This window comes from Streptomyces sp. NPDC052079 (genome assembly GCF_040680275.1).
In the GTDB taxonomy this organism is placed as follows: Bacteria; Actinomycetota; Actinomycetes; order Streptomycetales; family Streptomycetaceae; genus Streptomyces.
Genome location: NZ_JBFAWL010000034.1, coordinates 1 through 46,211 on the forward strand (window position 1 = coordinate 1; position 46,211 = coordinate 46,211).

At 73.0% G+C, this 46,211-nt stretch carries 36 protein-coding genes and 3 pseudogenes; 12 read left to right on the forward strand and 27 right to left on the reverse strand.

Features of this window, described 5'->3' with window-relative positions:
- Positions 1 to 324: 324 nt before the first annotated feature.
- Positions 325 to 462: a hypothetical protein gene (locus tag AB0L56_RS29675; protein ID WP_365428713.1), complete on the reverse strand. Its 138-nt coding sequence runs from the start codon at positions 460 to 462 to the stop codon at positions 325 to 327.
- On the opposite strand from AB0L56_RS29675, the gene AB0L56_RS29680 reads away from it, so the two are divergent.
- A complete protein-coding gene (locus AB0L56_RS29680; protein WP_365428801.1) occupies positions 418 to 756 on the forward strand; it encodes a hypothetical protein in 339 nt (112 codons plus the stop codon). The two genes, AB0L56_RS29675 and AB0L56_RS29680, sit on opposite strands and share 45 nt — an antisense overlap.
- Here the strand turns inward: AB0L56_RS29680 and AB0L56_RS29685 are convergent.
- The 3 genes and pseudogenes from AB0L56_RS29685 to AB0L56_RS29695 all read right to left on the reverse strand — a co-directional run.
- Positions 749 to 913: pseudogene (locus tag AB0L56_RS29685) on the reverse strand (hypothetical protein); the annotation flags it as partial. The gene AB0L56_RS29680 and the pseudogene AB0L56_RS29685 sit on opposite strands and share 8 nt — an antisense overlap.
- 528 nt (positions 914 to 1,441) lie before the next feature.
- The gene (locus tag AB0L56_RS29690; RefSeq protein WP_365428716.1) at positions 1,442 to 2,482 is read right to left on the reverse strand and encodes a DMT family transporter; all 1,041 of its coding nucleotides are present in this window, start codon (positions 2,480 to 2,482) and stop codon (positions 1,442 to 1,444) included.
- Positions 2,483 to 2,547: 65 nt separating this feature from the next.
- Positions 2,548 to 3,300 (reverse strand): thioesterase domain-containing protein, encoded by a 753-nt coding sequence (locus AB0L56_RS29695; RefSeq protein WP_365428719.1) that lies wholly within the window; start codon positions 3,298 to 3,300, stop codon positions 2,548 to 2,550.
- A gap of 153 nt (positions 3,301 to 3,453) precedes the next feature.
- Here AB0L56_RS29695 and AB0L56_RS29700 point away from each other — a divergent pair, with 153 nt between their 5' ends.
- Positions 3,454 to 3,957: an Lrp/AsnC family transcriptional regulator gene (locus AB0L56_RS29700; RefSeq protein WP_365428722.1), complete on the forward strand. Its 504-nt coding sequence runs from the start codon at positions 3,454 to 3,456 to the stop codon at positions 3,955 to 3,957.
- A gap of 37 nt (positions 3,958 to 3,994) precedes the next feature.
- On the opposite strand, the gene AB0L56_RS29705 is transcribed toward AB0L56_RS29700, so the two are convergent.
- A complete protein-coding gene (locus tag AB0L56_RS29705; RefSeq protein ID WP_365428725.1) occupies positions 3,995 to 4,345 on the reverse strand; it encodes an alpha/beta hydrolase in 351 nt (116 codons plus the stop codon).
- Positions 4,318 to 4,665: a hypothetical protein gene (locus AB0L56_RS29710; RefSeq protein ID WP_365428728.1), complete on the reverse strand. Its 348-nt coding sequence runs from the start codon at positions 4,663 to 4,665 to the stop codon at positions 4,318 to 4,320. Before AB0L56_RS29710 ends, AB0L56_RS29705 begins: the two co-directional genes overlap by 28 nt.
- A 310-nt stretch (positions 4,666 to 4,975) precedes the next feature.
- Here AB0L56_RS29710 and AB0L56_RS29715 point away from each other — a divergent pair, with 310 nt between their 5' ends.
- Both AB0L56_RS29715 and AB0L56_RS29720 read left to right on the forward strand, forming a co-directional pair.
- The gene (locus AB0L56_RS29715) at positions 4,976 to 5,347 is read left to right on the forward strand and encodes a cupin domain-containing protein (protein ID WP_365428731.1); all 372 of its coding nucleotides are present in this window, start codon (positions 4,976 to 4,978) and stop codon (positions 5,345 to 5,347) included.
- Between the two features lie 233 nt (positions 5,348 to 5,580).
- Positions 5,581 to 5,890: pseudogene (locus tag AB0L56_RS29720) on the forward strand (transposase); the annotation flags it as partial.
- A gap of 289 nt (positions 5,891 to 6,179) precedes the next feature.
- Here AB0L56_RS29720 and AB0L56_RS29725 read toward each other — a convergent pair.
- The 4 genes from AB0L56_RS29725 to AB0L56_RS29740 form a co-directional block, all read right to left on the reverse strand.
- Positions 6,180 to 7,127, reverse strand: coding sequence for an ABC transporter ATP-binding protein (locus AB0L56_RS29725; RefSeq protein ID WP_361023354.1), 948 nt, complete (start codon positions 7,125 to 7,127; stop codon positions 6,180 to 6,182).
- 55 nt (positions 7,128 to 7,182) lie between these two features.
- On the reverse strand, positions 7,183 to 9,951 hold the full coding sequence (locus tag AB0L56_RS29730) for an ABC transporter permease (protein WP_365428736.1): 2,769 nt from the start codon (positions 9,949 to 9,951) through the stop codon (positions 7,183 to 7,185).
- A gap of 1 nt (position 9,952) precedes the next feature.
- The gene (locus AB0L56_RS29735) at positions 9,953 to 13,228 is read right to left on the reverse strand and encodes an ABC transporter permease (protein ID WP_365428739.1); all 3,276 of its coding nucleotides are present in this window, start codon (positions 13,226 to 13,228) and stop codon (positions 9,953 to 9,955) included.
- A gap of 322 nt (positions 13,229 to 13,550) precedes the next feature.
- Complete coding sequence (locus AB0L56_RS29740) at positions 13,551 to 13,964, reverse strand: globin (RefSeq protein ID WP_365428742.1); 414 nt, start codon at positions 13,962 to 13,964, stop codon at positions 13,551 to 13,553.
- Between the two features lie 49 nt (positions 13,965 to 14,013).
- Between AB0L56_RS29740 and AB0L56_RS29745 the strand changes: the two genes are divergently transcribed.
- A complete protein-coding gene (locus tag AB0L56_RS29745; protein WP_365428745.1) occupies positions 14,014 to 15,003 on the forward strand; it encodes a methyltransferase domain-containing protein in 990 nt (329 codons plus the stop codon).
- A gap of 8 nt (positions 15,004 to 15,011) precedes the next feature.
- On the opposite strand, the gene AB0L56_RS29750 is transcribed toward AB0L56_RS29745, so the two are convergent.
- The 11 genes from AB0L56_RS29750 to AB0L56_RS29800 all read right to left on the reverse strand — a co-directional run bounded on the left by AB0L56_RS29750 (position 15,012) and on the right by AB0L56_RS29800 (position 31,645).
- On the reverse strand, positions 15,012 to 16,193 hold the full coding sequence (locus AB0L56_RS29750) for an FHA domain-containing protein (protein ID WP_365428748.1): 1,182 nt from the start codon (positions 16,191 to 16,193) through the stop codon (positions 15,012 to 15,014).
- 113 nt (positions 16,194 to 16,306) lie between these two features.
- On the reverse strand, positions 16,307 to 17,653 hold the full coding sequence (locus AB0L56_RS29755; protein WP_365428751.1) for a VWA domain-containing protein: 1,347 nt from the start codon (positions 17,651 to 17,653) through the stop codon (positions 16,307 to 16,309).
- Positions 17,654 to 17,764: 111 nt separating this feature from the next.
- Positions 17,765 to 19,276 carry a PP2C family serine/threonine-protein phosphatase gene (locus AB0L56_RS29760; RefSeq protein WP_365428754.1) on the reverse strand — a complete coding sequence of 504 codons (1,512 nt, stop codon included), beginning with the start codon at positions 19,274 to 19,276 and terminating at the stop codon, positions 17,765 to 17,767.
- A gap of 3 nt (positions 19,277 to 19,279) precedes the next feature.
- Positions 19,280 to 21,862: a tetratricopeptide repeat protein gene (locus AB0L56_RS29765; RefSeq protein ID WP_365428757.1), complete on the reverse strand. Its 2,583-nt coding sequence runs from the start codon at positions 21,860 to 21,862 to the stop codon at positions 19,280 to 19,282.
- A gap of 31 nt (positions 21,863 to 21,893) precedes the next feature.
- Positions 21,894 to 23,231 (reverse strand): hypothetical protein, encoded by a 1,338-nt coding sequence (locus AB0L56_RS29770; RefSeq protein WP_365428760.1) that lies wholly within the window; start codon positions 23,229 to 23,231, stop codon positions 21,894 to 21,896.
- Positions 23,232 to 23,298: 67 nt separating this feature from the next.
- On the reverse strand, positions 23,299 to 24,360 hold the full coding sequence (locus AB0L56_RS29775) for a glutamate ABC transporter substrate-binding protein (protein ID WP_365428804.1): 1,062 nt from the start codon (positions 24,358 to 24,360) through the stop codon (positions 23,299 to 23,301).
- A gap of 53 nt (positions 24,361 to 24,413) precedes the next feature.
- Entirely contained in the window at positions 24,414 to 25,796 is a 1,383-nt protein-coding gene (locus tag AB0L56_RS29780; protein WP_365428763.1) for a hypothetical protein, read from the reverse strand.
- 1,055 nt (positions 25,797 to 26,851) lie between these two features.
- Positions 26,852 to 27,823, reverse strand: coding sequence for a BadF/BadG/BcrA/BcrD ATPase family protein (locus AB0L56_RS29785; protein ID WP_365428766.1), 972 nt, complete (start codon positions 27,821 to 27,823; stop codon positions 26,852 to 26,854).
- On the reverse strand, positions 27,814 to 29,079 hold the full coding sequence (locus AB0L56_RS29790; RefSeq protein WP_365428768.1) for a 6-phospho-beta-glucosidase: 1,266 nt from the start codon (positions 29,077 to 29,079) through the stop codon (positions 27,814 to 27,816). Before AB0L56_RS29790 ends, AB0L56_RS29785 begins: the two co-directional genes overlap by 10 nt.
- 73 nt (positions 29,080 to 29,152) lie before the next feature.
- Positions 29,153 to 30,370 (reverse strand): ROK family transcriptional regulator, encoded by a 1,218-nt coding sequence (locus AB0L56_RS29795; RefSeq protein WP_365428771.1) that lies wholly within the window; start codon positions 30,368 to 30,370, stop codon positions 29,153 to 29,155.
- Between the two features lie 180 nt (positions 30,371 to 30,550).
- Positions 30,551 to 31,645 (reverse strand): mechanosensitive ion channel family protein, encoded by a 1,095-nt coding sequence (locus tag AB0L56_RS29800; RefSeq protein WP_361023313.1) that lies wholly within the window; start codon positions 31,643 to 31,645, stop codon positions 30,551 to 30,553.
- Positions 31,646 to 31,959: 314 nt separating this feature from the next.
- On the opposite strand from AB0L56_RS29800, the gene AB0L56_RS29805 reads away from it, so the two are divergent.
- Positions 31,960 to 32,496, forward strand: a complete 537-nt coding sequence (locus tag AB0L56_RS29805; protein WP_125506459.1) for an HNH endonuclease — start codon at positions 31,960 to 31,962, stop codon at positions 32,494 to 32,496.
- Positions 32,497 to 32,618: 122 nt separating this feature from the next.
- Here AB0L56_RS29805 and AB0L56_RS29810 read toward each other — a convergent pair.
- Positions 32,619 to 33,030, reverse strand: a pseudogene (locus AB0L56_RS29810) (ABC transporter permease); the annotation flags it as partial.
- 146 nt (positions 33,031 to 33,176) lie between these two features.
- Positions 33,177 to 36,056, reverse strand: coding sequence for a beta-N-acetylglucosaminidase domain-containing protein (locus AB0L56_RS29815; RefSeq protein WP_365428775.1), 2,880 nt, complete (start codon positions 36,054 to 36,056; stop codon positions 33,177 to 33,179).
- A 301-nt stretch (positions 36,057 to 36,357) separates the two neighbouring features.
- Here AB0L56_RS29815 and AB0L56_RS29820 point away from each other — a divergent pair, with 301 nt between their 5' ends.
- Genes AB0L56_RS29820 through AB0L56_RS29830 form a run of 3 tightly spaced genes read left to right on the forward strand, consistent with a single transcriptional unit; the run spans position 36,358 to position 39,102 of the window.
- Entirely contained in the window at positions 36,358 to 36,633 is a 276-nt protein-coding gene (locus AB0L56_RS29820; RefSeq protein ID WP_365428778.1) for a hypothetical protein, read from the forward strand.
- Positions 36,634 to 38,808, forward strand: a complete 2,175-nt coding sequence (gene malQ / locus AB0L56_RS29825) for a 4-alpha-glucanotransferase (protein WP_365428781.1) — start codon at positions 36,634 to 36,636, stop codon at positions 38,806 to 38,808. It begins immediately after the preceding gene.
- Between the two features lie 24 nt (positions 38,809 to 38,832).
- Entirely contained in the window at positions 38,833 to 39,102 is a 270-nt protein-coding gene (locus tag AB0L56_RS29830) for a hypothetical protein (protein WP_361023302.1), read from the forward strand.
- A 158-nt stretch (positions 39,103 to 39,260) separates the two neighbouring features.
- On the opposite strand, the gene AB0L56_RS29835 is transcribed toward AB0L56_RS29830, so the two are convergent.
- A complete protein-coding gene (locus AB0L56_RS29835) occupies positions 39,261 to 39,773 on the reverse strand; it encodes a MarR family transcriptional regulator (protein WP_365428784.1) in 513 nt (170 codons plus the stop codon).
- 146 nt (positions 39,774 to 39,919) lie between these two features.
- Here AB0L56_RS29835 and AB0L56_RS29840 point away from each other — a divergent pair, with 146 nt between their 5' ends.
- Positions 39,920 to 40,852, forward strand: coding sequence for an EamA family transporter (locus tag AB0L56_RS29840; protein ID WP_365428787.1), 933 nt, complete (start codon positions 39,920 to 39,922; stop codon positions 40,850 to 40,852).
- Between the two features lie 93 nt (positions 40,853 to 40,945).
- Here the strand turns inward: AB0L56_RS29840 and AB0L56_RS29845 are convergent, their stop codons facing one another.
- Positions 40,946 to 41,311: a hypothetical protein gene (locus tag AB0L56_RS29845; protein WP_361023293.1), complete on the reverse strand. Its 366-nt coding sequence runs from the start codon at positions 41,309 to 41,311 to the stop codon at positions 40,946 to 40,948.
- Between the two features lie 2 nt (positions 41,312 to 41,313).
- Positions 41,314 to 41,802, reverse strand: coding sequence for a TetR/AcrR family transcriptional regulator (locus tag AB0L56_RS29850; protein ID WP_361023290.1), 489 nt, complete (start codon positions 41,800 to 41,802; stop codon positions 41,314 to 41,316).
- A 128-nt stretch (positions 41,803 to 41,930) separates the two neighbouring features.
- Here AB0L56_RS29850 and AB0L56_RS29855 point away from each other — a divergent pair, with 128 nt between their 5' ends.
- Positions 41,931 to 42,791 (forward strand): alpha/beta hydrolase, encoded by an 861-nt coding sequence (locus AB0L56_RS29855; RefSeq protein ID WP_365428792.1) that lies wholly within the window; start codon positions 41,931 to 41,933, stop codon positions 42,789 to 42,791.
- A 58-nt stretch (positions 42,792 to 42,849) separates the two neighbouring features.
- On the opposite strand, the gene pepN is transcribed toward AB0L56_RS29855, so the two are convergent.
- Positions 42,850 to 45,429: an aminopeptidase N gene (pepN, locus tag AB0L56_RS29860; protein ID WP_365428795.1), complete on the reverse strand. Its 2,580-nt coding sequence runs from the start codon at positions 45,427 to 45,429 to the stop codon at positions 42,850 to 42,852.
- A 175-nt stretch (positions 45,430 to 45,604) separates the two neighbouring features.
- Between pepN and AB0L56_RS29865 the strand changes: the two genes are divergently transcribed.
- Positions 45,605 to 46,099, forward strand: a complete 495-nt coding sequence (locus tag AB0L56_RS29865; RefSeq protein WP_365428798.1) for a DUF1203 domain-containing protein — start codon at positions 45,605 to 45,607, stop codon at positions 46,097 to 46,099.
- The last annotated feature ends 112 nt before the right edge of the window (positions 46,100 to 46,211 follow it).

Genomic DNA, 46,211 nt, shown 5'->3' on the forward strand with positions numbered 1-46,211 from the left:
CCCGCGAACTGACGGGAGAATCCACGCCAACCTGGCGAATCGAAACGGACATGACTGCCACAACAGCCTGAACGGTGATCAGACGCTCTCTAAGAACTCCTGACAATCGAGGTGGTTGGATCGCTGCGGCAACGATGATCCAGGGGCGTGGGGTGGCGCGGCCGAAGCCGTGGGAAGTCGTGAGCTTCCGCGGCATCGCTACCCGATATGACAAAACCGCCACCTCCTAAGCGCCGGGCTGGGCCGGCACCCGTTCGAGCTTGCAACGGCATCGAGCGCCGGGGCACCCGTCCACCAGTGGCACTCCCCGCACTACGCCCTCACTCAGCAGTCGTAGCTCTTGAGCGTCTTCGAGGCACCAGTGGCCGACTTCAGGTAGTCGTTCTCCGACTTCAAGCTTTCGTTCTCCGCCGTCGGCTGCACCGGGCTGAGCAGATGCCGATCCGGGCGATCGCACGACATCTGGGCATCTCGAAGAACACCGTCAAGCGGGCCCTGGCGAACGATCGGCCGCCACAGTACCGGCGGCCGGCCAAGGGCTCGGCCGTCGAGGCGGTCGAGGTGCAGATCCGAGAACTGCTGCGGGAGACCCCGACGGTGATCGCCCCCGGCGCGGCGGTGGCTGGGGCGGCGTGTGCGGTCGTCGGGGTGAGGAGGGCGCGAGTACGGCGGCCGCGGCGGCTGTGGTGCGAGCCGTCGGCGCGTCCAGTGGGCCACCTAAGGTTCCGTGCCGTGGTGTACAGGGCCACAACCTGAGCGCGGCGCCGAACTCCTCCAGGGCCTGGCTGAGGCGCCCGTCCTCCCGGTGCTCACGGGCGCGGGCGACCCGTTCGGTGAACGTGCGGGCGTCGAGGCGCCAGCCGTCGAGGGAGAGGCGGTAGCCGTCCCCGGCGAGCGTGAGCCGCTCGGCCATGTCCGGATGGATCCCGCGCAGGTCGGACGCGACGTTGCGGATCTGTTTCGCGGCGGTGGCGGGCGCCCGGTCCTCCCACACGGTGTCGATCAGGCGGTTGAGGGAGAGGGGTTCGCCATCGGCGAGGAGCAGGGCACCGAGGACCGTCTGGCGCTTTCTCCCGGACAGCCCCAGGCGCTCCCGACCACACCACACCTCCAGCAGACCCAAGACACGACACTCCAACACGAGCCCTCATGCCTCCAAAGCGTTCATGAGCGGTCCAGGAACAGTTACGTTGGTGATTTTCGGCAACCCGTGCTCCCCGGCTGCTGAATTTCGGACACCGCCCGGGAGCGGGCGAATTGGTTGCGGAGGCGGTTGTCGACGGTGGACGACCTGTCAGGATGACCCAAACCCGTCACCGGACCGTCCCGTCGGGCCGCACCGGCCGGAAGAGAGCAGGCGTCCCCGCCGCGGCGGGGGATGACCAGCGGGAGACACCTGCCCGGTCCGTCGCCGGCGGCTAGGCGCGCCGGTCGGTGTCCGTCAGCGTGTGCCCGCCTCCGGCACCACTGCGTCCCGCGCCTGCGGGGCGGCCGTACCGCCCGGCGCCCCCGAGGCGACCGGCTCCGCGGCGCCCCGCTCCCGGTCGGGGGGCTGCGGGTCTTCCCGCTGGACGGAGGGCTTCATGGCCCGGTGTCCGCTGACCACGGCGAGAAGGGCACCGCCCAGCATGACCACGGCCGCGCCGCCCTGCGCCCAGGTGAAGTACTCCCCGAGGAAGGCGAAGGAGAATAGGGTGCTGAAGAGCGGGACGGCGAACATCATCACCGAGGCGGTGGACGCGCCCACGTCCCGGATGCCGCGGACGTACAGCAGGTAGGCCACGGCGGTCGGGCCGATCGCCATGTGGACTGCGTTGAGCCAGAACCCGCCCGACAACTCGCCCCACTGGACGCTGCCGAAGTGTGGCACGGCCATCACCGCGAGGGCCAGGGAGCCGGCGACGGTGGAGTACGTCACCGCCTGCACCGGGTCCATGCCGACCACCAGCCTGCGGTTGAGCAGGGTGTACACGGACCACACGGCGGCGCCGACGAGAAAGATGGTATCGCCCATGAGCCGGTCGGAGCCGCCCGCGCCGCCGGCGGTGGTGGTGGCGACGAAGAACAGTGCGGCGCCGCCGACGCCGATCCCCAGTCCGGCGATACGCGCGGGCCGTGCCGACTCGTGGCCGCTCAGGATCAGGACGAGGGACGTGATGACCGGTGTGAGCGCGGGGAAGATCACTCCGCCGTCGCTCGACGGGGCCATGGTCACGCCCCAGAAGAACAGCGCGTTGTAGCCGAAGACGCCGACTATCCCGGCCACGCAGGCGCCTAACACTGCCTTGAACGGCGGGCTCTGCTGCGGTCGCCGGACCAGGGTGATCAGGAGCAGTACGACGGCGCCGCCGCCGAACCGGAACAGGGCCGCGACCTCATGTGGGACATGCTCCGTCGCGTACTTCGACGAGGGGAAGGCGCTGCCCCACAGCACCATGGCGAACAGGAGCCAGGCGTAGGCTCCGAGGGGTTTGGTCTTCATGTCGCATCACGCTCGTTCGTCTTCTCGAATCCGGTGGCCGGCCCGGCGGGCGTGCCGATGGGCAGTCAGCCGCCGCCCAGGGTTTCGGCGATGACGCCGTGCACCCGGGAGGCATGCGTGAAAATGGCGAAGTGGTCGCCTTCCAGTAGGTGCAGGGTGAACTGCTCGGTCGTCTGCTCGCGCCAGGCGGCCAGATGGACCACGGTGGCCCTCGGGTCGTCGGTCGCGGCGAACGCGGTGAGGGGGATGTCCAGAGGTGGTTCCGGCGTGTACCGGTACGCCTCGCTGACCGCGAAGTCCGCGGTGAGCAGCGGGTGGAGCCTGCGCAGCATGCTCGGGTCGTTGAGCACCCAGTCAGGGGTGCCGCCGTGGTGCCGCAGGATGTCCGCCAGCTGTTCGATGGTCAGTTCCTCCAGCTGGGAGGAATGCTCCCCGACCTGGGGGGCGCGACGGCCGGCGACGAAGAGGTGCACCGGCGCCGGCGCGCCCATGCGCCGCAGTTGCCGGCACAGGTCAAACGCGCAGATCGCCCCGGTGCTGTGTCCCAGGATGGCGTACGGACCCTCGACGACGGCCGCGATGTCCTTGGCGAGCGCGGCCACTAGCGGGCCCACCTCGCTCAACGGTGTCTCCCGCCTGCGGGTTTCGCGGCCCGGCGGCTGGACAGGGCACAGGCCGATCCAGTCCGGCAGACCGGTGCCCCAGGCCCGGTAGGCGGAAGCCCCCGCGCCCGAGTGCGGCAGGCACAGCAGCCGGACGTCCGCCTGGTCGGCGGCGCCGAAGGGCAGCCAGGGAGTCGTGGTGCGCTGCGTGCTCATGATCCTCTTTCTCCGTGTCGATGCTTGGTCGGGAGCAGCCGTGAGGGACCTGGCGGAGTGGGCCCGTGACTCGAGGCGGTGACAGCCATGATCTTGGCAGCTAATTCAGGAAGGCTCCACTAGGACCGAAACTCCTGCGATAGATTGGCCATCATGCCGAATTTTGACGAGATCAATCGCGGTCTGCTTCTCGAACTGCAGAAGAATGCGCGCCGCTCCAACCGGGAGCTGGCGCGCACGCTGGGCATCGCCGACTCGACGTGCCTGGAACGGGTGAAGAACCTGCAGCAGAGCGAGGTGATCCTGGGGTACTCCGCCGAGGTGAACCTGGACGCGCTGGGCCGCGGCCTGAAGGCGATGATCGCGGTGCGGATCCGCCCGAAGAGCCGGCACGCCGTCGAGTCCTTTCGGGAGTTCGTGCTCGGCCTCGACGAGGTCTTGGACGTGTTCGTGGTGTCGGGAAACGACGACTTCCAGGTGCTGGTAGCCGTAAAGGACCCACAGCACCTGGAGGACTTCGTGCTGGACCGTATCGCGCAGTTCCCGTCGGTGGCCGACCTGAGCGCCTCCCTCATCTACGAACACCTGCCGCGTCGCCCGGTGGAGATCCTCGCGCCCAAGCCGAAGCCACGCCGCCATGCCCGGCCGTGGACCTGACGGGCGCGGGGCCGGAGCGTGGATGTGGCGGGCGGGTTCAGCGCACGGGACGACCGGCCCGCCGGTCCGCCCGGTGCATGAACGACGCCATCAGCCCGGCCGCGTCGGCCGGGTCGGTGAAGAGCGCGTAGTGGCCGCCGGCCGGCAGCACCGACAGCTCTGCCCCCGCGACCAGGGCGGCGGCGCGCTGGGTATGAAGGTGACTCACCATCTCGTCGTCCTCGCGCGCGACGAACAGGGACGGTACCCGCAGCCGGGCACAGGCCGCGACCGGGTCGTAGTCGTTCGCCGCACGGATGCCGTAGGCGAACCGGGTCAGCGCCTCGACGTCCTGCCGGTAGGGCCGCGTGACCATCCGCGTCAGCTCCTCGTCGAGAAGACCGAGCACGGCCGCCTCGTTGCCCCGTGGCCGTACCGCCTCGTGGTAGAGAGGATCGTCGGGTGCGTGACGTGCCGCGACAGCTCCGGAATGTCCAGGTGCCGGTCGTAGTTCATGCTGTTCTTGAACACCGAGCGGGACGTGTCCTGGTTCTTGACGCGTACCTCACGCAGGATCTCGGCCGCCTCGTCGGGCTCGTACAGCTTGACCGGGCCGGTGAAACCGTCCCGCATGAACCGCGTGATGCCGTCCTTGATGTCCTCGGGGACGATCGCGTCGTCGGCGATCGCCGCGCCGGAACCTACCGGCCCGATCTGAGTCTCGGTCATCGTGAGATCACGCCCTTTCAATGATTCCTGAACTCGTCGAAGCCGTCCCGGCACACGGCCAAGAACGATCACGGCAAACACGGAACGCCGAATGCTCCGTTGTGGCATCGACCGGATTACAGGAACATGCGGTTGCCTTTCGTGGACCATCCTTCGCGGACCTGTCCTCGCCCGGTCCTCATCACGTCCTCGCAGGTGCGGGTTGACAGCCCGTCATCCGCCGTCCGATGCTGACTTCACGACCCATCGGAAGCTTTTTGCTCACCGTCCCCCGGGTGGATTCCGCGGCACACAGAGCGAGGAGAGCTTAATGGCCCGGCCGGAAACACCCGTCAACATCGATGAAAAGCTCGCGAAAGTGACCGGCCTCTGGTCGCCGAAAACGGTTCTCGAGGCGAACGGTCTCGAATTCAAGGCGGTCAAGGTCCAGGGCGAATTCGTGTGGCACAACCACCCGGAGGGTGACGAGCTCTTCATCGTCGTGCGGGGCGAGCTGACCATCGATCTCGAGGACCGGGCGAGTGCGGTCGTGCGGTCCGGGGAAATGTTCGTCGTGCCGCGCGGTGTCCATCACCGGCCGCACGCCGAGCGAGAGTGTGAGATCGTCATCATGGATCCGCCCGGGGTCGTCAACACCGGTGAGGCGACCAGCGATCTCACGGCCGACGAGGAATGGATCTGACGGCCCCTCCCGGCCGGCCGCCAGTGGAAACGGCGCGGGACGGAGGGTCGCGTGCCGGCCGGGCCACCCGGCGTCATCGGATCCATTCGCCCTGCTACAGGTCGAGACTAGCCTCGCGCTTTCACGAAGCGGGCTGTCCGACTGGTGATCATGACAGCAGAAAGTGCCTCTGACCAGCGAGAATGAGGATTGCTGAGGTTCTTGTTCCCGCCACCGCCGGAGGCACTTTCCAGGTGAAGAAGCGTATCGGGTCCTATCCGCGTGTCCGCGTCGAGGCGGCGGCCGCGGAGTGGTTTCGCAGGCCGGGGCGGTGCTGCTGGTCGAGACGGCCCGCAAGTCCGGCCTGGAGGCGGCGATGTCAGCGGCGCTTGAGCCATGGCGGAAGGCCCGAGCGGTGCACGATCCGGGCACGATCCGGGCACGATCCTGCTGGATGTCGCGCTCGCCGTCGCGCTGGGCCTGGACTGCCTGGCCGATGTGGCCCTGCTGCGAGCCGAGCCGGCCGTGTTCGGGCCGGTGGCCTCCGACCCCACAGTCTCCCGTGCTGAGACGCTTGCGCTGAGATCTCCGTGCTGCGGCCCCCGGCAGCGACCGCCCGCGCCGAGCCGGCTTCGAACCTCCGTGCTGCGGCCCCCGGCAGCGACCGCCCGCGCCGAGCCGTCCGTGCTGTGTTCCGTGCTGCGAGCGCTTGGGCTTCGAACCTCCGTGCTGCCGCCCCCGGCAGCGACCGCCCGCGCCGAGCCGTCCGTGCTGTGTTCCGTGCTGCGAGCGCTTGCGCTTCGGGCCTCCGTGCTGCGGCCCCCGGCGACCGCCCGCGCAGAGGCCACCCGCCCTACTCCACGCTGTCGTCCGGCCGTACGGCGATGTGGTCGGGTTCCAGTTCAAGGGCGACGCGGTCTCGCATGTTCAGGGCGCGGGTGTACTCCGCGGGGAGTTGGAGGCGGCCCGCGCGGTCGAGCATGGCGTACTCGCGGGCGACCACGGTTTCGTGGCCGGTGACGGCGTCGACCTCGCTGCGTCGCAGCACCTCGGTCGACGTACGGCCGTCGCGGATGGCGACCGTGCGGCGGACCTCGCCCGCCACCGCCTGGTCGTGGGTGACGATCACGATGGTCGTGCCGAGCTGCTCGTTCGCGGTGCGGAACGCGGCGAAGATCTGCTCCGCGGTGTGGGAGTCCAGCTCGCCGGTCGGCTCGTCCGCGAGCAGCACCGAGGGGTCGCCCGCGAGGGCCACGGCGATGGCCACGCGCTGCTGCTGCCCGCCGGACATCTCGTGCGGGCGGCGGTCGCGGCAGTCGCCGACCTCCAGCAACTCCAGCAGCTCCCGCGCGCGTTCGGCGCGGGACCGGCCGCGGCGGCCGGCCAGCTGCATCGGCAGGGCGACGTTCTGCGCCGAGGTGAGATACGGCAGCAGATTCCGGGACGTCTGCTGCCACACGAAGCCGACGACGTCACGGCGGTAGGCGAGGCGGTCCTTCGCGGACATGGTGAGCAGGTCCCGCCCGGCCACGCGGGCCGCACCGGCCGTCGGGGTGTCCAGGCCGGCCAGGATGTTCATCAGGGTGGACTTGCCGCTGCCGGACGCCCCCACCAGGGCCATCAGCTCCCCCTCCCGCACCAGGAGGTCAAGCCCCTGGAGCGCCTGCACCTCCACACCGTCCGCGGTGAACACGCGCACCAGACGGTCGCAGATGATGAGCGCGTCATGGCCGTAGGACGGGCGGTCGCGGTCGGCCGTCACACGGTCGGCGAGTTCGGCAAGCGTGGGGTTCGAGGTCATCGGGAGCCTCCTGCGGGGAGAAGTCGACGCGGCACGGGGGCGGGCGGAGGCGGGTTCACCTGGCATCGCCTGCTCTCAGCTCCCGCACCGAACCCTTGCGCCCCGACCACCAGGCCTGCGCCGCCGCGATCCCGACGGACAGGGCGACCACGGCCAGCGCCGGCACCGCCAGCGACACCGGATCGGTGCGCAGCGCCGCCCGCCCCGCCGGCGACGAGGACGCGGAGACGGCGATGGTCGTCAGATCGATGCCGGGCGCCAGCAGCCGGACGGCGGCCCAGGCCGTGAGGGTGCCGCCGGCCGCCGCGAGCAGCGCCTGCGGCAGGGACTCCAGGACGAGCAGTCGGCGGCCCTGCGCCCGGGTGAGGCCCATGGTCCGCAGCCGGGCCAGCAGCGCGGCGCGTTCGGGGGCGGCGCGCAGCAGGGTCAGCAGCAGCGCCAGCACGGCGTATCCGGTGCCGGCCGCCACCGCCGCCGCGTAGACGCGCTCGGCGCCGGACTGCAGCGGCGAGTCGACGAACGCCGTGAGCCGCTCCGAGCGGATCTGGACCCGCGCCGCATCGCCCGCCGCCTTGCGCAGCGCGCCCGCGTCCGGGTGGCCGGTCACCAGCAGCGCCGTCGGCCGGGCGGCGGCCGGGGGCAGCCCCGACCGGTCCACGACCAGGAACTCCTGCCCGGCCAGCACCGGCGTCCGTTCCCGCACCGCCACGATCCGTACGGTGATGCGGCCGCCGTCCTCCAGCCGCACCGGGAACGGCCGGGTGCCGTAGCGGTCGGCGACGTCTGGGGACGCCAGGGCGGGCAGGACCTCGGCATCCCCGCGGGAGGCGCCGGAGCCCCCGGACGTCTTCAGTTCGTCCGTGTCGAACGTCCCGATGTCCGTGTGCCGGGCGAGGGCGGCGTAACCGGCCGGGTCGACACCGGCCACCGGCACGGACAGCCGGCCGTCGGAGGGATAGGCGTAGTAGGAGACGCTCACGGCGGTGACGTCCCGCACGCCCGGTGCGCGCCGGACCTTCCCGGTGAGCTCCGCCGGCAGCGTCCGCAGCGCTTCGAGGCGGGCGTCGGCGCCGACGGCGGCCGTTGCCGCGCGGTCCCGGGCGTCGGCCACACCGGCGAGGACGGAACCGCCGAAGGCGGCCGTGGTCAGGGCGGTCAGCAGCGCCAGCAGGGGCAGCACGGCGGAGCCCGGCGCACGGCCCGCGCGGGCCAGCGACAGCGGGCCGACGACCCCGCGCAGCCGCCCGGCCGGACGGGCCAGCCCGCGCAGCGGCAACGGGTGCAGACGCACCAGCACCAGGGCGGCGATCATCCCCAGCAGCACCGGGGCCAGGGACACCAGCTCGTCCCCGGACGCGGTCCCGCCGTCCGACGTGCCGCGCGTGCGCAGCGTCACCACCGCGCCCACCGCCAGGGTGAGCAGCGTCAGTTCGGCGACCGTGCGCCGCCGGGACGGGCGGGCCGACACGAGGTCGTCACGGGCCGCGTGCACGCGTACCGCACGGTGCGCGGCGACGGCCCGCAGCGGCAGCGCCACGCAGGCGAGGAGGGCGACGGCTCCGGCGGCTGAGACGGCGTACGGCAGCCGGGGCCCGGGGACCGTGAGCCGGGCGGCGGCCAGTCCCAGCGAGGCGGCGGGCACGGCCACCACCGCCGTCTCCGCCAGCAGCCGCCCGGCGAGACCGCGCAGGGAGGCGCCCCGGGCCCGGAGCAGGGTGAGTTCGGCGCGGCGCCGGTCGGCGGCGAGACCGCCCGCCATCAGCAGGACGACCGCCGCGACCGTGCCGGTGCCGAAGGCCGCGACGGCCACGACCGGGCCGATGGCGGAACGCAGTCCGGCGTACTCGCCGAACACCTCGTCGAGCGAGGTCTCCGCCAGCAGCGGCGACGAGACCGCGGTGCTCGCCCGCTGGAGCAGCGGGCCCGCCTCCAGGGAGGCCACGGCCGCCTTCAGCTCCGGCAGGTCGTAGCCGTGCAGGGCGGAGGGGTAGGGCGCCAGCATCCAGTACCGCTCGGGCATTCCGACCGTGCCCAGGAGGGCCGGGCCCGCGTTCGGGTGGAGCAGCAGCGCGCCGATCCAGAACTGGTTCCGCGACGGGTCGTCGGGGCGGGTCGTCAGGTTCGGGCTGTGCATCACGCGTGTCGTCGACCAGTACGCCTCTCCCGGGGAGAGCGGTTCGACGATTCCGGTGATCCGCACCGCGAGCGGGTCGCGTCCCACGGCGGGCACATGGAGGACGGAGCCCACCTCGATGTTCAGCTTGCGGGCCGTCTCGCTGCTGACGGCCGCCTCGACGGCCGTCGTCGCCGCGGTGACGTCCTCCGGGGCCTTCGGCAGCCGGCCCGCCGCCGGCCGGGAGTGCTCGGCGAGCCCGCTCTGGGCGATGAGGTGGAACTGCGGGGCCACCGCGTCCGGCTGGGACAGAAAGGGGTCCGGGACCTCGACCCGCTGGGTGGTGCGCACCCCGTAGGACGACTGGCCGGCGTCGACCGGGAGGGAGTCCCCGGGCAGCGCGAGGATCTTGACGTACGGTTCGCGCGCTGCCTCCTCGCGGAGGCCGGCCTCCCGCATGTCCTGCGGCATGACGACGTTGTCGTGGGAGGTGTACAGCTGCACGGTGGTGCGGGCGGGCCCGGCCACCTCCATCGACCGGCGCAGCCCCGCGTCGCCGTACCGGTCGACGGCGAGCGGCAGCGCGGCCGCCAGGAACGCGGTCATCGCGACCAGCACCGCGAGCGCCACCGAGGCCCCGGGCGCCGACCGCAGCCGCGTACGCACCCAGGGAGCGACCGCGCGGGGCCGTCTCGCACGACGTACCGTCATGTCACTCGCCTCCCCGTTCGCGCAGCGATGTCACCGGGTCCGCCCGGCGCAGCGCCAGTACGGCCGTGATCAGCAGCGGGACCGCGGCCACGGCGGCCAGAAGGGCCGCCACCCGGAGGACGGGCAGCTCCACCAGGACCTCGGGCACCGGGCGGGTGGCCTCCGCGGTCAGCATGACCAGGGGGATCACGGCGCGGGCCAGCACCGCGCCGAGCGGAACGCCCACCGTCAGCGCCAGCCCGACCAGCACCCCGTGCTCGACGAGCACCACCCGGGCCAGCCGCCGCCGGGAGGTGCCGAGGGCGCGCAGCACCGCGAACTCGGCGGACCGCTCGCGCAGCGAACCCGCCGCGCTCACCGCGAACCCGACGGCCGTCAGCGCCGCCGCCGCGAGGGCCGCCGCGCCGAACGCCGTGCCCGGCCCGGCGCCGAACGGGTCGTCGCGCAGCGCCTCGGCGATCTCGTCCCGCACCACCACCCGGGACGGGTCCACCTCGGGCCGGTCGCGCAGCGCCGCGGCCACCCGCTCCGTCCCGCCCGGCCCGGTCGCCAGCCACCACTCGTTCGGCGGCAGGCTCTCGTCCCGGCTCTCCTGGAGCACCCGGTTCACGGCCCGCAGGTCGACCAGCAGGGCGCCCCCGTCCGCCTTTCCGGCGGTCGGCGTGGACGGCAGTTCCCGCACCGACCGTACGATCCGTACCGGCACGGTGGCCCCGTCGATCCGCACATCCAGCCGCTGCCCGGTCCGCGCGCCCGTGGACTCCAGGTAGCGGTCCGTGGCCACGGCAGCGACCTCGGAGACCGCCCGCTGCGGGACCCGGAGGCCGATCGTGAGCGGCGAGGGCTGCCAGGCCATCTCCGTCGGGACGTATCCGGTGCCGTACGTGATGGTCGCCGGGTCGCCCGGGACCGTTCGGGGCCGGATCGGGCCCGTCTCCTCGCCGGGGAAGGACACCGGGCCGTCCGCGCGCGCGGACAGCTTCCACTGGGACGGCAGCGGCAGCGCACGCTCCCGGCCGCCGGTGTCCGTGGCGGTAAGCGAGGCGAGGGTGAGACGGTGCCGCTCGCTCTCGCCGACCGGCTGCAGCAGGTCCAGCCGGAGCCCGGTCACCGTCAGCTCCCCGGGTGGCGCCTCGGCGGCCTCCGTCAGGTCGAGGGTGAGCGTGTGCGGCCGCCCATCGGTGCGCAGCGCGCCGAGGCCGAGCGTGTACGGGACGCCGGAGGAATCCTCCACGGTGGCACTGACATCGACCGCGCTCTCCGGGTCCGCGCCCCGCATCCGGGCGGTCAGCGCCAGGCGACCGGTGCCCGCCGGGACGCGGACGCCCGCCGAGGCGCCCTTCGGTGACAGTCCGGCCACCATCGCCCGCACCGGCTCGGACGCCAGGTCGGGGCGCATCAGCATCGTGTCCGCGGCGTGCGCGGTGTCCAGGGCGAGCACGGTCGCGGTCCGGCCGGCGGACAGCGGCAGGCTCGTGCGGACGGCCGGGGCGGCCCGGCGTACGCCCGGTACGGCCGCGTACACCTGGGTACGGCCGAACGCGCTCTCCCCGCCGCCCAGTACCCGCAGCCGCGCGCCGGCCCGGAAGTCGGCCCGGTCGTCCTGCGAGCGCTCCCAGGAGGAGCCCTGGCCGATCGCCAGCATGCCCAGCGCCACGGCCAGCACCAGCAGCAGCACCGGTCCCGCGCCGCGCATAGGGCGGCGGCCGAACTGCCAGCCCGCCAGCGCCCCCGGCAGCCCCCGGCCCGCCGCCGCCCGACGCTCGGCGAGCCGGGCCAGCGGCGGCAGCAGCCGCAGGGTCAGTACCGTGCCGGCGAGCAGCGCCAGCGCCGGGGCGACCACGAGCAGCGGATCGACCCCGAGGTCCTCGCCCACGGCCCCGGAGGGCCGGCGGCTCAGCTGCCAGTACGCCACACCGGCCACCACCAGCAGGCCCACGTCCGCCCCGGCGCGCACCACGCCCGGCAGCGGTGTGGCGCGGCCCGCCCGGAAGGAGGAGGTGAGCGCGGGGCCCGTGACGGCCAGGGCGCAGCCGAGTGCCACGCCCGCCGACACCAGCCACAGCGCGCCGTTCCCGGCGACCGTGCCCATGGAGGCGTCCAGGCGCAGCCCGATCCGGGCCAGCGCGCCCTGTCCGGCCAGCAGCCGGGTGAGCGGTCCCGCCAGCAGCGGGGCACACGCCGCCGCGGGCACGGCCAGCAGCAGCGCCTCCAGGGCGGCGAGCCGGGCCACCTGGGCACGGGAGGCGCTGCGGGCCCGCAACAGCCGGGTCTCGCCCGCCCGTTCGGCGCTCAGCAGCCGGGCCACCAGCAGCAGGGCGCACACGGCGAGGAGGGCCAGCTGGAGCGCGATGATCAGCAGTGTGGAGCGGGAGACGAGCAGGGAGCGCTCGACGCGGTCCAGCGTGGCGGGCAGCTCGCTCCTGGCGGTCGCGGTGCCGCCCAGCGCCTCGGCCTTCGGCAGGGCGGCGGTGCCCTCGCGGGCCGCGTCGCGCAGCGCGTCGACGCGGTCGCCGGTCATCGTCGAGAAGTCGGCCGAGGCCAGCCAGCCCGCCGCGGCCGTGCCGACCCGGTTGTCGGTGAACGCGGCGGGGTCGGTGAGCAGGGGGCCGTACGTCGTGAAGTGGAGCGTGACGATGCCGCGGCCGTTCAGCTCGTCCAGCCGCCAGTACGGTGCCGCGGCGTTCACGGGGCGGTAGACGCCGGTGATGCGCACCTGCGCGGGCGGGCCCTTGAGGCGGTTGTCGAGGGTGAACGTGGCGCCTGGTGCCAGGTTCAGGGCGCGGGCGGCGGCCTCCGGGAGGGCGGCCTCGATCTCCGGGCCGGTGTGGTTTTGGGGCATCCGGCCCTTGGTGATCCGTACCTGGGTGCGGTCCAGCGCGGCGAAGTGGGTGAGGTCGGGTTCGTCCGTCTTCGCGTGCTCGCCCGGTGGGCGCAGGGAGCTGGGCAGGGCATATGGGCCGGAGCGGGTGAGTGATTGCAGGGTCACCGGGAGGCCGTCGAAGGACTTGCGGGCGGCTTCGCGTACGGCGGTGTCGGCGGCGGTGCGGCCGGCCGCGGGGATCTCGGCCTCGACGGCGAGGGTGGTGTCGGCGGCGTGGCGGGGGTCCGACAGGGCGTGGCGCAGGGCGGCGTCGCCGATGGTGGTGGAGTAGGCGGTGAGGGTCGCCAGGACCGCGGTGGTCAGGAGGACGGTGAGGAGGGCGGCGGCGAGGAGGGGGCGGTGGGTGCGGGCTCGGGCGAGGACGAAGCGTGCCGGGCTTGGTGCGGCAGTCACTCAACCCCCCGTGGTTGTCCAGACCTCCGGGTGATGTTGTCAGAGGGGGTGGGGTGGGGGTAAGCGGGTGGTGTGCGGGCTTGACCCGACTGTGATCGGAATGCGGTGGGGGGTGGTCGGTATGTGATCGTCCGGTGGGGTGTGGCCGTCAGGGGTTTTCGCCCCCGCCGCCCCTTCCCGTCCCGTCCCCGGGGGCGCTGCTCCCGGGTCCCCGCTCCTCAAACGCCGGAGGGGCTGGGTTTTGCCGGGGGCGCTGCTCCCGGGTCCCCGCTCCTCAAACGCCGGAGGGGCTGGGTTTTGCCCGAGGGGGTTGAAGCAGGCGTCAGTCCGGGGAGTTGATCATGGTGGCCGCTGCGTACGTGAGGTACTTCCACAGGGTTTGTTCGTGTTCCTCGGGGAGGTTCAGCTCGTCCACGGCGTCGCGCATGTGCTTCAGCCAGGCGTCGTGGGCCGCGCGGTCGACCTTGAAGGGGACGTGGCGCATGCGCAGGCGCGGGTGGCCGCGGGTCTTGCTGTAGGTGGTCGGGCCGCCCCAGTACTGCATGAGGAAGAGCGCGAGCCGCTCCTCGGCCGGGCCCAGGTCCTCCTCGGGATACATGGGCCGCAGCAGCGGGTCGTTCGCCACCCCTTCGTAGAAACGGTGGACGAGGCGGCGGAAGGTCTCCTCCCCGCCGACCTGCTCGTAGAAGGTCTGCTCCTGAAGCGTGCCGCGCCGAATCTCTGTCACGCCGTCCATGGTCTCAGACACCACGGCGTAGGACTCAAGGCCTCAGTACGGTGGAGCCATGGGCGGTGGCCGGGACCCCGAGGCGTGGGAGCGTCTCGCCGCGGATGCGCGGGCGGCGCTGGTGCGGGAGATCGACGCGAGCGGGGCCTTCGACGCCGACCCGGTGTGGCGCGAGGCGTTCGCCGCCGTACCACGCCATCTGTTCGTGCCGTACTACTACGTGGGTGCCGTCGGCGGGTACGAACGCCGGTGGGGCGAGCACCCCGATCCCGGCGCGCGCGAGCGGTGGCTGCGCGGCGCCTACGAGGACACGCCGCTGGCGATCCGGCTGCGGGACGGCGAGCTGCTCTCCTCCAGCAGCCAGCCCTCCCTGATGGCGCTGATGCTCGTGGGTCTGGACGTTCGGGACGGGCAGAAGGTCCTGGAGATCGGCACCGGCAGCGGCTACAACGCCGCCCTGCTGGCCCACCGGCTCGGCGACGACGACCTGGTCACCACCGTCGATCTCGACCCGGAGATCACCGAGTCGGCCCGCCGGCACCTCGAGGCGGCCGGGCACCGGCCCGCCGTCGTGACGGGTGACGGCGCCCGAGGAGTGCCCGCCCGCGCTCCCTACGACCGGATCATCGCGACCTGCGCCCTGCCCTCCGTTCCGCGCGCCTGGCTCGCCCAGTGCCGTCCGGGCGGCCGGATCCTCGCCCCGTTCGCCACCGGCCTGGTCGTGCTCACCGTGCGCGACCCCGGGCACGCCGAGGGCCGCTTTTTGCACACGCCCGCGTACTTCGTACCGCTGCGCGGCGCGGGGCGGTCATGGCGGGACCAGCCGGATCTGGAGGGGCTGCCGCCTGCGGCCAGCAGGAGCGATGTCTTCCGGTTCCTGCTGGCGCTGACCGCCGGCGCCCTGGATCCCCGGCAGGCGTACGACCTGTGGGAGAACGAGGGCAGGCCGCAGCGCGAACGCTACGGCCTGACCGTCGGCCCCGAGGGCGACCGCGCCTGGCTGGACGACCCCGCGGGGCCGCATGTCTGGCCGGTGCCTGCTGTCTAGCTACGTGGTCAACCCCGGCGGATGGTGATCGTCGTCCAGGCGCCCACGTGGACGCGGTCGCCGTCCTGGAGGGGGACCGGGACGAACGGCTGGATCGGCTCGTCCGAGCCGTTGACCGTCGTGCCGTTCGTCGAGTTCTGGTCGACGACCGCCCAGGTGCCGTCCGGCTGCTGCACCAGCACCGCGTGCTGGTGCGAGACGCCCGGGTCCTCCGGCGGCGTGGACAGATCGATGTCGGGGACGTCGCCCGTGGAGTGGCGGCGGCGGCCGATCGTGATCTGGTTGCCGGTGAGCTGGCGCTGCTGCTCGGGCGAGTACGCGGGCAGATTCAGGCCCGCCGCCTCGGGGCCCGAGCGGTGCATCATCGCCATGAAGTAGTCGCGGTCCGGACCGATGGTCGCGGTCCAGGTCGCCGGGCCCTGCGGGGGGTGGGGCTGCTGCGGGAAGCCGCCGGGCCCGGGCGGCGCCTGGGTGCCGCCGGGCTGCGGGTAGCCGTAACCGCCGCGCTGACCGGGGCCGTTCGGGCCACCGGGACCGCCCGGCGGGGGGATCACCCAGTCGTCGTCACCGCCGCCGAAGGACGGCCCGCCCTGCGGCGGGCGGCCGGTCTCCTGGGGGTATCCGGGCGGGGACGGCGGTCCGCCGGGCTGGAACGCCTGCGGAGCACCCGGGCCGCCGTGGCCGCCAGGGCCGGGCGGGGGCGCCGGGCGCGAGGGGTCGCCGCCGAAGCCGGGCGGGCCCGGCGGAATCGGCTCGGCGGGCCGGTTCATCTGCGACGGACGTGAGCCCTGGTAGTCGTAGGAGTCACCGCCGCCGTACGACGGGCCGGGCGGCTGCTGCTGGAAGGGTCCGCCCGGACCGGGGGCCGGCGGACGCGGGGCGGCCGGGGTGTACGACGTCGCCGTGTTCGTCAGGAAGTTCCAACGGCACTCCTCGCAGAACGGCGCACCGCCCTCACGTGGCGTACGGCACTGCGGGCACAGCTCCGCCCGGCCACCGGGGCCGCCGTAACCGCCGCCGGGGCCTCCGGGGCCACCGGTGGGACCGCCGGGCGGCGGGAATCCGTAGCCGCCGCCACCGGGCGGCGGAGGCGGGGGAGGAGGTGGGGGTACGGCACCCGCCATGCGGTGACCGCACACCTCGCACCAGTCGTCGGAACCCGACTGGTGTCCGTTCGGGCAGGTCGGCATGTCGGCGCTTCCCCCTCTCCTTGTCCGGCCGGTTCCGACCGGATTTCTCCAACCCCGAGGGGCCAGGCTCGATCACTTACAGATATTTACAGCTACTTACAGGTACTTACAGATCACTTCTTCACGCGAACGGTCTTGGTCGACCGGGTCTCGAGAGTCATCTCGTCGGCCTCCTCCACCTTCGCCTTCAGTCGCACAGTACCGGTCGCGGCGTCGACGACGTCCACCACCTTCGCAAGCAGTTTCGCAGTATCCGCGTTGCCCGACGCACTCGCGAGCTGAACGGCACGGCCCAGTTTGGCCGTTGCTCCATCGATATCTCCCTCTTTGCGCAGATCCAACCCTTGCTGGATGACGTGCGCCAGTTCGGCCTGCCCGGTGTAGTGGGCGACCTGAGGGTTGATCGACGTCGAGGCGGCCATGTCGTCGGTCCACACCGCCCGCACCAGACCCTGCGCGCCAAGGTTCTGCACGCTGCCCCCGGGCTGCGGAATGACCAGCGAGACCCGGGCCGCCAGCATCTCCTGGCCGATGCCGGCGGGCGGGACCTCGACGCAGACGTGGTAGTCACGGGACTCGTCTCCCCAGGAACCCAGCGGGTAGTCGCCCGCTCGCGGGCCCACCTCGGTGCGGCGGCCGGTGAGTTCCTCGACCGTGGGCGCGACCTGCTTGACGAACTTCACGGTCGTACCGACCGGCGTCCACAGCCGCAGCGAGACGTCCGCGACCTCCTTGCCCATCGCCGTCTCCATCATCCGCGTGAAGTCGGCGGCGAGGCCGGCCGGGTCGGCGACGATGTCGGCGGTGCCGAGGAGTGCGGAGGCGATGGCTGTGACTTCTTTCACTTCCCAGTCGGTGCCCACCCCGCGGGCGTCACAGGTGAACCGTCCGGCGCAGGCGTCCAGGGCCGCCTTCAGATCCTCGGGCGACTCGTGCTCGTTGCGGCCGTCGGTGAGCAGGATGCCGTGCCGGATCGCCACGTCCGCCGACGCCAGCATCCGGTCGGCCAGCCGCAGCCAGGTGCCGATCGCCGTGCCGCCGCCCGCGCCGAGCTTCCGCAGCGCCTGCTTGGCCTGCTCACGGGTGGTGGCGTCGGCGACCGCGAGCCCGCCGCCACCCGGGTAGACCTCCCTGGCCACATGGGTGCCGCCGACCACCGCGAAGTGCACGCCGTCGCGCAGGGCGTCGATCGCGGCGGCCGTCGCGTCGCGGGCGTTGCGCATCTTGGTCGGCGGGTAGTCCATCGAACCCGAGGAGTCGACCATGAGCACCACGGCCGCCGACGGACCCTCGCCCGGCGCGTACAGGTGGGGCGCCGCCAGCGCGCTGCCGATGGTGCCGCCGCCGGTCGCCGTCACCGTGACGATGGCGTTGACCTCGCGGCCGCCCTCCGGCAGGAACTCGTTCTGGTACACGTCCACCGAGAACTGCGGCACGTTCGATTTCGAGAAGTTGGCCATGCCTGTTCGATCCCCCTCGGATGCCCCGGCTGCGCGGGGCGACGACGGCTGCCGGACCGGTCCCCTCCGGTCCGTTGAGGCCTCCCGGTACAACGTGTCCCGCACGCGGCCTCAGGCCGATCCTGCCCCCTGCGGGACGGCCGGGAACGGCACGAGGGCCACTGTTACGTTGTCGTGGCCCCCGCCGTCGAGGGCGTGACCGACCAGCACCCGCGCACCGTGCAGGGGGCGCACGGCGGCGTCGGCGGGGACGATCTCGGCCATGTCGTCGGCGGACTCCGCGTAGTTCCACAGGCCGTCCGTGCAGACCACGACCACCCCGGGCCGGTCCGGCTTGAACGACGCGGTGTGCGGCTCGAGTTCATAGGCGTCCGCGCCGAGCCAGCCGGTGATCGCGTGGGCCCGGTGGTCGGCGTAGGCCTCGGCCTCGCCCATCAGGCCCGCGGCGACCATCTGCGCGGCCCAGGAGTCGTCCTCGGTGAGCCGGGCGGCCGGGGCGGAGCGGTCCACCGGGACCCAGTAGGCCCGGCTGTCGCCGACCCAGCCCACGACCAGCAGGCCCTGCGTCACCACCGTGCCGACGATCGTGCACGCCGGGGCGTTCTGGTGCGGGCCGTGCTCACGGGCGGCCGGGTCCGGCTCGTCGGCCAGCGCGTTGACCGCGTCGGAGGCGGCGATGATCGCGTCGTGCATCGCCTGCTGCGGGTGCGTGCCGCGCGGCAGGGCCGCGAGCAGCGACTCGCCGGCCGCACGGGACGCGGCCAGTGACGCCTCGTCGGGACGGGTCGCCGAGGAGACGCCGTCACAGACGATCGCCACCGAGGCGGGCGAACCGTCGGGCAGCGTGGTGGTGCCGACGCCGAACGCGTCCTCGTTGCGATGGTGGCGCAGTCCGCGGTCGCTGACCGCGGCCAACGGTCCGCATTCCTGTTCCATGTGGTCCCGTTCGCGCGGCTGGGCGTGGCCGCAGTTCTCGCAGTAGCCGTCGTCGTCCACCCTGCCCGCACGGCAGGCCACGCACACCGTGGCGCCGGCGGCCTGCCGGACCGGCTCGGCGGTGACCCGAGGGTCGGGCGCCTGGAGCGGGTACTCGTCGGGCTGAGCGGGCTGGTGAACGCCGCCGGGGCGAGGGTCCGGGGCGGCGGTGGGGGCGGGGGCCTCGGCCGGTTCCGCGCGGTGGTCGAAGCGCACACCGGCCGACGGGGCGGGCGCCGGTGCGGGCGGGGGCGCCGCGGACGGGGGCGGTGCGACCGGGGCGCCCTGGGGCGGCGGCGATACGGCGGTGCCCTCGGCCGGGGTTCCGGCGGCGGGGGTTCCGGCGGCCGGGGCCGGCCGGCCCGCCTCGCCGGACAGTGGGGAGCCGTTCGAGTCCGTGCCGGGGACGTCCGCCGGCCGGTGGGCCGGAGGGCCGTCCACGGAGCCGTCGTGGCCTGGGGCCGGCCAGGCCGGCGCCTGGGGCGGCACCGAGCCGTTCAGGGCGATCGTCGGCTCGTCCCTGGGCCGGGCGGGAACCGCGGACAGGTCATATCCGCACGCACCGCAGAAACGATCACCCGACTCGAGGGGCTCCTCGCAGCTCGGGCATTTCGACAGAGCGGCTGCCTGCTGAGGCATCTGCGACATCAACTACACCCACGTCCGGGGGCGGTAACGATTGGCACGTTCCACCAGGTCGATCCTCTCCTCGCCGCTCCGCGCCAGCCGGGCCAGTGTGCGGTACGAACGCTCCAGGCCGAAGCGCAGACCACGCTCGTCCAGGCCGCTGCCGAGCAGCGTCCGTCCCCCGGCGGCGGGAGGGGCGGAACCCCGGCCCCCGGAGAGTACCCAGTCCAGCCCGCAGCCCAGGACCTCGGCCGACAACAGCTCGCGCCGTGCCGGATCCAGTCCGTACGCCTCCAGGGCCTCGACCTGTCCGGCGGCGGCGGTCAGGTCGTCCAGGAACGGTACGTCACCGGCGGCGGCCGTGCGTCCGCGCAGCCGCGCCCGGACGGCCGCCACCCGCGCGGCCGTGTAGTGGATGGAGGACTCCGGAACCGACTCCAGCGTCCGCACCGCGGCACCGCGGTGCCCGGCCGCCAACTGGACCCGGGCCAGCCCGAACGCGGCACTCACATAGCTCGGATCGGTCGACCACACCAGGCGGTAGTACTCGGCGGCGTTGTCCAACTGGCCCAGCACCTCGGCGCACAGACCCAGCGCCAGCTTCGGCGCGACCTCCCCCGGGAAGGCGTCGTAGATCGCGTCGAAGGCATGCGCGGCGCCCTCGTGGTCGCCGGTGACGAGCGCGGCGACACCCCGGTACCAGACCACCCGCCAGTCGTCGGCATCCTGCTCCTCCATGGCACGCAGCGCCTCCAGCGCGGTGGCCCACTCGCCGGTCTCCAGCCGGGCGCGGATCTCGCGCAGCCGGGTCTCGGTCGACGGGGCGGGCGCCGCGGCCAGCGCGTTGATCAGCTCACCGGGCGCGGACGTCAGCAGGCCCGCGAGGAATCCGGCGTTGGGGTCGGAGGGGTGGACGTGCGGCACGGGGAGCGCCAGCGCCGCGGGGGCGCAGTCGACCGGTTTGACGAGGGCGGTGGGTGGTGCGGGGGCTGCGGGGGTCGCCGGGGTCGCGGGTGCCCTGGTGCCCAGGCGGGAGACGTCCCCGTTCAGGGCGGGGAACAACTCCGTGTCCGTCACCCGGAGTTCCGGGCCGAACAGCGGCGACAGCGCCGGACGGGCCCGCCCCGACTGGAGCGAGACGACCTCGCGCAGCACACCCGTCAGCTGCTCGGTCATCTCCTGCGCCGAGGCGAACCTGCGGGCCGGGTCCGGGTCGGTGGCACGGACCAGGAGGCGGTAGAAGGACTCGTACTGCCGGAACACCTCGATGTTGTCCGGGTCGGGCAGCGAGTCCACGAAGACGCTGGTGTAACCCTGGAAGTCGAACGTGAGGACGGCGAGCGTACGGGCCACCGTGTACAGGTCCGACGCCACCGACGGCCCGGCGTCGGCGACCTCCGGTGCCTGGTAGCCGACGGTGCCGTAGATGGCCGACTCCTCGTCGTCCATCCTGCGCACCGCGCCCATGTCGATGAGCTTCAGCTCGTCCTCGGTCTGGATCGCGTTGTCGACCTTGAAGTCGCAGTACAGCAGGTTCCGACTGTGCAGATGGCCGAGCGCCTCCAGCGCCTCGATGCCGTACGCGCACGCCTGCTCCACCGGCAGCGGGTCCCGCCTGCCCTCCGGGGTGCGGCGGGCGTTGGCGATCTCCTTCAGTGACTTGCCGCCGACGTACTCCATGACGATGTAGCCGTCGAGGGAGCCGGTGCGCTGGTCGAGGTGCTCCACGAAGTTGTAGATCCGCACGATGTTGGCGTGCTCGATCTCCGCGAGGAACCGCCGCTCGGAGATCGCCGCCGCCATCGCGTCCTGGTCGCCCGTGTCCAGCAGGCCCTTGAGGACCACCCAGCGGTCCGAGACCGCCCGGTCCACGGCGAGGTAGATCCAGCCCAGACCGCCGTGCGCCAGACAGCCGACCACCTCGTACTGGCCGTGCACCACGTCCCCGGACCGCAGCTTGGGCACGAACGAGTACGGGTGGCCGCACTTGGTGCAGAAACCCTCCGTACGCCCCGGCCGGCCGCTGCGGGCCCGGCCTACCGGCGCCCCGCAGTCCGAACGCGAGCAGAACCGCTTGCGTTCGGGCACCTCGGGGTTGTCCGGCACCATCGTGCGCGGATCGGGGCGCGGGATCGGCGGCACCTGCACCAATCCGGCGCCGAGCCGGCCCCGGCTGGAGGAGCCGGCAGCGGCGCCGGAGCTGCGCACCGACACCGAGCGGCCCGACGTCCGGCCCGAGAGCGAGCGGGAGAGGCGTCCGGAGACCGAACGGCGGGATTTCGACGACTGCGACGACTGTGACGACGTGCGGGAACTGTGGCCGCTGGAACGAGAGCTTCCGGAGCCCCCGGAGCCCCCGGAGCCCCCGGATCCCCTGGATCCCCGGGAGCTTCCGGGGGTCGAGCCGCCCGAGCCGTGGCCGCCTGCCGTTAGGCCGGTCGGGGGTGAGGCGACCAGGCCGGTCGGCGACACGGCCGGGGCCAGACCGCAGGTGTCGCAGTACAGTTCGCCGCCGCCGACGTCCTCGTACGTACCACCGCACTCGGGGCGCTGACAGGCACCCGGCGCCTCACCGGCGTCGGGCTGCTGGTTCTCCGGCTCGCTCATGACGCTGCCTCCCCCTTCTCCCCCTTGTCGCTCATGCGTCCGGCCCCCTCCGGTCGTCCGGCCCGCCCTGGCCCGGCACCCGCGGCGCCCCGCCCAGCTGCTCCGAGGCCGCCTGCTGGTAGCGCAGCACAGCCTGCTCGGCGGCGCGCAGATCGCAGGGCGCGCTCCACAGCATGCGGCGCGCCTTCTCGTACCGCTCCACCAGCAGGGGATCCTCCGCCAGCCCGTGCCGGGCCACCTTCGCCTTGTACGCGTCCAGTCGGCCGCGCAGCTCGGCACGGACCGCCAGCGGCGCCGTGACCGCGGTCAACGACTCGCGGGCGCGCAGCAGTTCGTCCTCCGCCTTCTGCTCCAGGGATTCCAGGAGGGGTGACAGGCGGTGCCACTGAGCGTGCCGGCGGTACTCGGCGGCCGTCGACAGCTGCTCCTGCAGCGCCGTCGGCGGGCCGCTGACCACCGGCACCTCCGTCGCCGCGATCTTCGCCAGCACCTCGCCGCGCGCGGTGCGGGCCTCGGCGAGCGTGCGGTCGGCGCGGGACAGCACGTCGCGCAGCCTGACGATCCTCTTCTCGGCATCCTGACGTACCGTCAGCACCGCGTCGATCTCCCGGCGTACGTCCTCGAGTGCCCGTGCCTCACGGTCGTAGACCGTGGTGTCGGGTTTGCCGCCGCCCGGCGCCGAGCTGCCTTCGGCGGGTTTCCAGAAGGCGAGCGGGTCGGACACCACCTGCTCGCGCAGCTTCGTCAGGGTGCGGGTGATCCGCTCCAGGTCGTCGCCCGCCGGGTGCTCGCCCGGGCGGACACCCACCGAGTGCGCGAGCCGGCTCGTGCGCTGGAGCTCGGCGGCCAGTAAATCGATCCTCGCGGGCAGCGCCGACCACACCGCGTCCGCGGCCACGACCATGTCCAGCGAGGCCGCGTACAGCTCGTTCATACGGTCCACCAGGGCGGCGAGCGAGTAGCGCTCGCTGAGCCTGCCGGGGTGGCCGCCGTGCAGGGTGGGCGCGTTGGCGGTCGCCGCCGCGCTGCCCGCCACCGTCACCGACTCGCCGCGCAGCAGCTCCGTGAGCTCCACCAGGTCCTCCCGGCTGGACCAGCGGCGCCGGGAGCGGATGTCCCGCGCGGTGCGCAACGCGTCCGTGTACGCGTCGAAGTAGATCCACAGCAGCGTGATCGACGCCTCCGTGGACTTCCAGCGCTCCTCGGTGCGGCCGGTGAGCTGCGCACCCTCCAGGAGTCTTCGGCCCGCGTGGTCCTGCAGGGCGAGGAGCGAGGTCTCGATCGCCTCGTGCTCCGCGCCGAGCCGCGCCAGCGCACGGTCCACCTCGTCCCGGTCCAGTACCGGCCCGGTGGGGTCCGTGTCGGCCATCGATCACCTCTCGCTGGGGAGTTGCTGGTGGGTGGGGCGGGTGGGCGGTTGGGTTTTGTGGGGGTGGTCAGCTCTTTCGTAGGTATTCGGGGGCCGGGGGCTTTGACGCGGTGGGGTCCTGGCCCAGTGTGGCCGACAGCCAGTCCGTGTACGAGGAGTCCCATCCGTCCGAGGAGTCCTCGCGGAAGTCCACCAGGACCTGGTTGACCCGGCGGACCAGGTCGTCCGCGTCCTTCTTCATCGCCACGCCGTAGTACTCGGCCGTGAACGCCTCACCCTTGAGCTCGACCGTCGGATCCTGCGCGGCCTGGCTGGCCGCGAGCGCGCCGTCGGTGACCACCGCGTCGACCTCGCCCAGCTGCAGCCGCACCAGACAGTCCAGCTGGTTGGGTACGGTCGTACGGATGTCCGTGGACTCCGGGAGCCGGCCCGCCTGCTTGTCGGCCTCCAGCTTCGCGTACGCGGTCGAGCCCGTCGCCGTGCATATCTCCTGGTTCGCGAGGGTCTCGTCGTACCCCTCGATCGGCGAGGACTTCGGGGCCAGGACCTGCTGGCCCGTCTTGAAGTACGGGGCGGAGAACGCGACATCCTGGAGGCGGTCGCAGTTGATCGTCATCGTGCGGACGACCATGTCGACCCGGCCGGCCTTGATCGCGGGGATGCGCTGGTCGGTCGGGATCGCCTTGAACTGGACCGCGTCCCGGTCGCCGAGTATCTCTTCGGCGATGCGGTGCACCAAGTCGATGTCGAAGCCCTCGAGTTTCCCGCTCTCACCACTGTTGGGGTCGCGGTAGCCCCAGCGGTAGCTGTTCTGGTCGACTCCGACGATCAGCTTGCGCTTCTCGCCCTCACGGTTCTTGATCGCCTCGATCGTGGGGCCGTCGGCGTCGGAGGGGGACAGGGTCTGCTTCTCCGGGGCCGTGCAGTCCTCGGCGGCCTGTGCTTGCGCCTGTGCCTGTGCGGCGGCTGCGTGCGAGACCGGTTGGGCGGTGGGCTTCCCCGCGTCGCGGTTCACGGATCCGGTGCAGGTCAGCATGAGCGCGAAGACCAGGGCCAGGGCGCAGGCCGTCGCCATCGCGCCCACTCCGCCCCAGCCCTTCACGCCGGCCCGCAGGCGTCGTGCGGTCATCCTCGGCGTCCCCTTCGGCTCGGTCGCCCCCTGCGCGTTCTGTGCGTGCTCAGTCATCGGTACTCCGACAGCCTGCGGCCGATGCCCAGCACCGCGCCTGCCGCGCCCAGTACGGCGAGGACCGCAGCGCCGGTCGGCAGGCCCGTCAGCGCGTCCCTGCCGTCGCCGGCCGCCTGCTGGAACTCCGCTTCCTCGTGCTTCAGCGCGGTGGCCAGATTCTTGTCGACGCTGTCGAAGCACTCGCCCGTCGCGCCCTTGGCGCCGATCACCATGTCCAGTGCCTGTTGGTAGTTGCCGTTCTCGTCCTGCTCCCGGGCGGCCCTGTGGCGTTTCTGCCACTCCGTCATGTTGCCCACCGCCGCGGTGACCGGCTTGGCGCCGGTGTCGTCGTCCGCGAGGCGCTCGGCGCGGGCCAGGCCCTTGGCGAGGGTGTTCATGTCGCGCCCGAAGTCGTGGTCGTAGGCGTCGACCGTCTCGTCGCCCACCTTCGTCGTCTCCGCGCCGCGCGCCACCAGGGTCAGGTTCTCGTTGCCCCGGGCCTTGAGGGACGCGATGCGCGCGTCGTGCAGCACGTTGAGCGAGCCGACTCCGTGGTCGACGGAGTCGTTGAGGTGGGAGCGGGCGAGGGTGTGGCCTGCGGTCAGCCACAGCAGGACGATGGTGGCGGTCGCCGTCGCGGCAACGAGTCCGTGGTTGAGCACGCGGTTGGTGCGCAGGTAGTTGCGGCGCTGGGCCCACGCGAGCGCGGCGAGCGCGACGACGCCGAGGGCTATCGCGGGCCAGGGGTACGGGGTCGCGTCCGCGTAGTCGTCGCGGAGGCGTTGGTTCTCGCTGGTGTAGAGGTCCTCCGCCGCCGGGAGCATCTCCTGCTGCATCTTCTCGTTCGCGTAGCGCAGGTAGGCGCCGCCGACGGGGTACCCCTGACGGTTGTACGTGCGGGCGCGCTCCACCAAACCCTTGTACTCCGGGAGCAGGCGGTTGAGCTTGGCGATCGTCTCCGTGGAGGGGGAGCCGGGGTCCGAGTTGGCGGCGGCGTTGACGAGTTTCGCGGCCGCGGTGTGGATGTCCTTCTCGTAGCGCTCGCGGGAGGCTTCCGTCTCCTGACCGCCGGCCAGGAAGCCGCTGGACGCGGTGGTGTTGGCGTCGGCGAGGGAGCGGTAGATGTCGGCGGCGTCGGAGGTGAGGGGCTGGCTGCTGGTGAGGACGTCGTCCGCGGCGGCGGCCCTGTCGGTCATCTGCCAGGCCGTGACGGCGCCGAAGGCGACGACGAGGGCGGCCAGGACCGCGCCGATGATGCGGAGGCGGCCGGGTTCCGTGGTGGCGGCCTTGCGCAGACGGTCCACGCCCTCGGCAAAGGCGGTGCGGCGGGCGTCCGGGGTTGTGGGGGACGTGGCGTTGCCCGGTGGTGGCGCCGTGCTGTTTGGCGTGTGTGTCACTTGACCTCCCCCGTGGTCCTCCTCCGCGGCAAGTATCGCCGCCGGGGCTGACATATGCACCGGCCTTGCACGATCTTGATCGCATTTGCAGTGCCACCCTGCCCAGGAACACGCCCCGCAAATCGGTCCGGTTCCCGTCTGCGAGCCGTGGTCGCACGCCTGCGGCGCAACTGTCGGTGGGGTGGGGGCTTGGGTAGCGCCCACGGTGGGTGGGTGGTGCGGGGCCGGGTCGGGGGTGTCCGTCCTCGGACTGGCGCGACTGCGCCTGTTGGTAGAGCTGACCGCGGCGGACGCGCCAGCCACTGCGGGCGAACACCCCCGCCCCGACCCCTCCCCGCCGCACGCGGCATCCCGCCGTCGCGACCCGCAACCCGCGACCCGCGGGCAGCCGCCGCCGCTCCCGCCGCCGCGATCCGCTGCGATCCGCGTCCCGCCGTCGCGATCCGCGGCCGACTGCCGCGATCCGCGTCCCGCCGTCGCGATCCGCGGCCGACTGCCGCGATCCGCGTCCCGCCGCCGCGATCCGCGGCCGACTGCCGCGATCCGCGTCCCGCCGCCGCGATCCGCGGCCGACTGCCGCGATCCGCGCCGCCCGCCGCTCCCGCGTCCCGCAGCCGCGATCCGCGTCCCGCCGCCCGCCGCTCCCGCGTCCCGCCGCCGCGATCCGCGGCCGACTGCCGCTATCCGCGGGCAGTCGTGCCTCCCCCAGTGCCTTAAGGGCCTGGGAGGTGCCCCCAGGGCGATGGGGGTCCCCCCGCTCGAGCGAAGTCGAGAGTGGGGGAGGGTGGGCGCGACGGCACCCCGCTGGCGCCGGGCTGCGCAACCCACCCCCCGGCCCACACCCCGGCGGGGCGGTTCCCAGGCGCCGGGCTGCGCAACCCACCCCGGCTCACATCCACGCCGGGCACCCCGCATGCGCCGGGCGACGCAACCCACCCCCGGCTTACATCCCCGCCAGGCACCCCGCGGAGCGGCGGCGCGCCAAGTAGCCCCCGGCCCGCGCCGACATCCGGCGTCTGGACGACCTCGGGTTAGGTAAACGGCCCCCGCCGCGCTTACCCGTCGTACTGCTCGCGCAGTCGATCCTGCGCGGCCGCCGGCGCCCGCACACGGTCCAGCCCCAGCAACCCCGCCCCCAGCACCGGCCGCACCGACACCACCCGCGCCACCGCCTTCGGCGCCCGCGCGCCCAGCAGGTCATCGATCCGATCCAGCAGCAGCGCGTGTCGCGCCGCCAGCACACCCCCGCCCAGCAGCACAGGCGTCTCCTCATCCAGCAGCTCCAGCCGCCGCAGCGCGACCACCGCCATCGTCACGATCTCCTCCGCCTGACGGTGCACGATCCCCCGTGCGACCCCGTCCCCCTCCGCCGCGGTAGCGAAAAGCACCGGCGTCAGCTCGTGACGCCGTACCTCAGCCACCTTCCCCAAATGCAACGCCTCGATCAGCGCAGGCATGTCGGGAAGACCGAAGTGCGCCGGCAGCACGGAGGCGAGCGCCGTCGGCGCCCCGCGCCCGTCCTCCGCGCGCGCCGCGTGCCAGAGCGCCTCCTCCGCCAGCGCCCAACCCCCGCCCCAGTCACCAGAGATCCGTCCGATCGCCGGGAAGCGGGCGGTACGCCCGTCGGGACGCATGCCCACGCAGTTGATGCCCGCGCCGCAGACGACGGCCACGCCCCGGGGCTCCGTCACCCCGGCGCGCAGGATCGCGAACGTGTCGTTGCGCACCTCCACGGTGCTGCCCCAGCCGCAGTCGGTGAGCGCCGCCGTCAGCTGTTCCTCCTCGACGGGCAGATCGGCGTTGGCCAGGCAGGCCGAGACATGGGAGACGGTGGGTGTTCCCGCGGTGGCCAGGGCGCGAGTGACGGTCGCCGTGAGGGTGCTCATCGCCCGGTCCAGGCCCACCGCCGGGGGGCGGAACCCCCCGCCGCGAGCCGTCCCCAGCACCGTTCCGTCGTGTGCGATCACCGCCACGTCCGTCTTGCTGTTGCCGCCGTCGATGGCGAGGACGCCTGCGGTCAGGCCCACGTGAGGTACTCCCGGTTGTGTGCGATGAGGTCGTCGGCGAGGCGGTCGGCGTACTCGTGCTGGGCGATCAACGGGTGGGCGAGGAGGGCGCGGAAGACGCGGTCCCGGGTGCCGTGCAACGCCGCTTCCAGGGCCAGGTTCTCGTAGGCCGTGACGTTGGCCATCAGGCCCGCGAAGAGGGGGTCGACGGGGGCCACGGGGAGAGGAGTCGCGCCCTTCGGGCCCACGGTCGCCTGGACTTCGATGACCGCGTCGTCGGGGAGGAAGGGGAGGGTGCCGTTGTTCAGGGTGTTGACCACCTGATGGGCGGATCCGGCGCCGCGCAGCAGGGCCGCCGCCAGGTCGACCGCCGCCTCGGAGTAGTAGGCGCCGCCGCGTTGGGACAGCAGGGCCGGCTTCTCGGCGAGGGCCGGGTCGGCGTACAGGGCCAGGAGGCGGCGTTCCATGTCGGCCACCTCGGCCGCCCGTGAGGGCTTGGTGCGCTGTTCCCGTACGACCTCGTCGTGCGTATAGAAGTACCGCAGGTAGTAGGACGGGATCACGCCCAGGCGGTCCAGGAGGGGGCGGGGGAGGCGGAGGTCGGCGGCGATCGTGTCGCCGTGGGCGGAGAGGAGGTGGGGGAGGATGTTCTCGCCGGTGGGGCCTCCCCTGCGTACAGCCGTTTCCCAGGTGAGGTGGTTGAGGCCCACGTGGTCCAGGTGGAGGGCGGCCGGGTCGGTGTCCAGCAGCGCCGCGAACTTGCGCTGCAGGCCGATCGCCACGTTGCACAGGCCCAGTGCCTTGTGACCTGCGCGGAGCAGGGCCCGGGTGACGATGCCGACGGGGTTGGTGAAGTCGATGATCCAGGCGTCCGGGTTGGCCCGGCGTACGCGGTCGGCGATGTCCAGGACGACCGGGACCGTGCGCAGCGCCTTGGCCAGGCCGCCGGCGCCGGTGGTCTCCTGGCCGACGCAGCCGCAGTCCAGGGGCCACGTCTCGTCCTGCATGCGGGCCGCCTGACCGCCTACCCGGAGCTGGAGGAGGACCGCGTCGGCGCCGTCGACGGCCGCGTCCAGGTCCGTGGTGGTGGTGATCGTGCCGGGGTGGCCCTGGCGGGCGAAGATACGGCGGGACAGGGCGCCGATCAGTTCAAGGCGGTCCGTCGCCGGGTCGGTGAGGACCAGCTCGGTGAGGGGGAGGGTGTCCCTCAGCCGGGCGAAGCCGTCGACGAGTTCGGGGGTGTAGGTCGAGCCTCCGCCGACCACGGTGAGTTTCATGGTTAACCCTTTACTCCGGTTTTTGGATATTCCGGGCGGGACGGTGCTCGCTGGGGCAGGGGGTGGTACGGGGCTAGCGGGAGGTGTCGAAGACCTCGTCGCGGGTCGTCGCCAGCGCGCTTTCCAGCGCGCCGCGCAGGACGGGGTGTTCGCGGACGTCGCCCAGGATGAGATGGGGGCGGGGCGCGGCCAGTTCGTCCAGTTCGGACTGGACGAGGGTGCGCAGCAGCTCGCCGCCGGAGGTGAGGCCGGTGCCGCTCAGGACGACGAGTTCCGGGTCGAGGACGGAGACCAGGGAAGCGAGGCCGGTGGCCAGGCGGGTGGCGTAGGTCTGGAGGAGGCGGCGGTGGGGCCCGTCGTCGTCGGGGGTGGCCGCGGCGCGTTCCAGGAGGGCGGCCGCCACTTCGGCGTAGGGGCCCTGCGGGATGTTCTGGATGCCGAGCTCGCGGGCGAGCCGGGGGACTGCCTGGGAGCCGGCCAGCTCCTGGAAGCCGCCGCTGTTGGCCTTGGTGACCTGGCGGACCAGAGGGGTGCCCGGCACCGGCAGGAAACCGACCTCGCCCGCGCCACCGGTCCAGCCGCGGTGCAGCCGGCCGCCGAGCACCAGGGCGGCACCCAGGCCCTCCTGGTTCCACAGGAGCACGAAGTCGCTGTGGTCGCGGGCCGCGCCGAGGCGCTGTTCGGCGAGGGCGACCAGGTTGACGTCGTTCTCGTACTCGAACGGCATCGGCAGTGCGGCGGCCAGCTCGTCGAGCACGGTGGGGGAGTGCCAGCCGGGGAGATGGGAGGCGTAGCGGAGGCGGCCGGTGTTCGGGTCGAAGGCGCCCGGGGTTCCTATGACGAGGCGGTGGACGTCCGAGCGGCACAGGCCCGCCGCCTTCACCGCGCCGTCCAGGGCATCGATGACCTGCTGGACGACGGGAACCGCGGCACGGCGGCCCGGGGTGGGCAGCTCGTGGTGGCCTACCGTGCGGCCGGTGACGTCGGCGACGGCGGCGCGGATCCGCCGGCGGGTGACATCGAGCCCGGCGATGTGGGCGGCGGACGGGTTGACCTCGTACAGCTGGGCGTTGGGGCCCGGGCGGCCCTCGGTGGTGCCGGTGGCGAGGACCAGTCCGGCTGCTTGCAGCCGGGCCAGGAGCTGGGAGGCGGTCGGCTTGGACAGGCCGGTGAGCTTGCCGATCCGGGTGCGGGACAGCGGTCCGTGCTCCAGGAGGAGGTCCAGGGCGGTGCGGTCGTTCATGGCGCGCAGCACACGCGGGGTGCCCGGTATACCCGCGGTTCCTGCCATGGGTGCGGTACCTGCCCCTCTTCGCCGCCCAGCTTGTCGGCGGCTGGTGCGGGAGACGATCACTGTTAGGAAAGTTTCCTGTTGGGCGGAACGTAAGCCCGGCGCGGAGGGGCGTCAAGGGGGGAAACGGGAAAGGGCGGCACCCGGGAGTTCCGGGTGCCGCCCTGTGCCGGCCGGCGGTTACTTCGTGGTGCTCGTCGGGCTCGTCGAAGGCAGCGGGGACGCGGCCATCGACTGCGGGGAGACGGAGCTGGCGTAGGCGGACGGGGCCGCCATGCCGGCCGTCGGGTCGGCGGCCTGCATGTCCTCCGTGGCCGTGGCGCCGCCGACGATACGGATGCCGGTCGCGTCGAAGGCGCGCTTGATGCGCCAGCGCAGCTCCCGCTCCACGGTCAGGGACTTGCCGGGCATGGTCTTCGCCGAGACCCGGACCACCATCGAGTCCAGCAGCACCGAGTCCAGGCCGAGCACCTCGATCGGGCTCCACAGGAGCTCGTTCCAGGGCTCCTCCTTGCCCATCTTCTCGGCGACCTCGCTCAGCGTGGCCTTCACCCGGTCCAGGTCCTCGTCGGAACGGACGGTGACGTCGACGCCCGCGGTCGCCCAGCCCTGGGAGAGGTTGCCAATGCGCTTGACCTCGCCGTTGCGGACGTACCAGATCTCGCCGTTGTCACCGCGCAGCTTGGTCACCCGCAGCCCGACCTCGATCACCTCGCCGGAGGCCACCCCGGCGTCGATCGAGTCGCCGACGCCGTACTGGTCCTCAAGGATCATGAAGACGCCGGAGAGGAAGTCCGTCACCAGGTTCCGTGCGCCGAAGCCGATCGCCACGCCCGCGACACCGGCCGAGGCCAGCAGCGGCGCCAGATTGATCTGGAAGGTGCCGAGGATCATCAGCGCGGCCGTGCCCAGGATCAGGAACGACGCCACCGAACGCAGCACCGAGCCGATCGCCTGGGAGCGCTGCCGACGCCGCTCGGCGTTGACCAGCAGACCGCCGAGCGAGCTGCCGTCCACCGCCTGGCCGGTCCGCGACATCCGGTCGACCATCTTGGTGATCGCCCGCCGCACCACGATTCTCAGCGCCACCGCGATCACCAGGATCAGCAGGACCCTGAGCCCGATCGCGAGCCATGTCGACCAGTTCTCCTCGACCCAGCCGGCGGCGTTGGTGGCGCTCTCCTGGGCGTCCTCGAGCGAGGGCACCCGCGGGGTCCCCGACTCCGAGGGTGTCGGCGACGGATCGGCGGCCGACAGAACGGCGGACAAGGACACGGCAGGTACCTCCAGGTGCACGATCTGCCCCCGGCGTGGCGGTCAAGTCCGGCAAGGTCACGATCGGGTCACCGGACGGGCAGAACCACCACACTAACGGGGCATTGTGGAGGGAACGGCCGGGTGTGGGAAGAAGAGACCGTGCTCACCTGCGCTTGAACAGGCCATGATCCTGGGGATGAACCGGGGTGTGGTTGAAAACACTCCCAGCCCGTTACCGGGAGATGGTGGCGCTTCCACCAGGCATGAGGGGAAACTGACAACGGATCGTCCCGGCGCGAGCCACGCGCCGCCGGCGTACAAGGAGGCCATCCGTGCCGCATGTCCTGGTCCTCAACGCGTCGTACGAGCCGCTCGGCGTCGTACCGCTCCGCCGCGCGCTCGTGCTCGTCCTCGAGAACAAGGCAGTCTGCCTCGAGGAGACCGGCGCCTATCTGCACAGCGCAACCGTCACCGTCCCCGCACCCAGCGTGGTCCGGCTCAAGCGTTTCGTGCGGGTCCCCTACCGGGGGCCCGTTCCCCTCACCCGCCGGGCGCTGTTCGCCCGTGACGGGGGCCGGTGCATGTACTGCGGTGGCGTCGCAACCAGCGTCGACCACGTCATCCCGCGCAGTCGCGGGGGCAAGCACGTCTGGGACAACGTGGTGGCGTCCTGCCGCCGCTGCAACCACGTGAAGGCCGACCGCCATCTGATCGAGCTGGGCTGGCGCCTGCGCCACAAACCCGCTCCGCCCACGGGTCTGGCCTGGCGCATCATCGGCACCGGGCATCGCGACCCGCGCTGGCTGCCGTACCTGCAACCGTACGGCGCGGACGACGCCATGGCCCGGATCGACGGCATCTCTGCCTGACCACCGATCCGGGCTTTCGCATCGGCGCGGCGGGCTGGAGGGGTTCAGGTGTGGCTGAGCTGGGCGCGGGGTGCGGCCCAGGGAGGGGGAGGACGGTCGCAGGATGCGGCGCAGGGGAGGGGGAGGGGGAGGGCGGTGGCCGCGGCCAGGAGGCAGCCGACATAGACCGTCAGGCCGCCGACGCCCGCCACCGGCAGGGACCGGCGCGAGCGGCAGCACGGTCTCCAGCAGCAGCGCCCGGTTCAGCACCGCCCGCGGCACCCCGGTCGCGACCTGAGCGGCCAGGCCCACCGCCGGGTGGCGATCGACTCGGCGGCGCCCACGGCCAGGGCATTGCGGCGGCGGTCAGGTTCAGCCCGGTCGTGTAGTACGACAGCACCTCGGCGTGCGCACAGGCCGCCGCCCACGGATCGTCGCGCAGCCGTTCCGCCGCGATGTGGGTGGCCGCCGAGCGGGCCTGGATCGCCAGTCTCCGCCCACGACGCGGCAGGTGGCCCCGGACAGCCACACCGAGCCCGCGCCGACCGCGAGCAGCGCGCCACATACCGCCATCGGCGTCTGCCCCTCGCCCGCGGCCGGCCCCGGGTGGGGTCCGATGTGGTGGTGGCCGCGAGCAGCGCCGCCCCCGCCACCAGCAGCAGCGACAGCAGGAACAGTTCGTCCGGGCGTCCGTGCCTCGCTCAGTCCGCGACCGCGTACGCCTCCACCGACCACAGCGAATACCCGTACCGCGTCGCGCGCTTCTCGCCCTGTACGCGGACGTGGCGCACATCCCGCTCGTCCATGCGGACCGTCTCCCGGCCGCCCCCGCCGTCCCGGACCTCCGCAGCCGTGCGCCAGTCCCGGCCGTCCGCCGAGACCTCCACGCGGTACGCCGACGGATGCGCGTCCTGCCAGTGCAGCGCCACCTTTCCCAGCCGCACCGGGCGCTCCAGCTCCACCTGCCACCAGGCGTCGTCCTCCACGGGGGAGGACCAACGTGTCTCCGGGTCGCCGTCGTTCGCCGCCGAGGCCGGGAAGTCGGGCGTCTCGTCGGCCGAGGAGCTCGCCCGGCCCGCGCGGGCCAGATCGGGACCCGCGGTGGGCGGCACGGCGTGGACCGTCAGCGTGCGGGTCGCGCCGCCGAAGCCGAACCGGACGTCGTAGGACCCGGCGGGCGTGTCCCGGTCCACGGTCACCTCGACCGGAACCTCCACCGGCGTACCGCGCGGAACGGTCAGCGCCTTCTCGGGCACCCGCAGGTCCAGGCTCTTCGGCGCCTTCACGGTCAGTCTGCCGCGCACTTCGTCGGGGCGCAGCGAGCCGAGGGTGACCGTCAGCCGCCGGGTGGCGCCGATGTCGGCGTCCGCGCGGTCGTCGGGCAGCTGCAGGGAGGCGGCGGACTCGTCCGCGAACCACGGGACCAGATGCCGGACCCGGGAGGGCTCGGCGCCGGTGACCCGGACGGCGTCGACCGGCTCGCCGCCGGTGCGCAGCTCGGTGGCGCCCTGCGCGGAGAGTGCGCCGAGGCGGCGCCACCCCTTGCCCGGCACGCGCACCTCCACGGCCCCCTCCGTCCCCGGCTCGGTGAGCACCGTGACGGCGTCCAGCGCGCGGGCGTCGGGGAGGTCGAGCGCCCGGTCGCCGCCGGACCGCGCGGGCGGCTCGTGGTCGATGCCCGCCCAGGTTTTGTACGCCTTCTGCGCCCGGCTCAGGAACGGCTCCAGCACGCCCTCGCCGACCGTCACCCGCGCGGATCCGGCCCCGTCCCGCAGCTCGCCCAGCTTCCGGTACGCGGCCCAGGCGGCGCCCGCGTCCCCGGCCCGCTGCGCGCGCAGCATGTCCAGCGCCGTCGTACCGGCGTCGCCGTAGCGGGCCAGCCGCTCGGTCCAGGGGGCGACCTCGGTGCCGAGCGTGGTGCCGGAGAGCCGCTCCGGCAGGTTCCGCAGGGTGGTGAAGGCCGTGCGCAGCCGGGCGGCCTCCTCGGTCTCGTCCGCGCCGCGCGCGGTCGGCCGGGCCCGCCAGTACTCCTCCATCAGCGGACGCAGATACGCCGACTCCTTGCCGCCCAGCACCGAGGACGCGGTGTTCCCGGCGAGCGCGGTCAGAGCCGCTTCGCGGCGGGCGTCACCGCCGGCCAGGTCGGTGATCGCGGCCCGCCAGGACTCCTGGGGGCGGTAGTCGCGCGGGTTCCAGGCGAAGTCGGCGGCCGTGAACAGCGGGATGCGCGACGCCTCGGGATGCTCCATCGCGTTGGCGAGCAGTGCGGCCGAACCGGCGGCCACGGCCGGTTCACGGCCTTGGTAGGGGCCGAGGAAGATCCGGCCGGGGGCGTAGTCGTTCACCGGGTAGTTGTCCATGGTCACCAGCGGGTGCCCGAACACCTCCCGGGCCTCGGCCAGTTGGCCGCCGGTGATGGTGCTCGGCACCACCCCGACCCCCGTCCACGCCACCTCGACACCCGCGTCCAGGGCGCGGGCGAGGGCCCGCCGGTACGCCGTCGACCCCTCCTCGTAGTACTCGGTCGGCATCAGCGACAGGGCGGCGGAGTCCGGATGGCGGGCCGCCAGGTGCCGGGCGACGGCGTTCGCCACGTGCGTCTGCGCGCGGGCGGCGGCCTCCGGACCCGACCCGAACCGGTCCGAGTCCGCCCCGCAGTGCCACTCGCTGTAGCTGACGTCCTGGAACTGGAGCTGGAAGGCGCGGAACCCCAGCGCCCACATCGCGTCCAGCTTGCGGGTCAGCGCGCGCAGATGCTCGTCCGAGGCGAAGCACATCGCCTGCCCCGGTGCCACCGCCCAGCCGAGGGTGACGTGGTTGCTCCGGGCCCGCTCGGCCAGCTCGCGGAACTCCGCGCGCCGCTGTGCCGGGTAGGGCTCCCGCCAGCGGGCCTGCCGCAGGAGGTCCTCGCCGGGCGCGTAGAGGTACCGGTTCTGCTTCGTGCGGCCCATGAAGTCCAGCTGGGCCATTCGCTGCGGGTGCGTCCAAGGGGTGCCGTAGAAGCCCTCGGTGATGCCGCGCACGGCGGTGCCCGGCCAGTCGCGGACGACGGCCGCGGTGATCGTGCCGTCCGGGCGCAGCAGCTGCCGCAGGGTCTGCGCGGCGTGGAACTGTCCGGCGCCATCGGCGCCCGAGAGGGAGACGGAGCCCTTGCCGACGCTCAGCGCGTAGCCGCCGGCCGGAAGGGCGTGCCGGGGGTCGCTCGGGGCGCGTTCCCTGCCCACGCGCACCACCAGCGCCCCCTCGGGCACCGGTGCGCCGGGGGCGGTGAACCGGCGTGCCCCGGCCTCCCGCAGCAGCTCCCGGACCGCCCGGACGGCGTACAGGTCGGCCGCGTCGTCCGTGATCAGGGCGACCTCGTCGGTCACCTCGACCGCGGCGCCGTTCGCGCGCAGGGAGTGGGGTCGCGGCCACACCGAGAGGTTCCCGGCCGTGGCCGTGTCGGGGGCGGGGGACGTGGTCGTCCCGGGTGCGGGCGGTGCCGCCACGGCGGCCGGCGTGCTGCCCAGGGTTCCGGCGAGAACGGCGAACGCGAGGGCGGCCCTCCTGGCGTTCGCCGTCCTGCCACGCCGCAGCTGCACGGGGCCCTCCCTGTCGCTCGGGGCGGCCGCCCGCCCGATGAACCGGCGGCCGTGTCCATTCCGTTATCGAGAAACCCAGAGCCCACCATTCCTGCGGTGAACGTGTCAATGAGAGTGGTCGTTGTGGCGCGTTTGTCCCACTGTGGAGGGAGGGGGCGGGGAGAGAATGTGACCAGGAGCACGTCGGGAGGCTTTGTGCGTCTGGCATCGCGCCCGCTGGGTAGGGCTGCGGGATAACCCGCACGACCCGCATCCGCACGCCCGCGTGATCCGCGCACCGTGCTCGACGAGGAGGCCATCTGTGGCTGCACCGGCGTACGTTCCTTCCCCGGCCCTGTCCAAACGCGTGGCGGAGCCGACCGCCGACGACCCCCACTTCTGCGTGTTCAGCGCGGAGGGCCCCTGCACCGAACTCCCGCTGACCAGCGAACCCCCGCTGCCCGACGCGGAGCCCCTCACCAGCGAACCGCCGCTCGCCGAAGCCATCCCCCTGACCAGCGAGTCCGACGCCTTCATGGACTCCTCGGACGCCTCCGGACTCGACTCCTTCCCGGCCCAGTACCGCCCGGAGCCCTAAGTGACCGCGCCACGGCCGGCCGAGCCCCCTTCCGAGGACCTGTCGCGGCTCGCCGCCCTGCACGGCGTCGCCACCTCCTACAGCCCCTCCCCGGACCGCACGGTCGCCGCCACGGCCAGCGCCGTCACCCACGCGCTGACCGCACTCGGCGTGGACGCGGCGAGCCCGGAGGCCGTCCGCGCCGCCCTCACCGCCCGCGCACGCGAACTCGGCGAACGGCTGCTGCCCCCCACCGTGGTCGGCTGGGGCACCACCGCCCCGGCGGCCCTCGCCGCGCTCCCCGAGGACACCCGGCTGCTCATCCGCACCGAACAGGGCGAGACCCGCGTCTCCGCCGAGCACCTCCCGCCCGGCGTGCATGAATTAACCGCCACCACGCCGGACGGCCGCACCGCCCGCGCCCACCTGATCGTCGCCCCACCCCGGCTCCCCCGGCCGCCCGGACGCTCCCACGGCCTCCTGGTCCAGCTCTACTCCCTGCTGTCCCGCCGCTCCTGGGGCATGGGCGACCTCGCCGACCTGGGCGAACTCGCCGGCTGGGCCGGACGCACCCTCGGCGTCGGATTCATCCAGGTCAACCCCCTGCACGCGGCGGTCCCCGGCCCACCGACCGACCCCTCCCCCTACCGCCCCTCCTCACGCCGCTTCCCCGACCCGGTCCACCTCCGCGTCGAGGACGTCCCCGAGTTCGCGTACACCGACGCCCCGGACCGCTTACACGCCCTGCTCGAGCGGGCCGGGCGGCTGCGCGAGGCAGTGCTGGAGAAGGGCGCGCTGATCGACCGGGACGCGGTCTGGGAGGCCAAGCGGGAGGCCCTGGAACTCGTGCACGAGGTCCCGCTCGCTCCCGGCCGCCACGCCGCCTACGCCGACTTCCTCGCCGCACAGGGCCGGGCCCTGGAGGACCACGCCACCTACAACGCCCTCGCCGAGGTCCACGGCCCCGACTGGCACCGCTGGCCCGCCCCCCTGCGCGACCCCCGCTCGGCCACGACCGCCCGCGCCCGGCGCGAACTCGCCGACCGTGTCGACTTCCACTCCCGCCTCGTCTGGCTCACCGACGCCCAGCTCACCGCCGCCCAGCGCGCGGCACGCGAGGCGGGCATGCCGGTCGGGATCGTCCATGACCTCGCCGTCGGCGTCCACCCCGGCGGAGCCGACGCCTGGGCGCAGCAGGAGTACTTCGCGGCCGGCATGTCCGTCGGCGCGCCCCCGGACGCCTTCAACGCGCGCGGCCAGGACTGGGGCCTGCCGCCCTGGCGCCCCGACCGCCTCGCCGACTCCGGCTACGCGCCGTTCCGCGCCCTGCTCCGGGCCCTGTTCCGGTATGCGGGCGCCCTGCGCATCGACCACGTCATGGGCCTGTTCCGGCTCTGGTGGGTCCCCGAGGGCCACCCGCCCACGGAGGGCACCTACGTCCGCTACGACGCCGAGGCGATGCTCGCCGTGCTCGTCCTGGAGGCCTCCCGGGCCGGGGCGGTCGTGATCGGCGAAGACCTCGGGACGGTCGAACCGGGGGTGCGCGAGGCGCTGCGCGAACGCGGTGTGTACGGCACCTCGGTGCTGTGGTTCGAGCGGGACTGGGAGGGCGACGGCCGCCCGCTGGCGCCGGACGGCTGGCGCGCCGACTGCCTGGCCACGGCGACCACGCACGACCTGCCGTCCACGGCCGCCCGGCTCAGCGGCGAGCACGTGGAGCTGCGGGACCGCCTGGGACTGCTGACCCGGCCGCTGGAGGAGGAGCGGGCGGAGGCGGCGGCGGACGTGGGGGAGTGGCGGGAGCTGCTGCGGCGGCTGGGGCTGCTGCGGGAGGGCGCCTCGGGAGATGTAGCGGGGGATGTCTCGGGCGAGGCCTCGGTGGAGGCGGAGATTCAGGCGGTGCACCGGTACCTGCTGCGGACACCGGCGCGGATGATCGGCGTATGGCTGCCGGACGGCGTCGGGGACCGGCGGCCGCAGAACCTGCCCGGCACCTGGGACCAGTATCCGAACTGGCGCCTTCCGATCGCGGACGCGCAGGGGCGGCCGGTGACGCTGGAGGAGCTGGCGGAGTCGGCGCGGCTGCGGGCGCTGATCGACGTGTTCGGACAGTGCGGACAGTTCGGACAGGGGGCGGCGCGGCACGCGTGCGGCGACGACAGCGCCTCTTACGACACCCCGGCCGCGCGGCCCTGAACCCGGTTCGATAGTTTGGGCAGTGTGGACAAGAAGAACGCCCTGCGCGCCGGCGCCCTGGCAGCCGGTACGACGCTGATGATGCTGCTCATGTCGTCCCCCGCGCTCGCGCTCACCCGCGACGACGGCGACGACCCCGGCCCGGGCCTGAGCGTCATCGAGACGCTGGGCCTCTACGTCTTCCTTCCGGTCGGCCTGTTCCTGGGCATCGCCGCGCTGGTGGTGATCGGCGAAAAGTCGCACAGGAAGAAGGACGTCACCAGCCCCAACATCCGCACCAAGGCCGAGGTCTGATCCAGGGCCGCTTCACCGGCCCCGCGCACTTCTCCGAGGGCGCCGCCCCGTTCGTGCGTACGCGCATCCGCCGTACGTGACGAGGGCGGCGCCCTCGGTGTTTCTCACCGTGCGCCGGCGCGGCGGGCGCCGGAGCCGCCCCGCATGCGGCCCCGCGGTCACCGCTCGGTCGCGATGAGCAACTCCCGTAGCAGGTCGGCCAGTTGGTCGGCCCGTTGCTCGTCGAGGGCGGACAGCGCCTCCGTCTGCTCGGCGAGACCCGCGCCGACGGCTTCGTCGATCAGCCGCAGCCCCTCCTCGGTGAGCGTGACCTGGAGTCCGCGCCGGTCGTGCGGATCGGGGGAGCGGCGCAGCAGTCCGGCGCGCTCCAGCTTGTCGAGGCGGCCCGTCATCCCGCCGGTGGTCAGCATCAGTGTGCCCGAGAGCTGCCGGGGGGAGAGGGTGTAGGGCTCCCCGGAGCGGCGCAGCGTGGCCAGGACGTCGAACTCCCCGCGCGAGATCCCGTACCGGGCGTACGCCTTCTCCATCCGGTCGCCCATGGCGCGCGCGAGCCGGGAGATGCGTCCGAAGACCTCCATGCCGGCCGTGTCGAGGTCGGGCCGCACCTGCGCCCACTGCTCGATGATCGCGTCGACGGGATCCGTGGGGCGCTGCTCGGGGGATGTGCTCATGGGCAGGAGTATCCGCCGCGCGCGGCTCGCCCGCAAGAAAGTGGGTCGGAAGAAAGCTGCTTGACGGCAAGTTGCTTAGCGCTAAGCTACTTGTGCCCTACTGGGGTCGCCCATTGCAGCGACCGACCGAAAGAGGTGCGCCCGTCATGGCCCCTAACCGCGCCACCCTCATCGCGCTCACCGCCCTCGCCCCCGTCTCGTGGGGCACCACCTACGCCGTGACCACGGAGTTCCTCCCGCCGGACCGCCCGCTCTTCACCGGCCTGATGCGTGCCCTGCCCGCCGGACTGGTCCTGCTCGCGCTGGCCCGGGTGCTGCCGCGCGGCGCCTGGTGGTGGAAGGCGACGGTGCTCGGCGCGCTCAACATCGGCGCCTTCTTTCCTCTGCTGTTCCTCTCCGCGTACCGGCTGCCCGGCGGCATGGCGGCGGTCGTCGGCTCGGTCGGCCCGCTGCTCGTGGTCGCCCTCTCGGCCCTGTTGCTGGGGCAGCGGCCGACGGCCCGGAACGTCCTCACCGGCGTCGTGGCCGCGTTCGGCGTCAGCCTGGTCGTCCTGAAGGCGGCCGGTGCGCTTGACCTCCTGGGCGTCCTCGCGGCCCTCACCGCCACCGCGTCGATGTCCGCCGGCACGGTGCTCACCAAGCGGTGGGGCCGCCCGGAGGGCGTGGGCCCCCTCGCCCTCACCGGCTGGCAGCTCACGGCGGGCGGCCTGCTCATCGCACCCGTCGCCTTCCTGGCCGAGGGCGCCCCGCCCACCCTGGACGCACCGGCGGCAGGCGGCTACGCCTACCTGGCCCTGGCGAACACGGCGATCGCGTACTGGCTCTGGTTCCGTGGCATCGGCCGTCTCACCGCCACGCAGGTCACGTTCCTCGGCCCGCTCTCCCCGCTCACGGCGGCGGTGATCGGCTGGGCGGCCCTCGGCGAGTCGCTGACGCCTATGCAAATCCTGGGCATCGCCCTGGCGTTCGTTGCGACGGTGGCGGGCCAGCTCACCACGCGCCCCGGCGCGGTCGCCGGAGGGCCCGCAGCCTCCCGTCCCCTGCCCGCGGCCGTGGAACCGCTGAAGGTCCGGCGCTGAGGCGGGCGCGACGTGTGAGCCACGCGGCCGGCGACGCGTCGCCGCCGGCGCGGTTCATGCTCAATGGCGACGCCTGCGCGGCCCCCGGGCATGTCAGCCCCGTGTGAGGGACCGTTCGATGAGGGCGACGGTGGCACGGGGGTCGTCGACCTCGATGACGAGGCGGTCGTAGGTCTCGGCGCCGGCGAGTTCGACGACGACCGCCTTGTCCGGGTTCTTCACGTCCCAGAAGTGGCGCTCTCCGTCGCGCCGGAAGCGGCCGGCGGTGATGACGCCCGGCACGTGGGTGCCACCGACCCGTATGCCCTTCGGCTCGCGGGCCATCCCGGGGTCATGGGTGGCGCCGCGCACATGGGCGAGGGGGATCTCGAGTCTGCTTTTGAACGTCCAGAGCTTGTCGAGACCCTGGAACTCGACGTTCAGCAGGCCGCGTTCGTGGTCGACGGAGATCAGGGCCATGGTCAGTGCTCCTTGGAGGTGGTCGGCCGGGAGGCGCGCAGCCGCAGGCGGGCGCCGAGGACGGTGGAGGCGAACCGGGGGGCGGCGTCGCCGTGGGAGGGGCGCAGGGCGTTCTCGAGCGCGTCGATGCCCTCCGCGACCAGCGCGGCGACATCCGGGTCGAGCGGGGCCCGTTCGGCGGCGGCGAGCAGCAGCAGTCCGGCGGCCGGCCCGTTGTCGTACGAGGCGATGGCTGTGGTCAGTGCCTGCTCGGGGTCGGTGAGGGTGGCGATGACGTCGGTGGTCGGGCGGATCTCATGGTCGAGGTGACTGCGCAGCGCGGTCAGGTGCAGGCTCCTCTTGGACCCGAACACCTTGTACAGGCTGCCGCGGTGCACACCCGTGGCGGTGACCAGATCGTCGACCGAGGTGCCTTCGTATCCATGGGTGGCGAAGAGCACGGCGGCGTTCTCGACGGCCCGGTCGGTGTCGAAGGTACGTGGTCGTCCCATGCCGATGATCGTAAGAGGTTAGAGAACGTTCAGTCAAGAACGACCGTTCTCATACTCCCGTCGACTCCCGTCGACTCCCGTCGCATATGCCGTGGCGGATCACCGCTCCGCCTGCGAGCATCCGGCTCATGCCGACTTTCGACGCACCCGACCAGACCCGCCTCGCCTACCACCGCAACGGTTCCGGGGGTGCGCAACCGCTCGTCTGCGTGCCCGGCGGTCCGATGATGCGCTCCGCCTACCTCGGCGACCTCGGCGGGCTGGGCGCCCGGCAGGAACTGGTGCTGCTGGATCTGCGCGGCACGGGGGACTCGGAGAGGCCTGCCGACCTCGCCGGCTTCCGGGTGGACCGGCAGGCGCAGGACATCGAGGCGCTCCGGGTCGCCCTCGGCCTGGAGCGGGTGGACCTCCTTGGTCATTCGGCCGCCGGTGACCTGGTGCTCGCCTACGCGGCCCGGTACCCGGAGCGGGTGCGCTCGCTCGTGCTGGTCTGCGCGCGTGCGCGCACCGCCGGGATCGACTTCCTCGTCGAACGGCGCCGTGAGGCACTGGAGTTGCGCCGGGACGAGCCCTGGTACGAGGACATCCGGCCGGCCTTCGAGCGGGCCGTGTCCGGGAAGGCGGACGACGCGGACTTCGATCTGCTCGACCGCCTCAACTACGGCCGCTGGGACGAGGCCGCGCAGCAACACGCCGCCGCGTGCGCGCAGTGGTGGGACGAGGAAGCGGCGGCCGCCTACCTGGCCCCGGGCGCCTTCGACGGCGCCGACGCCGCCCGCGCCGTACTGGCCGGACTGGACGCGCCCGTCCTCGTCCTCTCCGGTGCCCTGGACGGCTCCCCGCGCCCGGACTCCGCCGCCGAGGTGGCGGACCTCTTCCCGCGCGGCGAGCACGTCGTCCAGGCAGGCGCCGCCCACAACCCATGGGTGGACGGCCCCAAGGAGTTCGTCCGGACGGTCACCGGGTTCCTGGCACGGGTCGAGCGGTAGCGGCTGAGGCACGCAGAGGGCGCCCGGCATAGCACCGGGCGCCCCCTCCGCGTACCGGCTAGGACGCCGCCGCGTCCGCCGCCTGCGCGCGCAGGGCGCGTTCCACGCCCGCGCGGGATTCCAGGACCAGGCGGCGCAGGGCCGCGCTGGGCTTGGCGGAGGCCAGCCAGGCGTCCGTCTTGTCGAGGGTTTCGCGCGAGACCTGGATGCTCGGGTAGAGGCCGACCGCGATCTGCTGGGCCATCTCGTGGGAGCGGGACGCCCACACGTCCGCCAGCGCCTCGAAGTACTTGTCGGTGTACGGCGCCAGCAGCTCCCGCTGGTCGGGCTGGACGAAGCCGGCGATGACCGCCTCCTGCACGGCGTTCGGCAGCTTGTCGGACTCCACGACCGACGCCCACGCCTCCGCCTTGGCCTCCTCGGTGGGGCGGGCCGCGCGGGCGGTGGCCGCGTGGCGTTCGCCCGCCGCCGTCTTGTCCCGCTCGTACTCGGCGGCGATCTCCGCCTCGTCGAACCGGCCCACGGCCGCCAGCCGCTGTACGAACGTCCAGCGCAGCTCGGTGTCCACGGCCAGACCCTCGATGGTCTGCGTACCGGCGAGCAGGGCCTCCAGCAGGTCCAGCTGCTCGGGGGTGCGGGCGGTCGCCGCGAACGCGCGCGCCCACGCCAGCTGGTGGTCGCTGCCCGGCTCGGCGGACCGCAGGTGGGCCAGCGTGGCGTCGGTCCAGCGGGCCAGCAGGGCCTCGCGGGCGGCCGGGTCGGCGTACAGGTCGAGCGCCAGCTTCACCTGCCGGTGCAGCGACTGCACGACACCGATGTCGGACTCCTTGCCGATGCCCGACAGCACCAGCGACAGGTACTCGCGCGCGGGGAGTTCCCCGTCCCGGGCCATGTCCCAGGCGGAGGCCCAGCACAGCGCCCGGGGGAGCGACGACTCGAAGTCGCCCAGGTGCTCGGTGACGAAGGCCAGGGACTGCTCGTCCAGGCGGACCTTGGCGTAGGACAGGTCGTCGTCGTTGAGGAGGATGACCGCGGGACGGCGCTTGCCGGCCAGCTGCGGTACGGCGGTCAGCTCGCCGTCGACGTCCAGTTCGACGCGGTCGCCGCGCACCAGCTTGCCGCTCGCCTCGTCGAGGTCGTACAGGCCGATCGCGATGCGGTGCGGGCGCAGGGTCGGCTCGCCCTTGGCGCCGGGCGGAAGCGCGGGGGCCTCCTGGCGGATGGCGAAGGAGGTGATGACACCGTCGGCGTCGGTCTCGATCTCCGGGCGCAGGATGTTGATGCCGGCCGTCTCCAGCCACTTCTTCGACCACGTCTTCAGGTCGCGGCCGGAGGTCTCCTCCAGGGCGCCCAGCAGATCGGACAGGCGCGTGTTGCCGTACGCGTGGCGCCTGAAGTACGCCTGTACGCCCCGGAAGAACGCGTCCTCACCGACGTACGCGACGAGCTGCTTCAGCACCGACGCGCCCTTGGCGTAGGTGATGCCGTCGAAGTTGACGAGCACGTCGTCCAGGTCGCGGATCTCGGCCATGATCGGGTGCGTCGACGGCAGCTGATCCTGGCGGTAGGCCCAGGTCTTCATCTGGTTCGCGAACGTCGTCCAGGAGTGCGGCCACTTCGAACCGGGCGCGTCGGCCTGACAGGCGGCCTCCGCGTAGGTGGCGAACGACTCGTTCAGCCACAGGTCGTTCCACCACTCCATGGTGACCAGGTCGCCGAACCACATGTGGGCCAGCTCGTGCAGGATCGTGGCGGCCCGCATCTCGTACGCGGCGTCCGTCACCTTCGAGCGGAACACGTACTGGTCGCGGATCGTCACCGCGCCCGCGTTCTCCATCGCGCCCGCGTTGAACTCCGGCACGAACAACTGGTCGTACTTCTTGAACGGGTAGGCGTAGTCGAACTTCTCCTGGAACCAGTCGAAGCCCTGCCGCGTGACGTCGAAGATCGCGTCGGCGTCCAGGAACTCGGCGAGCGAGGGCCGGCAGTAGATGCCGAGCGGCACGGACTGGCCGTCCTTCTCGTACACGCTGTGGACGGAGTGGTACGGCCCGACGATCAGCGCCGTGACGTACGACGAGAGGCGCGGCGTCGGCTCGAACGCCCAGACGTTGTCCCGCGGCTCGGGCGTGGGCGAGTTGGAGATGACCGTCCAGCCCTCCGGCGCCTTCACGGTGAACTGGAAGGTCGCCTTCAGGTCGGGCTGCTCGAAGCTCGCGAAGACGCGGCGGGCGTCCGGCACCTCGAACTGGGTGTACAGGTACGCCTGGTCGTCGACCGGGTCGACGAAGCGGTGCAGACCCTCACCCGTGTTGGTGTAGGCGCACTCGGCTTCCACGCGGAGGACGTTGCGGCCCCTCAGCAGGCCCGGCAGGGTGATACGGGAGTCCGCGAAGACCTCGGCGGGGTCGAGGGAATCACCGTTGAGGGTCACCTGGTGCACGGCCGGAGCGACCAGGTCGATGAAGGACTCCGCGCCGTCGCCGTCCTCGGCGACGTCGAAGCGCACCGTGGTCACGGACCGGAAGGTGCCGCCCTCCTGAGCGCCGGAGAGATCGAGATCGATCTCGTAGGAGTCAACGGTCAGCAGCTTCGCCCGCTGCTGCGCCTCTTCGCGAGTCAGGTTTGTGCCAGGCACGCGGTCATCTCCTCGTTATGTGTGGGTTGCGTCATCCTTCCACGCGAGATCGGGATCGGGCGATGACGAAGCCGGACCATGGGGATACCCCTGTGTCCGAGCCGACGGAAGCCGCTGTGCTATGGCGTCCGAATACCGCCAGCGGCGTGTGTTGGCGGGGACGAGTCTGGGAGGCATGACGAACCGGACAACGATCCAGACACCCACCGTGCATGCCGTTCCCGCGCCGGTCGTGAAGGAACTGCTGATCACGGACGACGCGGGCCGCCCGGCCGTCCCGTTCACCGACGACGAGGGCGGCGCCCCGCTCCGCTGCTGCCTGCGGCGCAGCCGCCCCGGCGAGCGGCTCGCCCTCGCGTCGTACGCGCCCCTGCGCCGCTGGGCGGCGGCCACGGGCGTGGACCCGGGCCCGTACGACGAGCAGGGGCCCGTCTTCGTCCACGCGGGGGAGTGCGCGGGGCCCACCGTCGGCGACCTCCCCTTCACCCACGCCCACCGCACCCTGCGCCGCTACTCCGTCGACGGCCGCATCCTGGGCGGGCGGCTGGTGGAGGCGTCGCAGGACTTCGCACCGGCCCTCGGGGAGGCGTTCGCCGACCCCGAGGTGGCGCTGGTGCACGTACGGGCCGTCGAGTACGGCTGCTTCCTGTACGAGGTCCGGCGGGGCTGACCGTCGGCGCCCGGACGGTGGGCACGGAAGAGGCGGCTCCGCTCCCCGCACGGACTCCGGTTCCGACGCGGGGCCCCGACCCCGCACAGGCTCAGCACCGGACGTCGGCTGC

Excerpts from the sequence above, each read along its gene's own strand:
- AB0L56_RS29855 (WP_365428792.1), top strand. The coding sequence starts at position 41,931 with ATGCCGACTTTCGACGCACCCGACCAGACCCGCCTCGCCTACCACCGC.
- AB0L56_RS29845 (WP_361023293.1), bottom strand. The coding sequence starts at position 41,311 with ATGGCCCTGATCTCCGTCGACCACGAACGCGGCCTGCTGAACGTCGAG.
- AB0L56_RS29710 (WP_365428728.1), bottom strand. The coding sequence starts at position 4,665 with ATGACCGAGACTCAGATCGGGCCGGTAGGTTCCGGCGCGGCGATCGCC.
- AB0L56_RS29730 (WP_365428736.1), bottom strand. The coding sequence starts at position 9,951 with ATGACGGTACGTCGTGCGAGACGGCCCCGCGCGGTCGCTCCCTGGGTG.
- AB0L56_RS29760 (WP_365428754.1), bottom strand. The coding sequence starts at position 19,276 with ATGTCGCAGATGCCTCAGCAGGCAGCCGCTCTGTCGAAATGCCCGAGC.
- AB0L56_RS29715 (WP_365428731.1), top strand. The coding sequence starts at position 4,976 with ATGGCCCGGCCGGAAACACCCGTCAACATCGATGAAAAGCTCGCGAAA.
- AB0L56_RS29790 (WP_365428768.1), bottom strand. The coding sequence starts at position 29,079 with ATGAAACTCACCGTGGTCGGCGGAGGCTCGACCTACACCCCCGAACTC.
- AB0L56_RS29690 (WP_365428716.1), bottom strand. The coding sequence starts at position 2,482 with ATGAAGACCAAACCCCTCGGAGCCTACGCCTGGCTCCTGTTCGCCATG.
- AB0L56_RS29795 (WP_365428771.1), bottom strand. The coding sequence starts at position 30,370 with ATGGCAGGAACCGCGGGTATACCGGGCACCCCGCGTGTGCTGCGCGCC.
- AB0L56_RS29770 (WP_365428760.1), bottom strand. The coding sequence starts at position 23,231 with ATGGCCGACACGGACCCCACCGGGCCGGTACTGGACCGGGACGAGGTG.
- AB0L56_RS29750 (WP_365428748.1), bottom strand. The coding sequence starts at position 16,193 with ATGCCGACCTGCCCGAACGGACACCAGTCGGGTTCCGACGACTGGTGC.
- AB0L56_RS29725 (WP_361023354.1), bottom strand. The coding sequence starts at position 7,127 with ATGACCTCGAACCCCACGCTTGCCGAACTCGCCGACCGTGTGACGGCC.
- AB0L56_RS29740 (WP_365428742.1), bottom strand. The coding sequence starts at position 13,964 with ATGGACGGCGTGACAGAGATTCGGCGCGGCACGCTTCAGGAGCAGACC.
- AB0L56_RS29835 (WP_365428784.1), bottom strand. The coding sequence starts at position 39,773 with ATGAGCACATCCCCCGAGCAGCGCCCCACGGATCCCGTCGACGCGATC.
- AB0L56_RS29745 (WP_365428745.1), top strand. The coding sequence starts at position 14,014 with ATGGGCGGTGGCCGGGACCCCGAGGCGTGGGAGCGTCTCGCCGCGGAT.
- AB0L56_RS29700 (WP_365428722.1), top strand. The coding sequence starts at position 3,454 with ATGCCGAATTTTGACGAGATCAATCGCGGTCTGCTTCTCGAACTGCAG.
- AB0L56_RS29775 (WP_365428804.1), bottom strand. The coding sequence starts at position 24,360 with ATGACCGCACGACGCCTGCGGGCCGGCGTGAAGGGCTGGGGCGGAGTG.
- AB0L56_RS29765 (WP_365428757.1), bottom strand. The coding sequence starts at position 21,862 with ATGAGCGAGCCGGAGAACCAGCAGCCCGACGCCGGTGAGGCGCCGGGT.
- AB0L56_RS29850 (WP_361023290.1), bottom strand. The coding sequence starts at position 41,802 with ATGGGACGACCACGTACCTTCGACACCGACCGGGCCGTCGAGAACGCC.
- AB0L56_RS29865 (WP_365428798.1), top strand. The coding sequence starts at position 45,605 with ATGACGAACCGGACAACGATCCAGACACCCACCGTGCATGCCGTTCCC.
- AB0L56_RS29695 (WP_365428719.1), bottom strand. The coding sequence starts at position 3,300 with ATGAGCACGCAGCGCACCACGACTCCCTGGCTGCCCTTCGGCGCCGCC.
- AB0L56_RS29755 (WP_365428751.1), bottom strand. The coding sequence starts at position 17,653 with ATGGCCAACTTCTCGAAATCGAACGTGCCGCAGTTCTCGGTGGACGTG.
- AB0L56_RS29840 (WP_365428787.1), top strand. The coding sequence starts at position 39,920 with ATGGCCCCTAACCGCGCCACCCTCATCGCGCTCACCGCCCTCGCCCCC.
- AB0L56_RS29675 (WP_365428713.1), bottom strand. The coding sequence starts at position 462 with ATGTCGTGCGATCGCCCGGATCGGCATCTGCTCAGCCCGGTGCAGCCG.